The following is a 57,671-nucleotide window of genomic DNA, read 5'->3' on the forward strand; positions in this document are numbered from 1 at the left end:
AAAAAAGGGTTTTTCGTGTTTTCTTTTAAGGTAAGCAATCGATTCATCGGTAAAAATATCCGTTAAATACCCTTCATTGTAACTCTTCTCCCCCATATTGTGCATTAGTGGCCCTAAAAGCGCACTTGTGCCGTAGGGATCTGGTGTTTTATCTTTAATTTCTTGAGAGTTTAACCAGTAATCATGAGCGTGGGCACTAAAACCTAAAAATTCATCGTACCCATGTTGTAATGGATACTCCCGTACATCATTTTTATGAAAATTGCGCCCCAAATCATTTTTTCCAATTTGCGCCGTATGATAGCCTGCTTCTTTTAAATATTCTGCAATAGTTTTTACCTCATCTGGCAAACCTGGTCCCCAACTTGCTGGTTTATCCCATCTAAACTGATTTTTTCCTGTTAAAATTCCTGCTCTTGAAGGACTACAAACAGGCGCAGTCACGTAAGCTTGCGTAAAAACAGTACCTGCCGCTCCTAATCGTAATATGTTTGGGGTAGATACCGTTTTATCGTGATCTTTAAATGGTGTAAAGTCGGCATAACCTTGATCGTCAATGACGATGAGTAAAATATTTGGTTTTTCAGGTGCTGTCTTGGTTTTCACGGAGCAAGAAATAAAATTCAAGCCGATGAACAAGAGTATTATATTTTTCATAATCAAGATTGCTATATTTTGATTTACTTCAAATGTAATAAAAAATAATCATACGAAACAAAACGAAATTAAATTTTGTTTTTACAGGAGAGCAATTTATTTCAAAGATAAAAAGTGCCTTTTGGCGATGACACTCAAAGAGATAGAGAAAAAATTACCCTAACAATATATTATAAGCGTTCAACCCTCCTTTACAATTAATCTTTCCCAATTCGATGAAGTTGCGAACACTGATAGGTATATAAAAAAATAATTCGAGTCGGTAAATCCATAAAAGAATCACTGATCCATAGCTTACAGTGCATTTGATAGAGGTTTTCTCATTTTACTTTTGGAAACCTACGGATAAATAAAAAATTTATTTCAGAAAGCATTTACCATGTTTCGTGCTATATTATTTTGTAATATACCTAATTAACAGTAATTTAAACTTTTCATTTACTCTTTATCAACAAAAACTAAGGATAAACTATAACCTATAGCTTTTTTTTTGGGAATAAATATAATACGCTCATAACCAACCAATAGAAATCTAAAATGAAAAAACCACTCATAATCCTATTAGCGTTTCTAGCCATAAGTTGCCATAGTGAAAAGAAAAACCAAACGGCATCTATCAGCAATTTAGCAGACATCAAAAAACAAGAAAATTCCCTTAAAATAGATTCTTTTGCCGTAGCACAAGTAGTACTCTCCATGCTGGATGTTGCCATGACCAAAGACCTTTCAGATAGCCTCGTATTTAATCAGTGGACTGATTTCTTTACGAGTGACTTTTTATATGGGGAGTCTGAAGGAAAACCTGCTCTTGAGATGGGCAAGGATGGCTTCAAGCTTATTCGTGAAGCATTTAAAAATATCAAAATAAACTACGATGAAATAATAATTGACCATGTAGAAGCATCCAGTGACTTAGCTTATGTTTCTTACCATTATATTGCCACTGTAACAACAATCAAGACCAATGAAACCCAGGGCATATCCCGTTCGGCGCTGGCCATATTAAGGAAAATAAAGTAGGAAGGTGGAGAGTAGCGTATCAATCATTCAATTAACGATTCCGTAGTGTAGTGTCTTTCGACCCTACAGTACGGAAAGCAATGTTTAATACATTGAAAATGAATTATTAAAATTTAATCATGAAAAACGGAATTATTATCCTTTTAGCATTTCTGGCAGTAAGTTGCGCTTCTGATAAGAAAAATCAATCACCAACTATCATCGATTTGGCAGACCGCTTTTTTGAAGAAACTTTATTAACGAATCCCCAACAAGCCTACGCCAGCGACATTCCTTTAAAGGATCATAGCCTGGTGAGTATTAATTCATTATCAGATATCAAAAAATGGGAAGATTTTGAAGATAAACTGTATGCTGATTTACAAATAATAGACGAAGCAAATATTTCCGAAAAAAGCGAAAGAATAACCTATTGGCTTTTAAAGGAACAATTAGAGGGCAGCATTGGAATGCGAGTTTGTAAAAGAAACCTATGGAATGTGAATCAGGAGACTGGCATTCATCATATATGGACGTACTTAGCCGATTTTCAGCCGGTTGAAAATGATACTTTAAAATTTCAAGCTTTCGAACGTTGGAACAAACTGCCAGCTATTCTACAGACGGAAATGGATAATCTTTCAATTGGGATTGCTGAAGGATATACCATGCCCAAAGAAATCGTAGCCATTGTTATTGAGCAACTGCAAACGCTTGGAGACTATCCGCTTGAAGATTCGCCATTTATGTCGCCAGCCAAAAGAAGTGAAGATGAAGCTTTCGCCAATAAATGGAAAGAATTGGTGATTATTACGGTATTGCCCGCTTTTAAACAATACCAAAAATTTCTTGAAACGGAATACCTGCCAAAAGCCCGTGAGGAAGTATCTATCTTGGCTAATCCAAATGGTAAGGCATGTTACCAAGCCTTTATTCGAAGTATGACCACTACAAAAAAGTCAGGCGATGAGCTATTTGAATTAGGGTCTAAAATCGTAGCAGCGAATACACTAAAAATTCAGGCATTAGGAAAAGAGCTTTACCAATCAAACGATTTTTCAGAAATTATCAATCGCATTAAAAGCGACTCGACCAATTATTTTAAAAGTAGGGACGAAATCTTGGCATATAACAATAAAATAATGAACGATGCTAAAATTAAAAGTGCAGCTTGGTTCGATGTTTTGCCCTCTACTGATGTAATTATCAAGCCGTATCTATCACACGAATCTGGCGTTGGAAGTTATGAGGCTGCCACAGGAGACAAACCAGCCTATTACCGAATTAATTTAAAAGACCCAACGCATCAAACCTTTTACAGCAATGAAACCTTATCCTTCCACGAAGCCTATCCTGGGCATCATCTACAGATAGGAATTGAAAAGGATATTAAAGGAATGCATCCGATACGCAACTTGATGTGGTTTGGAAGTTACGGTGAAGGCTGGGCACGATACAGCGAACAACTATCTGAAGAAATGGGGCTTTATAACTACAAAGCGTCCTTAATATCCAGAAGAGCATGGCCATCAAGGGGACTCGTTATGGATCCTGGTTTACATTTAAAAAAATGGCCTAAAGAAAAGATCATAATCTTTATGATAGAATCTGGTATTGAGGAATCAATGGCATTGAATTTATATCAAAGAAGTATCGTTATGCCAGCCCAGTTGACGTCTTATGATACTGGAGGTGAAGAAATAAAAGCGTTACGAGTATTGGCAGAAGATCAACTTGGTGATGCGTTCAATATCAAAGAATTTCACACCAAAATACTTGAAAATGGGTCCATCCCTTTATTGCCATTAAGGGCTGTGATAAAAGATTGGATTGCATTGAAAAAACAACCGATGAATTAAATATTGATTTCACTTACAAATCATGTACAAATCAAAATCATTATAAAGTATAAATTATGAAATTTATCTTAACCCACTTACTGCTATCAGTTTTAATCGTTTCATGCACATCGCCAAAGAATAATGATTTGCTTGTTGTGGTCAATCAACCCGCAGAGTTTGAAACGCAAGAAGCTCTTTGGTTAATTTGGCCGTCTACCGATCATAAAGAAGGGGAATCGGTTGAAAATGTTACCCTTTCTATTATTGAAGCGTTACTAGGAGATATAGACATTGTGGTTACGTGTAAAGACAAAGAACTGCTTCAACAGGCCTCGCAAATCTTAAAAAATCGTTTTGGAAACCAGCCAAGAATTCAACTATTGGAAATCCCATCGGTTGAAATTTGGGCAAGAGATATGGGTCCAATATTCGTTGAAACGAATAAAAACAACTTGGCCGTAGCAGACTTTAATTTTGATTCTTGGGGATATGCAGATACTCTGGATATCGATACCAAAACAGAGGAAATGTATGATGTAAGAGTAGCCCAGTATTTTAATTTGCCCGTGATTTCGAGTGCCATGATTAGCGAAGGTGGAAATCGAGAAGTCAATGGAAAAGGAACATTGATAACCACAGAAGCAGTTGAAATGGGCAGAAATCCGAGCATGACAAAGATGGAAATGGAAGCAGAATATGAGCGCCTTTTAGGTGTAAAAAAAACTATCTGGTTACAACAAGGTTTGGTTGAAGATGACCATACTTTTCTCGGACCCATTACAACTAAGGACGGAACAAAGGCCTATACCGTAGTGACGACCAATGGCCATGTTGATGAATTTGTTAGGTTTGTAAATGATTCCACCTTGCTTTTGGCACAAATAGATAGCACGGAATTGGACGATCCTATTGCTTTTGAAAACCATAAAAGAATTGAGAAAAATTATCGCATATTATCAAAAGCAACAGACCAAGATGGTAAGCCATTTACCATTATTCGAATGCCACTTCCGGGTACTGTTTTTTCAACTTTGAGTCCGGGCGATTATGTGTACGAAAACATAAAAAATCTTGATTACGAAGAAGAAAATATCTTCCCAGATGGAGAAACTGTAAAAGTTATGGCTGCCTTGAGCTACCTCAACTTTATCATCACCAACAAAGTAATTATTGGTCAGACTTTTTGGAGAGAAGGCATGCCTATTAAATTGAAAGAAAATGATAAACAAGCTGCATTGGTATTGCAATCTGTTTTTCCAGATCGAGAAATTGTAATGATAGACGCCCTGGCTGTTAATTTGGGTGGCGGTGGTATACATTGCATCAGTATGCAACAACCCGTACATTCAAAATAATTAGTTTCAAAAATAGCACAAATCAAAAATTCATGAAGAACATTTTATTTTTTCTTATCCTAAGCCTCTGTCTTCTTTGCAGTGAACATGGACATGCGCAAAACGCAAAACCACTTAATGGAACCATCACTGAAAAACTCAGCTACATTAAAGAAAGTAATAATTTCAGTAGCGAAAGTGTACGTTTAAAGGCACTTTTTGAAGTCTATACCAAAAGTCAATTAGAAGATTCGCCTGTAATGGCTACTTTTTTTGGTAAACCTGGAAACAACCATTTATGGGATGATGTTTCACCAGAAGGCACAAAAAAAAACTTGGCGAACTTGAAGATTTTTAACGAATCTAAAGACTGGTTTAACCCCAACGATTTAACAGAGGAAGATAAGATTAACTTCAACATCTTCAATCGTTCTGTTGGTGACCAATATGCGTTGAATAGCCAGTTTCCGCAACAGTATTTAATTATAGACCAAATTTCTGGGATTCATACCTTGATACCCGCAGTTATTCAAATGATGCCTACCAATTCGCCAAAGGCCGTGGAAGATATTATAGCAAGGCTAGAGGGTATATCCAAACTTTTACTAAGACTTGAAATAACACTATCAGAAGGAATTGAAAAGGGAATCGTAATGCCAAGAAATGCAGTATTGCTTGTCCCCAATCAATTAAAAGATATGATTGCTGAATCAGCAACGGAAAGTATTTTTTATACACCTTTTGTAGCACTGGAAGGCAATGAAGTACTTAAAGGGAAGGCTCAAAGTATTATTGCTAAAAGCGTTCATCCCGCTTTAGAACGATTTAAAGTTTTTATGTCAAATACTTATTTGCCTAATACAAGAGAAAGTTATGGGCTAAGTGATTTGCCCAACGGAATGGCTTGGTACAATGCGCAAATAAAGTATCATACCACCACAAACTTATCCGCTCAAGAAATCCACAACCTAGGCCTAAAAGAAGTAGCGAGAATAAAACTTGAAATGGAAAAAGTAAAATCTGAACTGAATTTCAATGGAGACCTAGCTGCTTTTAACAAGTTCCTAAAAGAAGACCCACAGTTCTATTTCGACACACCCGAAGCATTGCTTTCGGCCTATCGTGACATTTGTAAAAAAATAGACCCCGTTTTACCCCAACTTTTTGGAAAATTGCCAAGGCTCCCATATGGTGTAAAAAGAATTCCTGCCTATGCTGAACAAGCGACCACTACCGCCTATTACAACCCAGGTTCCTTACAAGCAGGATTGGCAGGTTATTTCTTTGCCAATACCTACAAGCTAAATACAAGACCAAAATGGGAAATGGAAGCCTTGACTATTCATGAGGCGGTACCTGGGCACCACTTACAAATTGCACTAGCTCAAGAACTAGAGAACGTTCCTGAATTCAGGACTATGCTGTTTTTCACATCATTTATTGAGGGCTGGGGACTGTATTCCGAAAGCCTAGGTCCAGAACTTGGAATGTACCAAGATGCCTATTCTCAGTACGGACAATTAACGTATGAAATGTGGCGTGCCATCCGTTTAGTGGTAGATACAGGTATCCATGCTTTTGGATGGACAAGACAAGAAGCCATTGACTATTTTATAACCAATTCCGGAAAAAATGAAAACGATATTACGGTTGAAATTGACAGGTATATTGCCGATCCCGGACAAGCCTTAGCCTACAAAATAGGCGAGTTAAAAATCAAGGAACTTAGAAAAAAATCTGAAGATACCCTTAAAGATCAGTTTGATATTAGGGCATTTCATGATGTTGTACTCGGAAGTGGTACAATACCACTGAACGTGTTGGAAGACAATGTGAATACGTGGTTAAGCGAACAAAAAACCAATTAAGGAATAAAACACTAACCCATTAAAACCAACCAACCATGTTAACTAAATTCGGAGAAAAATCTACCAAAGTATTTGAGAAATATATGCCTAATGCTTTTGTATTTGCCATGCTCCTTACCATCATTACGGGCGTCATCACGTTTACTTGGCTCGGTGTCCAACCCATAGAAATTATCAAAGGTTGGTACGATGGATTTTGGTCCTTGTTAGAATTTGGGATGCAAATTATATTAATAGTCATCACAGGTTTTGCTATTGCATTGTCTCCTACCGTAAATAATGGCATAGGTAAATTGACCAATTACATCAAGACACCTCAACAGGTTTACATTATGGTCGTATTGATCGGTGCTTTGCTGTCACTTATTAGTTTTGGATGGATTGTCATTACCTGTGTTTTGGCAAGGGAATTGGCGGTTCGTACCAAGGGCGTTAATTATCCATTTTTAATAGCCTGTGTTTATTTTAGCAGTGGAAGCTGGGTAACCGGCTTGTCAAGTTCTATTCCCCTGTTGTTAGGTACGGAAGAAAATTACCTCATAGAAGCTGGTATTTTATCCACCATTATTCCAACCGCTTTTACTTTAGGGTCAGGAATAAATCTTGCGATGATGGCACTTTATGTCTTCTTTGCACCACTACTCATTTTTTTTTTAATTCCTAAAACCAAGAACATTAAACAATTGGATGACATGCTTGAAGATAAAACGCTTAAAAAGGAGCTTTCTATAAAAGAGGAAGCCTTGAGTCTCAACTTATCCTACCCGTCTGTTTCCGATAGCTTAAATAATGGTGTTCTCCTTCAAATTTTTATTGTACTCATGGGGCTGGTTTATATTATATATCATTTTTACACCTACGGTTTTCAGTTGAATTTTAATATTATGATTTTCATTTTTTTAATGGTAGGCTTGGCATTGCACAAAACACCGATGCGCTATGTCATTGCCATGAAACGCTCAAGTAGTAATGTTTCTGGCATTCTGTATCAGTATCCCTTTTATGCCGGAATTATGGGTATTATGCTCTACACAGGTTTAGGTGAAAAACTGGCCGAAGTTATGGCCTCTGTCGCGACTATGGAGACCTATCCCTTCTTTGCTTATGTTACTGGTGGTCTCATCAACTTTGCCATACCGTCGGCAGGTGGTGAATTTGCTGTGGTAGGCCCAAGTATCATCAATGCCGTAAAAGATATTGGGGCAGGTTTACCAGCCAACGAAGTATCGGCCATGATATCGAGAGCGTCATTAGCTATTGCCTATGGGGAAAGTCTTTCTAATATATTACAACCTTTTTATTTATTGCTTGTGTTCCCAATTATGGGTAAAGGCATTAAAATTCAAGCGAGAGATGTGATGGGCTATTTAGTCCTTCCCTTTATTATTTTCTTCATCCTCCAGTCTGTTTTAGTGACATGGATGCCTTTATAATTTAAACGAAGCAGAAATAAAACCTAATAAACCAAAAAACCATGAGCAAAAAAAAACGTAACTGGAAATTTTACACCTCAAGAACATTACTCATCCTTTTTATTCTTGGAGGGCTTTGGCTTACCAATCTAATCTGGTTTAAGCCCTTCAATATCAAACACTTTTATGATAAGGTATTTGTTGAATTAGCCTTAGACAGCCCAGAAATATCAACCCAATTAGGTATTCCTGTGATTTACGACATGTATAAGGATGATTTGGATGACATTTCGCCTGCCAAGCAATTGGAGTCTTTCCATAAAATGAAAGCTGATTATGAAACCCTATTGAGTTATAATTTTGAAAACCAGTCGCCCGAAAATCAATTGAATACTAAGATTCTTGGTTTTTTTCTCAAAAGTAGTATTGATGGAGAACCATATATAAATTATGGCTATCCAGTCAACCAAATGTTTGGTGTACAGAGTAGCCTACCTAGTTTAATGGAAAGTGCCCATAAATTAGACGATGAAAGTGATATTGAAGCTTATATTTCTCGTCTTTCAAAATTTGACACCAAGTTTAATCAACTTATTGAAACACTCAATTTAAGCGAATCAAAAGGTATTGTTCCACCAAAATTTATCATCAAAATGGTATTAGATGAAATGGAGGGATTTGTTGGGTCAACTTCAGATAAAGAAATAGCTGCGGTACAATCAAACATCCTCTATGTAAATTTTGAAACCAAGGTAGATAAACTCACAGACCTTTCAGAAGAACAGAAAGCAGACTTCAAAAAGCAGGTCGAAAGCGAAATAGAAACTACCGTATTTCCAGCCTACAAAAAGTTGATTGCCTATTTTGAAAACCTAAACAAAAAAGCCACGAATGATGCTGGGGTTTGGAAATTCCCAAATGGCGATGCCTACTACCGGTACCAATTAAAACAAAATACCACACTAGATCTTGACCCGGAAGACGTGCATCAATTAGGTTTATCTGAAGTGGCACGCATTAAAAGTGAAATGAATGTCATTCTCTCGTCGGAAGATTATGCAGATTCTACAAAAACCCTTGGGGAAATTATTCAAAAATTAAATACTGAAGATCGTTTTCTATACCCAAATACAGACGAAGGACGACAACTAATTCTCGATGACTACGCACGCATAATTGAAGACATAAGTGCTAATCTAGACGATGCGTTTAATGTAAGACCAAAGGCCAGTATGGAGGTAAAACGTGTGCCAGAATTTAAAGAAGAAGGATCAGCCGGTGCCTATTATGAAAGACCAGCGATGGATGGATCACGTGGAGGTGTTTTTTTTGCTAACTTAAGAAACACGAATGAAACCGTAAAATTTGGTATGAAAACCTTAGCGTACCACGAAGGGATTCCTGGACATCACTTTCAGATCGCGATTCAAAGTGAATTACAGGACTTGCCTATGTTTAGAACTGTTATTCCTTTTACATCGTATTCGGAAGGTTGGGCACTCTATACAGAACAACTCGCTTGGGAATTAGGATTTTATGAGAACGACCCTTTTGGAAATCTGGGTAGGCTACAAGCCGAGATGTTTAGAGCGGTACGATTGGTAGTTGATACAGGTATTCATTATAAAAAATGGACACGGGAAGAAGCTATAGACTATATGATAACCAATACAGGGATGACCACGGGAGAAGTAACTTCAGAAATTGAGCGTTACATCGTGATGCCAGGACAAGCATGTGCTTACAAAATAGGTATGCTAAAAATATTGGAACTACGAGAAATGGCCAAAACAGCATTAGGAGCGCGTTTTGATTTACTTGATTTTCACGATGTGGTTTTAAAAAATGGTGCTGTGCCTTTGGTAGTTTTAGAGGAGATTGTACAAAACTATATTGCTATCACTATGAAATGAAAATAAGGCGAGTCTATTTTTAAATATTTAGAGCTACCATACCGCATAACCTTTTAAATTAAACTAAAAATCCGATAAAAATGAAACTAAAAACAACCAGCTTAATACTTCTAGCTCTTGCGCTAAGTATAACGAGTAACGCACAAACAGAACAAGAAAAAGTTATCGAGACGACCAGTAAAGCAAGCATTGAAGGGCACATCTATTTCTTGGCAGACGACTTGCTCAAGGGTAGAGAAACAGGCACAGCCGAAAATAAAATAGCCGCGTCTTATCTGGCAAATACCTTACGCAGCTATGGTGTAAAACCCAACCCAAAAACAGGAACCTACTATCAAGATGTGCCACTGAAACGGGTTTCACCTCCCTCCGAAGTTATCATAGAAATTAATGGTCAACAAATTAAAGACTACGCTTTAGTGGATCCATATGCCTTAACTTCAAATACTGATGCGGTGTATTTGAACTACGGCCTTGAAAATGATTATTCTGGAAAAAATGTAAAAGGAAAAGTCATCATAGTAAAGTCGGGAAGTACGGAGACCAAAGATGCGAGAGCTGCCTATGGCTTACTTGGTAAAAAACAGGAATTAGCCAAAGCAAACGGTGTCGCTGCTATTATAGAGCTTTTAGATACGGATGGTACTATGTGGGAATTTATTCACCATAATTTCAATGGCTCAAAATTAATGCTATCTGATCATGAAAATCAAGAAGCCAAAATAAGTGAAAATAAACAAATACCTCATCTTTGGGTTTTAGATACAAACCATAAAATGGCTACCGAGCTCAGCGCTTTAAAAAGTATTCCGGCTAAAGTTACCATTGGTGATAAGGAAGAAGAACTAGTGCTATCTCAAAATGTAATAGGCGTTCTAGAAGGCACAGATCCGAAATTAAAAGATGACTATATTATTTATTCAGGACACTATGATCATGTAGGTATGGGCACACCAGATGAGACAGGAGATACCATTTACAATGGCGCAAGAGATAACGCCGTAGGCACCACTACAGTCTTGAGTATGGCTGAAAATTTAGCAAAATATCCCACCAAACGATCGGCTTTATTTATTCTGTTTACAGGAGAAGAAAAAGGGCTTTTAGGTAGTGAGTTTTATGTGGAAAACCCTGTACTACCTTTAAAGCAAATAGTGTATTGTTTTAATAGTGACAATGCTGGCTATAACGATACGTCATTGGTCACGATAATTGGTTTACCGAGAACGACAGTAGCGCAACATATCAAAGATGCTGCTAGCACTTTTGACTTGACAGCTACTGATGATCCAGCGCCAGAGCAGGGTTTGTTTGACCGCAGTGATAATGTACACTTTGCCAAAAAAGGAATTCCCGCTCCAACCTTCTCATTAGGGTTTAGCGCATTTAATGGCGATGTTACAAAATACTACCACCAACCCGGAGATGAAGCCGATACTTTAGATTACGATTATTTATTAAAGTTTTTTAGAGCCTATATTTTATCTGGACGCCATATTGCCAACGATCTAAAAACACCGACTTGGACGGCTGGTGATAAATATGAAGCTGCTGGAAAGGCCCTTTATGGAAACTGATTTTTTATGACTCATTTTCATGAACCAACAACTAAAAACGACCCAAAAAATTAAAAAGAACTACAAAGCATAAAATTTCTTTAACGAGAACTTAATTGATACTGATTTTAACATCAACTAAAATTAAAAATTATGAAACGAGCTACTTGAACACATAATGAACCAGCAAAAAATGCAAACGCTGGGCCTACGTCGCAATACGATGATCCTGAAACCTATTTCTCTGGATTGATACAGTTTATAAAAGATGTCATTACTGGGGAGTTTAAATTAACGATTACAAATTAATAATAAATATATACCTATGAAAAACGAATTAACTAACTGGTCCAAAGCAGAACTCAAAATATACATATTACTCCTTTGTGCAAAAATAGACCAAGAAGAATCAGAGGCTGAAATAACCTTAATTAAATCTAAAACGGATGAGAATACTTTTAATACCATTTACAACGAGTTTTGTTGTGACGAAGAAGATGGTTGTTTTGAAAAAATTGAAAAAGCTATCCATCACCATCATTACTCCACAATGGAGCTTGGCCAGTTAAAAAAAGAAATTCTTGAAGTATTCCATTCCGATAAAAAATTTTCGATGAAAGAACGCTATTTGGAAAAAGTGTTTGATAACATCATATATTGAAAAAATAAGTGAACCTTAAACCCTTAAAACACCATACTAATGAAAAAATTAATCACACTTTTATTGGCATTCGTCTGCGTTAGTTCTTACGGACAAATTAACGCAAAACTGATGCGCTATGTTGATGTTTCTGAAACGCAAATCTGTTTTGTTTATGGGGGCGATATTTGGCTTGTGGCTAAGGAGGGAGGGGTGGCTACCCAACTCACCAATTCTCCAGGTGAGGAATCTTATCCTAAATTTTCACCAAACGGCCAAGAAATAGCGTTCACCGCAAGCTATAGGGGGAACCCAGATGTATATGTTATGAACACCCAAGGTGGCGTGCCAAAACGGATTACCTATGACTCCCAGTTCGACCGTATGGTAGAATGGCACCCTTCCGGTGCTAAAATTTTATTTGCATCACGCCGTGAAACAGGTATTCCTTCAGGTCGTATCAATCAACTATTTTTAATTTCAAAAAACGGGGGTATGCCCGAAAAACTGCCAATTCCTTATGGCGAAATCGCTACGTTTTCAGCCGACGGAAAACAATTGGCATACATTACCAAAATCACCGAAACATATCCGTTTAAAAGATATCGTGGTGGCTTAACATCTGATGTTATCTTATTTGATTTAGAAAATAACACCGCAAAAAATATTACCAATACTACGGCGAACGATGGTAAGCCAGCATGGGCTGGCGATAAGATTTACTTTTTATCAGATCGAGCAGATGATATGCGTTTGAATATTTGGAGTTATAACACCAAATCAGAAGCCCTGAATCAGGTAACCCAATTCAAAGAATTTGACATTACCTACTTATCAGCGGGTTCGTCTGACCTAGTATTTGAAGTTGGTGGTACACTACATCTTATGGATTTGGCCACCGAACAATCCAAAGAAATCAAAGTTTCTGTGGTTAGTGATCTTAGCTTAGAAATGCCCAAACGTGCGGATGTGAGCAAAAATATTACCAATATGACCGCATCGCCAGGAGCAAAACGCATCGTTTTTGAAGCGCGTGGCGAATTGTTTAATGTACCGGTAAAAGAAGGTTTTGCTGATAATATGACCGCCAGTTCTGGCGCTTTTGATCACAATCCTGCTTGGTCGCCAAATGGTGATCATGTTGCTTATTGGAGTGATGCCTCCGGTGAGTATGAAATTTATATCCAGACCATGCGAGAAGCAAAAGCTCCAAAGAAAATAAGCTCTCGAAACAAAGGTTATGGCTACAAATTGCACTGGTCGCCAGACAGCAACAAACTAGCCTTTATCGATGAAAAAAATGACATTAGTATCGTCGATATCGCTTCGGGTAAGATAGCCATTGCCGATAATTACAGATGGAATTATGGTCATGGAGGACGCTATAATTATCCGATTAACTGGTCGCACGATTCTAAGTATATCACCTATTCCATTGGTATGGACAATTCTAACGAAGCTATTTTCATTTACGACCTCAACAGCAAACAATCAAATCAAGTTACAAGTGGTTTTTACAGCGATAGTGATCCCGTTTTTAGTACTGATGGCAAGTACCTGTTTTTTCTTACCAAAAGAAACTTTGATGCCGCTTATAGTGCTTTAGACGAAACGTGGATTTATCCAAACGCCACCCAATTGGCTGCCATTAGTTTAAGTGATGCCTCGCCCTATCTTCTGCAAGCAAAAAATGATGCCTTAGAAGCCGAAAAGAAAGAAGAGACCTCCAAAAACGAGGATAAGGATAAAAGTAAAAAAGACAGCGCTGAAGAAAAAGCTATAAAACCGATTTCCATTGATTGGAACGGCCTTGAAAAAAGATTAGTGATATTGCCTATTAAACCGGGAAATTTAGAGCAACTTATGGCATTCGATAACAAAGTAGTCTATATGCGATATCCAAATACAGGAGCTGCGGGTGGCGATCCAACACTTATGTTGTATGATTTAAAAGAACGCGATGAAAAGTCAATACTGGCTAAGGTAAATGGCGTGGTACCAGTTGCAGATGGCACATCATTATTAGTTCAGAGTGGACCTCAATTTGGAATTATTAAACCTGAGGCCGATCAAAAAATTAAAGACGCTATACCTACAGATGCTTTAGTTATAGAACTCACTCCAAAAGAAGAATGGCGTCAAATTTTTAATGATACTTGGCGGAGATACCGTGACTTCTTTTATGATGAAAACATGCAGCAGGTAGATTGGGAGGAAATGCGTAAACGATACGGTGCCTTACTAGAAGATACAAGATCACGCTGGGATGTGTCTTTTTTACAATCCAACATGTTAGCCGAATTAAGTGCAGGACATACTTATACTCGAGGTGGTGATAACCAAGATGTTGAAAACATAAGTACAGGCTATTTGGGTATTGATTGGGATTTAGATGCTAAAGGCTATAAAATTAAAAGAATTGTAAAACCGGCCGCTTGGGATGCAGAAAATCGTTCCCCTTTTGATCGCCCTGGCGTTGACGTTTCTGAAGGAGACTATATTCATGCTGTCAACGGAATGGCACTAGCCTTGGATAAAGAACCTTTCGCAAGCTTTGAAGGTCTTAACGGCAAAACGGTCGCTTTAAAAATAAGTAAAACGGGTAAATTAGCGGATGCTAAAGACATTGTAGTTACGTGCTTAACCGCCAGCGAGGAGGGTAATATTCGCTATTTAGATTGGATTGAAACGAATCGTTTACGTGTAGAAAAATTATCAAATGGTAAACTAGGCTATGTGTATATGACAGACACTTCTCCCAGAGGTCAGCTAGACTTAGTGAAAATGTACTATGGCCAATTAGATAAAGAAGGCTTTATCATTGATGAACGCTTTAATGGTGGTGGGCAATTAGCGGATAGGTTTTTAGAGTTGATGACCAGACCCTCTATTTATAATTTATACTGGAGACATGGAAAAGCCCATACCCATCCTACAAAAACCAACACCGGACCTATGGGTATGCTCATCAACGGATGGGCAGGTTCAGGAGGAGACGGACTTCCTTGGGCATTTAGAGAATTAAATGCTGGACCCATTGTAGGAGAACGCACTATAGGAATATTAGTAGGCCCTGCCACAGGACATCAGCTTATTGATGGTGGAGGTATCACAGTTCCTGGAGCTAGGCTCTTTTACAACTCTGGTAAGTGGTTTGATGAAGGGGTTGGGGTGCAACCTGATTTTGCTGTTTGGGACGATCCAAATATGTTAATGAACGGTCGAGACCCTCAAATGGAAAAGGTAGTAGTTGAAGTGATGAAATTGGTAAAAACCAAACCGAAGATGGCCACGCCAACTCCAGCAATGGAAGATAGAACAGCTAAAGGATTAAAGAAAAATTAAATTACTTCGCTAACCAAAGAAATAAATCATCAAAAACGCATTACTATGAATGCTAAAAGTAGCATACCCAAAATAAATTATTTCGTAGGCTTAGGTTTTTTACTTATGCTAGTACTTAGCATATCAAGTTGCAAGAAAGCCTCAGAACAACAAACTACTTCTGAAAAAAGAGCAACAATGAACCCTTCAGAAAATGAAACACCAGAATACTTCATGCTACGGCCAGAAATAGAAAAGGCCTATGGCTACTCACACGCCGTAAAAATTGGCAATGTTATTAAAGTCTCTGGTGCGGTAAGTATGGATGATGAAGGCAACCCAACAGCAATTGGGGATTTGGAACAACAAATGAAAAACTGCTATGCAGATCTAGAAAAAGTATTACAGCATTACGGTTGCACGTTTGATGACGTCGTCGTAGAAAATGTATTTACTACAGATATGGCAAAATTTTTAGAATTTGCTGGTTACAGAACAGAAATCTACAAAAACCATTTCCCAACAGGTTCTTGGCTAGGTGTTACCGAATTAGCATTACCAGAATTAATGATTGAAATTGAATTGGAAGTGCATAAAAAGAACTAATTACTATTTTATTGAATTAAAAACTAAACTGAATCCTAAAAATGAATAACATGAAAATAATACCTAAAATTTTAAGTAGTGTACTACTTTTTATAGGGTTCGTTGTAACCAGCCAAACCCTACCGCAAGCTATTGCCAAAATCAACACCGAAGGCTTTCAAAAGTCGCAGGTCATGAATTTGATTACCGACTTATCTGATGTGTATGGGCCTAGGTTAACAGGAACCCATCAATATTTTACTGCTGCCGAATGGGCAAAGAAAACCATGGAAAATTGGGGCATGGACAAAGCGTATTATGAAAATTATTGTGATGATTGTATGGGTTGGGAAGTAACATCTTTCAATGTAGAAATGACCACACCTGCCTATATGAAAATACAAGCCTATCCGTATGCCTGGACTGAAAGCTCGAATGGGGTGCAAATTGGTGATTTAATTTGGATTGAAAATTATGCCGATTTAGAAAAGGTAAAACAACAATGGAGCGGAAAATTAAAAGGAAAGAGTATTCTGATAGGATCTGCACCAGAACAAAATATGTTGTTTACCGCCCTTTCAAACCGATTTACAGAAGCACAAATTAAGGAAGCTGAAAAATCAATTGAACCTGTACCAAATAATCCTTTAGGACCAACTGCTGGAGATATGAATTTAATTGAGGATTTAGAGGTGATTTTCGATAGTTTTATGAGAAAAGACGATGCCTTTTTCACTTTCTTAAAAGCAGAAGGCGCTTTAAGTATTCTAGGAACAACACCCTTTTTTCCTGGTGTAATTCATCCTAGTGGAACTTACAATTTTAGAGAAAAACATGTAAAGCCTTTGCCCTATTTTGCCATAGCACCAGAAAGTTTTGGAAAATTAAAACGCTTGAAGGAAAGAGGTATTACACCGAAAATTAAATTCCATTTAGACTCTGAATTGTATTTAACACCAAAAAATAATGTTAATATTCTAGCAGAAATAACAGGTTCAGACCCAAAATTAAAAGACGAAGTGGTGATGATCGGTGCCCATTTTGATTCTTGGCATTCGGCATCTGGTGCAACAGATAATGGTGCAGGTTCAGCCGTGATGATGGAAGTGATGCGCATTATAAAAGCTTCTGGATTAAAACCAAAACGAACCATTAGAATGGCACTTTGGGGTGGCGAAGAGCAAGGCTATTTGGGCTCCATGGCTTATGCAGAAAATCATTACGGAAAAGTAAAGGAAACGACTCGAAAAAAAGAAGTGGAGAAAATTTCGGCCTATATCAATATGGATAATGGCGCTGGACAAATGCGAGGCATTTATTTACAGGGAAATGAAGGGGTTAAATCTATTTTTGAAGATATGTTGGCTCCTTATGCGCATTTAGATGTAAACAACCTCACCATTCAAAACACAAATTTTACAGATCATGATGTTTTTGATTATTATAAAATCCCTGGATTTCAAATCATTCAAGATCCCTTAAATTATAGTACTGTTACCCATCATACCAATTTAGATGCTTTAGAATATGTCCCAGAACGAGACATGATGATAAATGCAACAGTTATAGCTGCATTGGTGTATCAAATTGCACAGTTAGATGCTCGATTGCCGAGAGAAGAATAGGCTTTCATAAATTACTATTATAAAACTAAACAACTAAAATCAATACTTATGAGCACAAATCAAAACATCCAAATCATCGACAATTTATATAAAGCCTTTGCAACAGGCGATATCCCAGCAGTTTTAGGCAGTATGAATCCTAAAATTGAATGGAATGAAGCAGAAAGCAATAAACTTGCTGACGGCAATCCATACATAGGTCCAGAGGCTATATTGAATGGTGTTTTTGCCCGTTTGGGAGCAGACCATGACTACTTTAACCTAGCCGATATTGAACTTCACGATATGAGTAACAATAAGGTATTGGCAACCTTAAGATATGATGCTAAAAATAAAGAAACGGGAAAAGCTTACAATGCCCAGGCCGCACATTTCTGGACTTTGGAAGATGGCAAAATTGTGAAATTTCAGCAGTTTGTGGATACTAAGAAGTTGGCAGAAGCTGAGAAAAAATAGTATCAATTCTTGGGGGGGGGTAAAAGAGGTAAAAACCTTCTGGGTGTATCATAAGACGCTACCCAAGATATGATTAACCGTCAAAAAAAACTCAATACTGAAATTATAATTTAGTAGCACCTATGGAACTAGAATTGAACAAAAAATACCGATAAACCAATTAAATTATGAAAACAAAACCAGTACTGTTTAGTTTAATAATACTGCTCTTAAGTGCAACACTTCACAGTCAAAGCCTTGACGAAAACTATGCAGAAGATGTAAAAACAATATCTAAAATTATCGATGCCTATTATGCTGTTATTTCAGGTGCGAGTGATGCCCCCTGGCAATTTGAAAGAGATCGCTATTTACACACAGACACGGCGATTATAACCCGGCTAGACGACAACGGAAATGCAGATATACATACTTTAGAAGCTGAATACATCCCTTTATTATTGCTACCTAAAGTAGATTTTTACGAAAAAGAGATTAAAAGAAACGTAAGCCAGTTTGGTCATATGGCACAAGTATGGAGTGCTTATGAAGTCAGGACCGACCCAGAAATCGCTTCAAAGGTAAGAGGGTTAAACAGTATTCAACTTCATTTTGAAAACGGGAGATGGTTTATTGACAGTTGGACAACCCAAATGGAAACAGAAACAAATGCAATCGTTACAAGGTTTTTAAAAGCAGATTAAACCAATAACGAGATTTTTATTGATAAAATTCTTCCGTTATCGAAACCCAATTTTGCAAAGCAAAATCAAAGGTCAAGCAGACCTTTGGTGAAGATCGCCGCTTGCGGAGGAACTAAATGAAAAATAAAGCTATGATAAAGTTTTTTAGAAGAATTAGATACAACTTGCTCAACGAAGGCAAAACCTCCAAGTATTTTAAATATGCCATCGGCGAAATTGTGCTTGTGGTGATTGGGATTTTGATTGCCCTACAGATAAATAATTGGAACTCTTTGCAAAACGATAGGGAAATAGAACAATCAGCACTGAAAAACTTAAAAACCGAGTTCGAAGAAAATCTTGAGCAACTGAGCATTGACAACGACCTAAATCAAGCCTCCTTAGATGCAGCTTATTCTCTATTGCAATCAGAGAGAATCACGTATCAAAGCAATAGAGTAGATAGTCTTCTTGGCACTGCATTAAATTACGCGACATTTGAAGCTGGAACGGGTGTTTTTGATGAAGCAATCTCTTCAGGAAAAATGAGATTGATACAGAATGATAGTTTGAAAACGCTATTGAGTAAGTGGAAGGGGAAATTAAACGAATTAGGAGAAGACGAAATAATAAGGCGAGATCATATCATTCACAATGTCTCTCCTTTATTTAGAAGGTACATACCCTATAGAAATTTTGATAGGGCATATGATAGAAAGGATTATGTGAGGCATCAACGAATAGAACCTATAGAAATTTTAACTACTAATTACGAGAAGTTCTTTCAATCGTTAGAAGTTGATGGTGCTCTATATGAGATGTACCTAAATCAGTCCTATATACACAGTATCTCTGTAGCCCTAGAAAACTATATTGAAGAGGTATTGAAATTATTAAACAAAAACATTGAATAGTTGACTAAACATTAGCCAAATGATTAAATTCTTTAGAAAAATTAGACAGAACCTTTTATCGGAGGGCAAAACCCTGAAGTATTTTAAGTATGCCGTTGGCGAAATTATCCTCGTGGTTATTGGGATTCTCATTGCACTACAAGTCAATAACTGGAATGAAGAGCGCAAGAAAAAGACAGAAGTCGATCAATTATTATTAGATATTGAACAGGATTTGATAAGTAATTATAAGGCCACCAACTTCACAATAGATTTTTATCGTAAACAAGACTCTCTTACACGTCTTATAGCAGAGAAGAAACTTACTGAAGAAGATTACAACGCCAATTATAATCTCAGGTATTTAGTGTCAAATTGGGAATATTTAATCCCTAAAGAAAAAAATATCAATCAGTTTGTAGAATCAGAAAAGATAGTTAATGCAGAATATAAACCTATAATAGAAGCAATAAAGGATATACAGTATAATAAGTTTGCGCTAGACGATACATGGTCTAACCTAGATGAAAATATTGAAAATAATGGAAAAACCTTATTCGTTTTTAATTGGTTTGTTAAAAATGACTCGGTATCTAACGCAAAGGCCATAGACTATTTTCTTAATGATGAAAGTTATGAAACACTAGCTTTAGCTTACTGGGCAAGGGTTCAAAATTATTACGACAAGGTTACACGCTACAGAGCACAAACCATGGCGACGCTTGCCACCATCAAAAGAATTAAATATGCTTATAGTAGCAAAGCTATTATCGAGTTATTTCAGCAATACAATATGCAAGCTTTTGTAAACTATCGTTGTGATGTAAAGTCACCTAAACTCATGAATTTAAAAAAACGTCGCGCCAGTGAATTGTATGCCAATTTTACTCACAAGACTGTGCATTTAACCATTACTAATAATCTTAGCCAACCTGTTGCCAAAATAGAAATCACACCAAATACCTTTAGAACCATCCCATCTTGAGGCTATTTTGGTTTAGATGGGGATAATAATAATCTGGTTAAAGTAATAGATGAAAATGGTAATTGTATAAATGCCTATGGCGCCGTAGAAAATGGTTATATGATAATTGAATAAAAATATAATGATAAAATTTTTTAGACATATCCGCAAAAACCTGCTCAACGAGGGCAAGACCACGAAGTACTTTAAATACGCCATTGGCGAAATCATTTTGGTAGTCATTGGCATTCTCATTGCCCTTCAGATTAATAATTGGAATGAGAACAGAAAAGCAAATCAATTAGAAACTAATTTTTTTAACAATGTGCTTTTAGACCTTCAAAAAGATGAAGAAAAACTTCACTATTATAAAAATTTTCACACCAAGAGAATTGAATATTTAGACACTTTGTTAACGTATGTTAGAAACCCAAACAAAACCATGGGTATTGATAAATTTGGCATGTATGTAGAACCATTGTTCTATGCAACAGACCCAACAAATTATAACATCACCTTTGAATCTGCTAAATCTTTAGGCACCTTCAACAACTTTAAAGAGAAAGAACTTTTAAAAGATCTTTCAGAATATTATGCAGACTTTACTTTAATTGAAAAATCCTTTAGCTCTATTTTACGATTTATTGAAAATCGATTTGAGCCTATAATGTATACGCTTCCCGAAAATTATATGAATGAAAATACTGGCAATTTGGTTATAAACGAAGAAAGCGTTCAGGAATTTTATAATAAAGTAGCATCTATAGAAGATTATCGAGGGATTACTGCAGACTATGAAACAATATTAAGAACCCCCAAAATGGAAAATTATTTAATTGGTGATATGGGAAGAACCTTTGGAGCAATTAACATCATATCTGCTAGACAACACATGCTAAATCAATTACTAGAGAAAATTAAAAACCAATGATAAAATTCTTTAGAAAAATTAGGAAACAACTGCTCACAGAAAATAAGTTCAATAAATATGTATTGTACGCCATTGGCGAAATCATCCTCGTGGTGATCGGGATTTTGATTGCATTACAGATTAATAATTGGAATGAGGAACGTAAAGAAAACAAACAAGAGCGTTTTATACTTCAAAAATTACTAAATGATCTTAATTCTGATATAGCTGACATTGATAATCAAATTAGTGTAAGCAAATCGAATTTATTAGATTTTAAGGAGGCTGCAAACATTCTATTAAATAATGAAGTGGGAGATATTAATACTTTCAATGATAAAATTAGTAACGTTTTAAATATTAGTGGTTTCAATCAAAAAAATACCACATTTAGTAATCTAATATCCACAGGAAAAATAGAACTGATAAAAAATCAAGCATTATCGGATTCTATCGTTATTTATTATAATAGTGATTATGCTAGTTGGGACACAGCTATGAAAGATTATACTAGAAATATAATTGCACCCTACTTGCTTAAATTTGACCATATACCCGAAGTGGATTATAAAAGTGACGAACGCTTTTTGAATAAAGACTATTCGGCTATGGACATATCAAAATCTGATGTAATTCCCAAATCTTTAAATAATTACAAACAAGATGTGTTTTTTAGCAATATCCTACGTCAAAAAATCAGAATTTTAGAAGGTCAGAATAGTTCCTATCAGAATTTACGAACCATAATGTATTCTTTAGTATCCCAAATTAAAAAAGAATTAAATGATTAAATTCTTTCATTATCGAAACACAATTTTGTAAAGCAAAATCAAAGGTCTAGCAGACCTTTGATGAAGATAGCCGCATGCCGACAAACTAAATGATAAAATAAAACTATGATAAAGTTTTTCAGAAATATCAGACGAAACCTCATGGAAAGAGGGAGAACAGGTAAATACCTTAAATACGCCATTGGCGAAATTGTACTTGTGGTCATTGGTATTTTAATTGCTTTATCGATCAATAATTGGAATGATGCTAGAAAAGATAGGGTTGCTGAAAAAGAACTTTATAGAACGCTCATAAAAAGCCTTGAAAGCGACTTGGAAGATGTTCGTGCAAAATCTATGATTTTAGACACTGCACTCACCGCACAAAGAATATTTATCACCGAATCGTTAACGGAGATACAATCTAAGTTTACGGGCGAAGAGATTTATAGGATGATTTGGCAATTGGGCAATACTAGTTACTCCTTTGTTCCAAACGTTTCATTATACACGAAAATTTCCCAAAACCAACAAATAGACTTGATACAGTCTGATACTTTGCAAAAAAAAATAATGGACCTGTTTGAAGTGCATTACTGGGAGTATAAAGATTTGGATACCACCCTAGAACGTCTGGCACAAGAAGGGTTGATCAGTAACTTTTTTGGAGATATTGCGCATTTAGTTATCAAAAATCAGTGGGAAATAGATGATGCAGCATTACAACAACAATTTGGTGAATTAAACAAGGACTGTCGTAAAATATATTTTCTATCAACGTCCGTCAAAAAATCGATGCTAAACTGCGAAAACAAAATAGAAACGCTTTTGCCTTTATTAAAAGAGGAGCTTAACAAATGAACTAAAATCAATTAACAGGTACACGGTGAATAGCAATTCTTAGAGTTTACCAATACCTATTGTAAGACGACCAACATAACTACCCAAACAAAGCATGAAACATGATTAAATTTTTTCGTAAAATCCGCCAAAATCTTCTTTCAGAAGGCAAAACCGCGAAATACTTCAAATACGCTATGGGCGAAATTATCCTCGTGGTCATCGGTATTTTAATTGCGCTTCAAATTAACAATTGGAACGAAGAAAAAAAGTATCAAAAACAATTACATATAAAAGTGCATTCTATTTTGGGAGATATCCGTGAAGATGCGTTACAAATTAAAGCGCTCCTTAAGGACCTGGAGAAACAGCATAGTGCAGCCGACCATATCATACCCATTATGGAATCTGAACAAAAAGCCATAGTAGATTCCTTAAAATTTATTCTCGATTTCAATTCCTTTACCACTACCCCAATCTTATCACAACAAAATAATACTTGGGATTATCTAAGCGCAAACGGTATCCTATCAGAATTGGAAGACCAAGAATTGGTGAACTTGTTAATGAACTATTACAATTACTTTGACGAGCTCACCATTAACTTTAACAACTCTGCCAACCCTGTACGATTAGAACTGAGAGAGCTGAAATACGAACTTTTTACAAATACCGAACATCGCAAATTTTTTCCCACAAAGAAACCCAGCGTTCCTAGTAAGGCAGTTTATGAATCTATTTTTAACGATATTCGGATTTTACCCTTGTGCAGATATATAGGGAGTACAGCGGCTTATTTTGAAGGAAGGTTTAAAGATGTCGATCAAAAAGCTGAAAAGATTATTTACTATTTAGAAACGAATTACCAACCTATTTGATTATGATAAAGTTCTTCCGTAACATCCGTCAAAAACTACATATGCAAAACAAATTCAATAAGTACTTACTTTATGCCCTTGGCGAAATTATCCTCGTGGTTATCGGTATTTTGATTGCGTTAAGCATAAACAATTGGAATGAGGCTGAAAAAGACCATAAACTAGAACACGTATTTCTTCTTAAATTAAAATCTAATCTTAAAGCAGATATTGCTCTTTATAAGGATAGGATTGAAAAAAATACGCTAAATAACCATCATTTAGATAGCAGTTTAACCATACTTAAAAATTATAAATCGCATACTACGGTAGAACTTCAAGAACACTTGAGATTCATTTTCTTTTTTCATCGCTTTAATCCAAATAAAACCACGTTTGACAATTTGGTGTCCAGTGGTAGATTAAATATAATTAGAAACGACTCATTAACAGAATCACTCTTTTTATATTACAGATTAATTTCTCAACAACAAGAGAGTCTTGCCGAAAGTATTGATGATTACAGTAGAAACACCATGGGCCCTGCACTACTGGAATTCGATTTCATAGATAATTCATTGGACTATACCTTAAAACCTATAAAATCTTCTTTTGGGGTAAAACCCATTGAATCTTATGTTGAAAATCCGAAAATCGTGAATTCCATTTCCTATAAAATTTTATTTGTCGATGTTATTGTGAGGGCTTACACTAGTCAAATTACAAAAGCAGAAAGCATTATTGATCTTATAGATAATGAACTAATGCCAACAAATTATGATTAAATTCTTTCGTAGAATTCACCAAAACCTGCTCAATCAAGGTAAAACCTCCAAGTACTTTAAATACGCCAATGGCAAAATTGTGCTGGTAGTGATTGGGGCTTATTACAGAAAGGCGGAGTAAAACAGGCAGACGGTTTAGAAGACCAATTGGAACAACTAGAGGCTCAACTTGCCCAAATGAAAAATCTGATAAAAAAAACAGTAGAAGCATTGGAAAAGCATATAAATCATAACTATTAACGGAGCTATAAAAATGGGCTAACAACCTAAATTCAATCCCTTTAAACAAAACAGTATAAAACAACAAAATGGAAACACAAGAAATTATTTACCTCGTAGCCTTTGCCCTGATATTGCGCATTGTGGTACGCCTTATTTTTAGATTTAGAAAGGAGCAAAAAGCAAAAAAAAATAATGATTAAATTCTTTCGAAAAATCCGTCAAAACCTCATCATGGAAAATAAAATTTCCAAATACTTTAAATATGCCATAGGCGAAATTGTGCTTGTGGTTATTGGTATTCTCATTGCCCTACAGATTAATAATTGGAATGAGAACCGTAAGTCGAGAACAACTGAAACTTATGTTTTAAATGAAATTTTGAGTAATCTAAATGAAGATGCTGCTATTTTAAATGATATCATTAATCAGAGATACATAACAAAAGCTTCAGTAGCAAATATGCTTGGCTATCTACAGAAAGAAAACATTAGTAAAGATTCCTTAGAAAAGGATATGGTGAACTTTTTAACCTTTGAGCGGTACTTTCCTATCAACAACGCCTATGAAATTCTAAAGTCTAAAGGGTTACAGCTTTCTAATAATAATCTTACATCCAAAATATCTCGTTATTATGATTACGAACAGAAAAAGATGAACAGAAGTATTTTAGATGTAGAAAATGCTATTCTTAGTATTTTGGAAGACTCCTCGGGAATCCCTCGATTTATAGAATCTCTCGCCTTAAACAAAAACGTATCGATTATTGATTATAACAATCCTGATTTAAAAAAGGAACTCTATAGGGAGATTGTTCCGTTTAAAAACAATAACATAGGAACATTAAATACATTAATTGTGTTTCAAAATCTTAATCAAGCCCTTAGAAAGGAAATTGAAAAAGAGCTTAAATTATCAGATAAGTAGCTATGATAAAACTCTTCCCAAACATTAGGGAAAATCATCTCAAAAAAGGCCAGCCTGCCAGGCAGGCAAGTACTTTAAATACGCCATAGGTGAAATAATACTTACGGATATTGAGATTTTGATGGCGTTATAGGTAAGCAATCAGGATTAGAATAAGCTAAAGCACTAAAGAAATGAAAATAAAATTATGAGGTTAAATGTCAAAAAAAATAAAAAGTTCTAAAGTGTGCACATACTATGTCTTACAAAAAACAAAAAAACCTTCACAGATGTGAAGGTTTATGTTTATTAGTGGAGAATACCGGAGTCGAACCGGTGACCTCTTGCCTGCCAGCAAGGGGTATTGACAACTTTTCATGATTAAAATATATCATAACTTATTGATAATCATTTATTTAATAAATTTTGATTTCATTTGATATTAATTAAAATCACTAATTTGCGTGCAAATTGCGTGCAAATTTTTATTACCTTTAAATTCTATGAACACCAATGTAAAACTTTCTTTAGATACACGAAGGCGAAAAAAGGACAAATCTTTTCCAATAATTTTAAGGTTAAGCCATTTACGAAAAACAACATCAATAAGTTTGGGTCAATCTGTCCAGAACGAATATTGGGATGATAAGAACGAGAAAATCAAAAGAGCTTTTAAAGGAACTTCATCAACTAGTAAATTGAATAATCAATTATTAAAAGAAAAGACAAGGGCGACTGATATTATAAATGCTCTATATGAGAAGGATGAACTTAATTTTTTGTCAATTAAACAACTAAAAAGAAAAATAGTCAAAACTGCTTCTTTTGACTCTTTTATGGCATATAGTGTCGAAATAGTTGAAGAAATGAAACTTGCAGAGCGTTATGGCAATGCAAATACTTATCATTCCATAGTAAAAGTGTTACAATTATTTAATAATGGAAATGATATTAAATTTAATGAAGTCAATTACGACTTTCTTAAAAGGTTTGAGACCTGGCACTTTTCCAGAGGAAATTCTATTAACGGACTTTCGGCCTATATGAGAACAATAAAAGCTATTTTTAATAAAGCTATTAAAAGTGAAATTGTATCAAGCGAAGCGTATCCTTTCACTAACTACAGAATTAAAACAGCACCCACTGAAAAAAGAGCAATAGATGCCAAAAGCATGAAATCTATAATGATTTTGCATTTAGATGAAACGAATGGATTATTTCATTATAGAAATTTCTTTTTAGCTTCTTATATGCTTTATGGCATTTCGTTTATGGACTTAGCTTTTTTGAAGGTTGAAAACATAATAGACAATCGTATAAAGTTTCAGAGAAAGAAGACGCATAGACCATATGATATTAATATAACACCTCAATTAAATGAATTACTTTCCTATTACCTTAACAATAAAGAAAAGTCTGAATTTATATTTCCTATAATTAAAAGAGAAACTTTTGAGTTGCAATACAAAGATGTAATATGGGAAAGAAAAAGGTATAATAAGGGACTGAAAGAGATTGCTACTAAATGTGGTATAGAACAAAGACTGACTTCTTATGTCTCTCGTCATAGTTTTGCCACTCAAGCAATGTTACAAGATGTACCTCTGCAAGCAATTTCAGCTATGCTAGGACATAATCGACTGTCAACCACTCAAATATATCTTAAGTCTTTGCCTAACAATATTTTGGATGGTTATAATAAAAAGTTAGTTGACCTTTAAAGACAATTTTACAGGTATTGTTTTATTACAAACTGTCCTTAAATAAATTGACATAGTCTTTAAAAATATATAACCGCCCTCTTTGACCACCAGTAATCTCACCTAAAATATCTAGTTGCTCTAATGATGCTATTAATTTATATGCGGAAACATTAGATTTTTGAATTATTTTTTCTACTCGGTTTACGTCAATTACTGGATTGGAATATAGTCCTTCTATTACTAAACGGGCATCCACACTTCTGTTTCCCAATGTTTTTAATTTAATATCCAGTGCCTTTTGCAACTGCATAATACTATTGAATGTAGTTACTCCTGACTTTGATGTTTCAATAACACCGCTCAAAAAAAACTTAAACCATTGAGAAAGATCATTATGTGTTCTTACACGCATCAAATTATCATAATAAAGCATTCTATTTTTTTCAAAAAAGTCCGATAAATATAAAATAGGCTGTTTTAAAATTCCCTTACTTACCAGATATAATGTAATTAGTAACCTTCCAACCCTTCCATTTCCATCCAAAAAAGGATGTATAGTTTCAAATTGGTAATGAATTAATGCTATTTTCAAAAGATCAGGCAAATGGTTGAGTTCGTCATTGGCAAATTTTTCGATATCCGACATTAAATCGTTTATAGAATTATGGATTGGAGGAATAAATACAGCATCATTAATTGTGGCACCACCGATCCAGTTTTGACTTGTTCTGTATTCTCCAGGTAGTTTGTTTTGTCCTCTTACTCCTTGTAATAATATCTTATGAGTCTGCTTAATAAGTCTGGATGAAAATGGAAGTCGATGTAACATTTTTACTGCTTCATTCATAGCAGCAATGTAATTTTGGACTTCTTCCCAATCGTCTCTTTTTTCTAATGAAATTTCGTCTTTTTTGAGAAAAGCTTCTTCCATATTTGTTTGGGTGCCTTCTATCTTAGAGGATTGAGTAGCCTCTTTCGCAATATGCATACTAATGAATAACTCAATGTTAACATATTCCGAATACATATCCAATCTTCCTAACTGCCTATCCGCCTTGCTTAATAGTGAAAGCACTTCCATATCATCAACTTGCCATTGTTTATGAATTGAATTTGGTTGAAAACTTTTATAATATCCCTGACTAATATGTATACCAGAAACGAAATTTTTCATAATTAATATTCTTTACTTAAATCATTGTTATTTAACAAATATACCAATTATCTTAAATAGCAGAGTATTTATTTAAGTTTTTGCCTTAAAAATTAAACAGCAATGTATTTATTTAAGTTTTTATATTTAACCCTAAATCTTACCATAACTTATCTGCGCTTGGATCCTGTGCGGTTTTTGTAGTGTTCAGGTAGATAATCGTAAGCAAAAACCGCATAGGGCGCATACTACTTTTGATTTGGATACTTTTTTTGACTTGTATAGCTACCTTAAGTTATGCAAGCTTAAATATCAAATAGCCAATAATGATCAAAGAAGTCATATACATTCCATAATGAATCCATAGCTGTATTTTCGGAACTACTTGTGATTTGGAAAGTTGCTTTTCCATTCTTTGAAAAGCTTCCTGTAATTTTTGACTTTTTTCTTTCTCTGTTCTTAGATGATCTTGAATATAATATTCAATGCCCGAAGTATCCGCTTTGATATTGATATTATCTACGTTTTGAGTTAACTTTTCTAGCTTTTTTATGCTCTTGTTGAACCCGTCTAATTCGTCACTTAGAAGCTCCATGACTTCATCCAATTTTTTATAGCCCATAATTTCCTATTTTAAATTCCTATTCCTTTATCAATACTTCTTTTGATTACTTTTTTTACTAAACTCTTGGCGATACTTGCGGCAAAGTTTACTGTAAGTTCTGTTTTCTTTCCTAAAAGCTTCACTGTATTGATTGGTTTAATTTGATTTGCTATTCCTCTATTCTGGGTTAGTTGACCCATAATTCTCCCTCCAGACATTGAACGATGTACCTCGCTTGCTTTTAGATTATGACCTTTGTATTCCAATCTAAATCCTTGTAGTTTGTTTGCCTTATTAATAGTTAGAATCACTTTTACATTTTGTTGCTTCATCGCTTTGATGTAATCGTCTAAATTCTTTGGTGTTTCATTTTCCATGACTTTCTGGTGGATGTTTTTAATCTCAAAACGTATCGGTTGAAGTGTCTTATTCTTTTCTTGTTGTACTTCCTTGACGGTGGTAAGACCCATTTCCTTAGCCACGTTTTCAGCCGCTACCTGGCTTCGTTTTCCGATAAAGCTATCATTGTATGCTTTTCCATCAAAACCTATTCTATTAACATATAAATGCACATGGGTATGTGCTTTATCTCTATGAACAAAAGCAATAGCCTGTTGCTCTTTTAAATTCATTTCCCTTATGAACTTCTGAGTCAAATCTCCTAATTCTTTTTTGCTAAGCTTTTTACCCTCCTCTTGAATTGGACTTAGTATAAAACTGAGCGTGTTCTTTTCGCATCGGACATTCTGCTCTTGAATCAATTTAAATTCATCCGTTATCTGCTGGGTAGTATCTCCTGCTATATGCTGACTAAAGACTATTTCAGCATCTTTTTCTTGATTCCATCCATAGGCTATCGATGCTTTGGTATGTGCTATAGATTTTCCTTTGCCGATCATGATTTATTTTTTGAAGTTGTATAAATGACTGCGGATTTGTTCTGCCACATCTGCAACCTCGCTCGCTAGTTTTGGATTTCGCTTTTTAAACATATTACGAATGCTGGTAAAGTTATTTTTATACTTAACGAGCATTCTATAATGCGCTAACTGTTCAGGAGTCAAACGTTCAATGACTAAATTTTCAAAAGCCGAATTACGACAGTATTCAGAAAGTGATATTCCTGCTCGTGCTGCTCGTTTTTTAAGTAGTTTCTTTTCGTAAATAGAGCATCTAAATTTGATATACGTCTTCTTCATTTTTTATTTTCTTTGCAACCATCGGGCGTAAAGCAAGTTTGTTTTTGTGGCAACAAAAACACATCTTGCGCCTTATGACTAATTCCCTTTTTAGCACAATGAATCAGCCATTCGTTCATATCTTTGAATCCGTCATAAAGCTTTGATTTGTCTTTGAATTTGTTAGATACTTTAAGTAAGTTTTCAGTGGTGAGTTTTCCATTGGAATCATTGTCTAGATAGAGGTCTACTATTTCATATTCTCTGCTTATTAATTTTACCTTTTCTAAAAAACCTATCGAGTTCATGATTAGAAAGTCATATTCAGATATTAGTTTTTTGTTTATTTCAGTTAGGGATAGTATGTCAAACATCCCTTCTGTAATCAGTAGCTTTGAATGACCTTTTTTAATTGAGGTCATATCCTTTGGAGAACATGAATTCTTTAAGTATTTATTCCGTAATTCCCATCCACCTGAATCATTTTGTAATCCAATAGCGAAATAGTTTTTCCCTTTAACTTGGTAATGGACTTCTTTGACCAATTCCTTTGCTTTTTCTATGGATATGCCTCTTACTTTTAAATATTGCGCTAAGGCTGGATGTTTTAGTTCCTTGACTTTTAAAATAGTTATTGTGTGATTTGTTTCTAATTCCTGTACTTCCTCTTTTAAAATAGGGTGCTGTTGAAGAAAAAAAGAAGTTTCCATTTGTTCTTTAATAAACGCTAATGCACTCTTTACAGAACATGGCTTAATTTGACAAATCAGATTAATAACATTTCCCCCGATTCCCTCTCCATGGTCGTACCATCTATTTAGTTTCTTGCACACCTTGAAAGAGGCTTGGGTTTCTGAGCGCAGCGGACTTAAAAACCAAGCTTCTTTATCCGTTTCTCTGGTCGGAAAGTGCCCAAGTTTTGCCAGCGCTTTTTCGATGGGAAAAGCTCGGGCTCTTTCACACGATAGTCCTGTTGTTCTTTTTTTTTTCATTAGCTTATTTTTAGTTTAGCCTCTTTTTATTGAATTTCACCTACCTTCCTACCTAAGTCACTATTTATAAAGGTTTGGAGCTTAGGTAAGTACTATTTTCTACCTACCTATCTTACCTTTTAGGTAGGTTAGGTAACTTTTAGGTAAGTATGGTTTTTATAATCCTACCTGTGTTCATCCCCTATTCCTATTCACTTTCTTCTGTTCTAGGTAACTAGGTAGGTATTATTCTACTTTTTTTGATAATTCTATTTCCCATGGGGAAGCTGCAAACAGAGATTTTGCCAAATAACCGTAAACTTGCCGCGTGGGGTGCTTCACTTTTTGAAAGTCAAATCCAGCTAAAGCACGACCAATATTAATATGGTTGAGTCGCAGGTTAAGACCGCTAGTCGCTACCATCACATCCGAGGCTGTTTTGAAGTCTTTCATATCCTTAGACTTTTCATAAAACTTAGCAATAACCTCTTGTTCCGAAGTTAATTTGGTATATCGCTTATTCCGCTCTTCATTTTCCTGGATATCTTTAATAGTTAGCTCAGGATTGAACGCAGTATCGCTATAGGCAAGGTGATAGGCTTGCGACCATACCATATGAATATCCACTTCCTTGGAGTACCTAAAATCAATTTTATCTTTGAGTTCAAAACACAACCAACGTACTGATCCTGTTTCGTCATTTAAAAAAGAAGACATATTGGTAGATCCAACAAAGGAGCATATTCTTGGGAGTGTGGTATTTTTCCGGTCATAAGGTAAACGTTCATTGATAAAGGTTTTGGAGAAAAATGATTTTAAAGCATTCACATCCTTTTTTGACAGTACTGCTAGTTCGTCAAGATTGTAGAGAAAGTTTCTGCATAATTGTATCCTGGCATCTTTATCATTACTGATATCCTCGGCCATAAATTCGGCCAGTTCTGGAGGGCATAAAAAACGACACCAAGTAGATTTCCCTGAATTCTGGCCTTGATGGGATAATATAAAAGCTTGCTTATTAAAATACCCTATTTCTAAAGCGCATTTTATCGTGCGTACTAACCACTTTTCAAAGTGATAGTTAAAAGCTTCTTTTTCATAGGTGGGTACATAGGAGGTCAATTTTAGAATATGATCTTGACCGTCCCATTTAGGTAGATCCATAAAATACTCTTTGACAGGGTTATATTTTTTAATCCATTCTGAGCGAATTAGAATTTCCAACTTTCCTGTTGGAATATCAATGCCTGCTTTGGCTAATTCTATAATTAGTGAGTTTAAATTCAGATACCTTAAATCTTTTGAATTCTTGAAGGCAATCTGAAAGTCATGGGATATTTCATTATAGGTAATATCATACTTCCCTTCCAAATATTCCATGGTATAATCATAAATGGTTTTCTTCTTGGCGTCCTTTACGTGATAAAGTTCTTCGCCTTGGTTTTCAGTAACCATTACCTTTTGTTTTGAAGCAACCATTCCACCAATTTTGTTTTCTCAAAAAACAACAATTTTCCATTAGGTTTGGAGTGTGGTATTTTGCCCTTAGCTGTAAGCTTATACAAGTAGCTTCTTGAAATTCCTGTATAGTCACAGGCTTCATCAAAAGTCAAAATTTCTTTCTGACCTATGAATAATTTTTCTAAACGATCTAGGCGATCTAGTATTAAAATTGTGTCCATCTTAAATGTATTTTAAGGTTATAAAATGAACAAAAGCGCTTTTGTTTTCCCTTATGGGAGTGATACGATAAAGGTAGAAAAAGCTAGGGGTGAATGAAGAAAAAAAGATAGTAAGTTATTCACATATAATTGATTAACAAGTTGTTATATCAATTTAAATTAAAAATAAGTAATTAAAATGCTCTTTAATTTTGATTGGTTATAAAAAGTCCCAAAAAACACCTTTTAAAAAATTGAATAAGAACCTTAAGGGAAGATTTATACGGGTTATCAACAAAAAATAAACGATTTAATTTTTCTTAAATTTATAAATTAACTTAAATTATTTAATAATATTTGAGAAAGTCTAGTCATTTATTTGATTTTTTTTGACATAAAATACCTATTATAATATTCCTATCGTTTTGATTAAGGTAGGTTCAAAAATAAAAATAGAATAAATTTAAACAACGAGGTCGACTTTAGTTTTTTACAAATGCTACTTCAGATATTTGATTTCAGTTCATTCTGCTTTTAACAAGAAATATTTAAAAAAATTGAAACTTGGTTAAAATAACTTATTTTCCAGAGTGATTTAATTGTCAGCTCCGTCATTTCTTGCTTCAATAATAGCCAATTCCCCTACTGCAATTCCTGAATTTCTCCCTGCAAGATTATCAAATTCATAGTGAATACCGCCATAAACTCTAGAATCGCCCGCTTCGATAAATTGGCGTTCGAGTTCTTCTCTTTGATTAGGAAATAGATAGCCTAAAACCGTCCCAGCCGTTGATGAAAATGAAGAATGCCCCGAGGTATAGGAAGGGAAGTTAGGAATGCCAGTGGACGTCTTGATATCTGGATCTATTTGTGAGGGTCTAGGAAAATAGTATTTATATTTTGCATACCAGCAGAGTATACCACTATCCATCACTGCTCGGTTCATTAAAGAGAAAGCCCTGGCCATGCGAACCTCACTCCATTGTTCCTCAATCAATAGTTTTTCAGCTATTTCATTCCAATGCCCCGGTGGAGTGTAAGTTCCACCACCGTCGGCCCAAAAATCTGATATGCGCCACTCTTCACGAGACCTATTTTTCGAGATACTTTTTATATAGGCTATATCGCGATTAAAATCATCCGTACCTACATTTGGCGGTGGTGGTGGTAATGCAGAAAATACAGCCGTTGAATCGTGCCATGTCTTAACGGTTCCATACATTGGTAGGATTGGGAAAACCTTTGGGCTTGAAATACTAATCCAAGCCACTGGAACAGTAGATGGGTTAATTTTAAAGTAGGAAATATAAGTACCTTCGGGATCAGCGGCGTTGCTCATCCTATCGGTACTAGCACGTTCCAGAATTTTAGAAGCAACAAAATCGCCCAAATGCCAACCAATAGAAATATCACTTTCTGTACCTGTTCCACCCCATCGAACGGTATTGACCTGTTCTTCCGCAAGCATGTTTAGGAAATCAGTCTCCAATGGAAATAATGTTTTTAAAATTTTAAGTGAAGTTGCCGCAATTACTGCTTGCTCCGAAGGATAAGAGGGAAGATCCGTATTTGGTAACTGGGGATTGATTCGACTTTCCATTACACTAGGAGCAGGACGGTTCGTGGTATACTTGAGTTTCCAAGTGGCGATAAGTGCATCATGCTGCGCCACGCTAAGCATAGCATATGCTCTGGCTGCAAAAGGCGGATTAGCTATCGGTTTTTTTGGATTCGGCATTGATCCAGATGGAGGGACTACATTGTACTTGGCAACGAGTTCCCTCAGAATTCGGTTCCACCTAAGGACACCGCCTGATGCCCAATAACGTACCCTTTTTTCCTGTTCTGGAGTCCTTTTTTCGGTTATCAAAACTAATTTCTCTAATTCTGCCTTATATGTATCTGAATCAACATTTGAGGGAAGTGGAAGGGAGATTTCCGTAAGGTAATCGACTTCAATAACATTATCCCAATCGCCAGCGTTAGCATCCAAAGAAACTGATGTTGGAACTGGAAGTTCGATCATTCCCGGTATATCCTCTTCACAGGAAATAATGAACAAGGCAATGCAAAATACTAATGGGATATATTTAAAATGAAGTTTCATTAAATATTAATTTTTAAGGTTATGGTTTGAAAACGGAAAAGTTATAGACCAAAGAGGCCGTAATTCGGTCGGATTTGCCAATATTCCTTCCCGAAAGGGTAAAACCAGTGGAAAGTGCCACGCCTAAGTTTACAATTTTTGGTATAGGATGGTATAATGTAAAACCTATTCTACTAAAATCGATTTCGTTACTCGGGAAAGGCACCCCTGAGCCAATATTGGTGCCACTACGAGAATTCTGATGTTGAAACCAGGCATCAGCGTACAGCTTTTTGTAACTACCGCCTGCCCTTAGAATGTAATCAAATGCGTCGGGTACGCTTACCTCCAATCCTCTATCAATAACTACATTGCCCCTCTTGCTATATCCAAATTGACTGGTCACGAAAATTCCAAAAGAAGTACGGTATTGGGCTATGAAACGTCCTTCCAACTGAGTAGATTGGTTCCCAATTGAAACAGGGGCATCAGCAATATAATCAGATAAAGGTGCTATAACTCCCATGGCACCGATTATCGAAAGATTGTCATTTTTGGAAAAATTAGTTTCTAAAATCCTTCCTTTTAAAAAAAGACTAATATCTTGGAAATCCTTTTGGTCTGACCAAAAACCTTGAGTGGCCCGTGCTGTGATATAGGGCAACGAGACAACCACATCCAAATAATCGGTTAGCCCAGCAGCTGCGAAAAAATTGATAGAATTAGTATTTATCGTACCCAAATTTTCGTTTTGGATATTATTAGTACCTACAAAATAAGTATCAAACGATTCATGGCTATAACTCAGGGCGGTCACGATTTGGCCTTTGCCTCGCATAAAACCATCGAGCAGACCTTGAGCGGAAAGATTTCCTGAAGTACACAAAATGATAATGGCAAACAGGAAAAGTAATTTTTCTTTTAAAGGCATAATAGATTTTTTATCTGAAAAAAGGTAAAGACCTGCCAAAATTAGCAGGTCTGTATAATACTTTACCCTAATTAACTCAACTCCTCGCAAAGATAGCTGAATACAAGAAAAAATAGATTAATGAAAAAACAAAAACATTAATGAAAAGTTAATTAACTTAATCAAAAGGTAGGATGGTTCCTGTTTTTTTGTTTATTTGATATTATGTTGGCTAAAAAAAAAGTATATATTCTTGTATTCATCATATCGGTATTGGGTCTTTTGACTGTACAGTATCGATATCTTAAGATCGGAATAGGTCTGGCCAGTGTACAGTTCTCAAAAAAAATTGATATTGCCAGAGAGAGTATTACAAAGGAGCTATCTGAATATAATTCCCTGACCTATTCTATTGGACGTATGTTAGAAAGAGATACTACTAATCTAGATATAGGTCTTGACAGCCTTAGGAGTATGAACCAGTTTTACCTGAACGATTACATTTCTTACCAATTGAAGATATCCGGAATAGATACTGATTTTTCATATAATCTTTACGCGAGAGACTCTACTGTTTACCTTACGTCTAAAGTGTACCATTCAAAAAATAATGATGTAAGCCTGTATCCTATTAAAGTAGGTGGCTACTTATCTAAATTAGTGGAAAAAGAACTTATTCTGGAACTTGGTTTTAAGGATATTGAAAACTATTTTCTCTTTCAATTGAATGGGCTTACCATTCCTGGAATCCTTTTTCTTCTGGCTATAATAACCGTAGTAATATGGGTACTAAGATCCTTTTATTGGCAAAGTACACTTATAACGACCACCAATGAATTCATCAATAACCTTACCCATGAGCTCAAGACTCCTGTATTTTCCATTAGCCTTGCAACCAAAATTTTGGAAGAGGGAGGGTATTCAGAAAGGGAAGCTGTATTGAAGCTTATTCGTAGGGAAATCGTACGTTTAAAAAAACATATTGAAAAAGTGCTGGACCTGGCCAGTCTTGAGTCTGGAAAAATGATAATGCAACCTGTTAAATTAGACTTTAGACCCGAATTGCAGCGCATCTGTGAAGATTTCGAAATTCTGGCCCAATATGAAAACATTGACTTTACGTATGAACTTGAAAATAAACCTTATGCTATTTTAGCTGACGTTTTTCATCTTGAAAACGCCATACGCAACTTGTTGGACAATGCCAAAAAGTATTCCGACACCCCAATAATACGGCTACATGCATACTTACGGGAAGGACAAATGCTAATAACAATTTCCGATAACGGTATAGGCATCGAAAAGGCCGACCTAGAAAGGATTTTTAAAAAATACTATCGGGTAAAAAACAATGACCTCCATTTTGTAAAAGGATATGGACTAGGTTTAACCTATGTTCAAAGGATTGTTAGGATAAACGGTGGGAAAATAAAAGTCAAGAGCGAGCTGGGCAAGGGCACTACATTCATAATTATACTTAAATTGATAAAAAGTAAATTCAATGTATAAATTGTTATTAGTTGAAGACGACAAATCATTGGGCTATCTGCTTTCAGAGTACCTAGGAATGAAGGGATTTGATACAAAATGGGCAAAAGACGGAAAGGAGGCCATAACACATATTAATGCTAATTCTTATCATCTCGTCATTTTGGACGTTATGTTGCCTGATATCGACGGTTTTGAGCTTTCGAAAAAAATAAAGACCCTGTTTCCGGAACTACCGTTTTTATTCTTGAGCGCAAGATCTTTAAAAATAGATGTACTAAAGGGTTTTTCCCTGGGCGCCGTCGACTATCTGAAAAAGCCCATCGACGAGGAAGAACTCCTGGTCCGTATTAAAGCATTGCTAATTAGGCTAGATACAACTTTGGAAAATAAGCCTATAAGTGACAAATACGAAATTGGGTCTTATAATTTGTACGCTAAAAATATGGAGCTGACCTTTGAAGAGAACACCATAAAATTGACTGGCAAGGAATGTGACCTATTGATCTTTTTAGTCATGAACAAAAATCATATTTGTAGTCATAAGGAGATATTGACTACAATTTGGGACAAGAACGATTATTTCAATAAAAAGAGCCTGAACGTTTTTATATCCCGTTTAAGAAAATACCTCGCCAAAGATCTCGATATCTCGATTGAAAATATTCATGGTCGTGGTTTCATTTTAAGAGTTCCCAAGGGTTATGGATACTAACGAATCGTTTTACCAATTAAGATTTTGATTTAAGAATCGCCAACTTTTTAGTGCGATTTTTGATATATGTATTTTGTCAAATGAAGTTCTAGGCCAAATGTTCAAATTTTTTAGAAGTAAGTCCAAGAAAAAAAAATTATCGGAGGTTGATTCACTGTACCAAGAAACTATATCTAAGCTACCCCTGAAGCAACAAATTGAGTACTGCCAGCGTACTATTAAAAGGTCAATATTCGATTTAAATAATACCAATGAAAAAGAAAAAAGGAAAGATATTCAAAGGATTATTGATGCCTCTAAACACGAACTCTTTATACTATTTAAGTTAACGAATCAAGAATAAATTATATTCTATGATACCTCAAAATAGTTATAGCGCCAGTCTTCAAAGTTAAAAGACTGAAATGATCTGTAATTAGAAAAATAAACCATGACTAATCGTATGGAATGGGTAAGCATTTGAATTGAAACTTGCTGCACCGGATAACAATTTGATAAATCAACTTACTTCCTAAAATTTAAAGAAAAAACTTGTCTTTTTAATAACGAGTTTATGATTTGTGATCCTTATACCTATAATCTGCATTGGGGCTATAAATTATATATGGTGTTGTGTTCAGTTTTATTTTTATAATTACTTTTCTAAAATTAAGAATAGAAAAAGTACTTTTTAAAATATCAAATCTAATAAAGTTATTTTCTTTTAGGATTAACCAAACTTATGTTTTCCAGTAGAAGCTTGAAACGTTGGTATAGGAAACAGAAAAAATGCTACTTTTTAGAGAGAAGAAGTACTAATTGAATCAAATAAAACCAAACCTAATTTAAGTTATATTTTGCGTGCAAATTGCGTGCAAATAAAAAAAGCTTCAAAAGTCAATAACTCTTGAAGCCTTGTATTTACTAGTGGAGAATACCGGAGTCGAACCGGTGACCTCTTGCCTGCCAGGCAAGCGCTCTAGCCAGCTGAGCTAATCCCCCTAAAAACTTTTCAAAGAAAGTGTATTTTTACTAGCTAGTAAAATTTTTATCAATCTTTCTTGACATTTAATACTAACACGGGAACTGCCGAATAAAATTCTGATTTTGAAATGGTATTTTTTTCCCAAAGCTTTTTAAAGAAGCCTCTTTTTCTTCTAAAAACACATAACAAATCAGGATGTTGCGCTTGAAAATGCTCTAAAACTCCTAAATACGTCGTGGCATTTTGAGTAAGGGTTAAATGCTCACTAATGTCCATTAATGCGGTATTTATTTTCAAATCATCATCCGTGTAGCCTGGTGTTTTAACCAATAACAAATTAACTTTTGAACTAAATTTTTTCTTAATTATTACCAGCGGATCTAATATTCTTTTTCTTTTTAAAACGCCTGATTTAAAGGCTGTTAAAATAGTTTTATAAGGCGTAAAAATAGTTCCTTTAGGTACTATTAAGCTTGGAATATTCGTTTGTTTAATGATTTTGCCTGAAGTATTTCCTAAATACAAGGATTCATTTATGTCGTTACTTTTGGGCGACAAGATAATTAAGTCTATCCCTAACTCTTTATTGATATCTTTTAATCCGCTAATGATATCTCCATTATACGTCGCGATTTTTATGGTTAAGTTTTTTGCATCAACCTTAGTGATAATTTCTTTTAATCGTTCTATACTGCTTTCAGTTACTTTTTCTGCTACATTTCCAAGACTACCTGTTTTAGCAGAAACATTAAAAACTTCCATCACATAAAGTGCTGCTGAAAAATGCGATGCAAAATCTACTGCGTATTGTAATGTTTCATGAGAATCTGGAGAAGTACCTATAGGAACCAATATGTTTTTCATAACGAGATTTTATGATTTAAAGATTAAATTTACACTAAAAAATTAAATGATTCGAGCTGCAAAGATATCAGAAATTACCGATATTCTTACTATTACCAAAGCCTGTGCTAAAAAAATGGCAAATGCAGGTATTTACCAATGGAACGAACAATACCCTTCAAAAATTGTATTTGAAAAAGATATAGAACGAAAAGAGTTATTTGTGTTTGAAAAAAGCTCAAAAATTATAGGTGTTATTGTTATTTCTACATTTATGGATGAAGAATATAAAGCTATAAAATGGTTGTCTTCCCAAGGAAAGGCTATTTATATTCATCGGCTTGCCATACACCCCGATTTTCAGTCCCAAGGATATGCTCAGCAATTAATGAATTTTGCAGAAAATTATGCCCGAGAAAACAGTTTTACTTCAGTACGATTAGATACTTTTAGTGAAAATATTAAAAATCAACAATTTTATAATCATAGAGGCTATCAAAAATTAGAAGCTATTTATTTTCCTCGCCAAAGTGACTCTCCTTTTTATTGTTATGAATTATTAGTTTAAATTGTCCGTTTGAAGAATTCTATCACATTTAAAAGCATCAATAAATTAGCTATTCCCGCTACTATTGCAGGCATTGCAGAACCTTTACTTTCCTTAACCGATACAGCGATTGTTGGTAATATCGAAATTGATGGCATCGAATCTCTTGCTGCTGCAGGTATTGTTGGGTCATTTTTATCCATGTTAATATGGGTGTTGGGGCAAACGCGGAGTGCTATTTCAACTATCATTTCACAGTATTTAGGTGCTGGCAACATTAATGAAGTAAAGTCATTACCCGCACAAGCCATTTTTTTAAACATCAGTTTAAGTATCGTTATTTTATTATCCACCATATTTATCGTAGATGATATTTTTCGACTTTTAAATGCTTCAGGTAAAATTTTAGAGTATTGTATCGCCTACTATTCTATTCGGGTTTGGGGTTTCCCCTTAACGCTTTTTACATTCGCCGTCATGGGGATTTTTAGAGGCTTACAAAACACCTACTACCCCATGCTTATTGCCATTACTGGTGCTATTTTGAATGTTGTTTTAGATTTTATATTTGTTTTCGGCGTTGACGGTTTTATAGACCCAATGAATCTGGAGGGGGCGGCATGGGCAAGTTTAATTGCGCAAGCGGTTATGGCCATTATGGCCTTTATACTGTTGTTAACCAAGACTTCTATTCCTTTACAATTAAAATTCCCCTTGCATCCAGAATTAAAACGACTTGTTTTTATGAGTCTTAATTTATTTGTCCGTGCCATTGCCTTAAATACGGCTTTAATTTTAGCCGTTAGAGAAGCCACTGCTTTAGGGGATCACTATATTGGTGCTCACACGATTGCTATAAATTTATGGCTTTTTTCTGCCTTTTTTATTGATGGCTATTCCGCAGCTGGGAATAGTATGAGCGGTCGGCTCTTGGGTGCAAAGGACTATAAAGGGCTGCATCTTTTAACCAAAAAAATATTGACGTATGGCCTACTCGTCAGTTTTGTTTTAATGCTTGTTGGATTTCTGTTTTACAAGCCTATTGGTCATATTTTCTCGAATGATATCCCCGTTTTGACCGCCTTTTATAGTATCTTTTTTATCGTAATCATTGGCCTGCCTATAAATGCAGTTGCCTTTATTTATGACGGTATTTTTAAAGGTTTAGGAGAGATGAAATATTTAAGAAACACCCTTCTTTGGGCAACCTTTTTAGGTTTTATACCTACCTTGTTTATAGCGCTACATTTTGGATTAGAACTACTTGGTATTTGGATGGCATTTACCGTTTGGATGCTCATTCGCGGCGGTTCATTAGTACTAGAATTTAGAAGAAAATTTAAGCCTATGATGTAGGCATCGTACATAAAAAATGGCCTGTTTAAAGGTCTTTTATGGCTTAAAAAATGTACTTTTGATGCAAATAAAAGAGCATGACCACATCAAGAGAAAATGGGAGTCTTTATACCCAAATTAATCAAAAAATAGCGACCATAGAATTTGGTCATCCTGCTAGTAACTCCTTTGTTATTGAATTATTAGATCGATTGGCCGCTGAATTTGAACTGCTTTCTGAAAATGATGCAGTGAATGTCATTATTTTAAAATCGGAAGGTCATAAGGCCTTTTGTGCGGGTGCCTCTTTTGATGAATTAGTTGCGGTTTCGACCTTAGAGGAAGGTAAAATATTCTTTAATGGATTTGCAAAGGTTATAAATGCCATGCGAAACTGTAAAAAAGTCATCATCGGTCGTGTTCAAGGAAAAGCCGTAGGCGGCGGTGTTGGGTTAATTTCTGCTTGTGATTATGCTTTTGCCACAGAGAGTGCTTCTATTCGTTTGTCCGAATTAACTATTGGTATTGCCCCTTTTGTGATTGCACCTGCTGTTCAGCGGAAAATAGGCACTGCTGGTTTGGCTGAGTTATCCCTGAGTCCTACAGAGTGGAAAACGGCCTATTGGGCAAAAGAAAAAGGACTTTATGCTAAGGTTTTTGAAGGATTGAGTGACTTAGATAAGGATTTAGAATTTTTTGCTTCGAACCTAGCCAACTACAATCCACAGGCACTCACTGAGTGGAAAAAAATACTTTGGGAAAATACGGAACACTGGGCAACATTATTGCCAGAAAGAGCTGCCATTACTGGAAAATTAGCCTTGTCTGAATTCACTAAAAATGCCTTGGAAAAATTTAAAAAGTAATATCTTCAGGAGATTTTCGTTATTTTAATTCAATAGTTCTTTTATGAAAATTTTACACTTTTTAAACAGTAGCACTTTTTTTGCGATAGCCTTGCTTGCCGTTGGCATGGTTTACTTTATAAACCGCTTTAGAAATCAGAAGAAGTACAGAAGAAAATAATTCTTAGGCCTGCTATTGGCTTATAACTGTCCAGCTACGATTTGAGAGTAAACGTACAGGGTATCTGGCATCGAAAGAAATGAAAAAGAAGTAAAAACCATTGCATTTTGGGGTTTGTACAGCGGTAATGCCTTGATTGAAATTGCTGTACCATTCTTTAACATCTAAGAAAGTTATTTACGCTATGCGCTTTATTGCGTTTTCTGCTCTTAAACTAAGGCAAAAATGATACTTTTGTACTTGAAAGGTTATAACGCCGATTGGTGTTTTTTAAGTCTGTAGGTATGAGTAATATTAGAATTACGAAGCAATTTAATTTTGAAACTGGTCATGCTCTTTATGGCTACGATGGTAAATGCAGAAATGTACACGGCCACAGTTACAAACTTTCGGTAACAGTTATTGGTAAGCCAATAATAGATACAAAGCATGTAAAATTAGGAATGGTGATTGATTTTAGCGATCTAAAAAAAATTGTCAAGGAAGAAATTGTTGATCAGTTTGATCACGCTACGGTATTTAATAAAAATACCCCTCATATTGAACTCGCTCAAGAATTAACCGATCGCGGTCATGAAGTTATTTTAGCCAATTACCAGCCCACTAGTGAAAATATGGTCATTGATTTCGCCGCTCGAATTAAAGCGCGTTTACCTAAAAATATTGAATTACATTCCTTAAAACTGCAAGAAACTGAAACTTCTTTTGCGGAATGGTATGCGAGTGATAATTAAAAGCCCTCCTAACCTCGATACTTCGACTAACTTCGGCCGCGCTCAGCACAAGCGGGGAATTATTATCTTTACGTTCAAATGATGACGATTAACATTCCTCAAGGTAAAAAAGTGTATTTCTCCAGTGATAACCACTTGGGAGCACCTACTATGGAACAAAGCTACCCCCGCGAAAAGAAATTTATAGCTTGGTTAGATGAAGTTAAAGTAGATGCTGCTGCTATTTTTTTATTAGGTGATTTGTTCGATTTTTGGATAGAATATAAAACGGTAGTTCCCAAAGGTTTTACTAGAACTTTAGGGAAATTAGCAGAAATAGCCGATTCAGGCATTCCCATTTATTTTTTTGTTGGCAATCATGATCTTTGGATGAATGGTTATTTTGAAGAAGAATTGGGCATTCCTGTTTTTCACGAACCTCAGCAATTTAAATTTATTGGAAGCTCTGAGCGGAGTAACCGTGAAAAAACTTTTTTTATAGGCCACGGTGATGGCTTAGGCCCCAATGACAAGGGTTATAAACGTATGAAGAAGGTATTTGTACATCCCCTTTCTAAATGGCTTTTTCGATGGTTACATCCTGATGTAGGCGTTCGCTTAGGGCAATATTTATCGGTAAAAAACAAATTAATTTCTGGCGATGAGGACGCTAAATTTTTAGGCGAACAAAACGAGTGGCTCGTACACTATGCCAAACGAAAGCTAGAAACTAAACACTATGATTATTTTGTTTTCGGTCACAGGCATTTACCCCTTGAAATTGCTTTAAACGAAACGGCAACCTATATCAACTTAGGGGATTGGATTGGGTATTATACCTATGGCGTTTTTGATGGGGAAAAGCTGCATTTGGTAGCGTATAAGGGCTAATTACGCCCCTTCTCTTTCATGTTCCTCTACATCTCTTTGTAGGTCTAATTTTCTAAAGGTTGGAGACACAAATGCCGTTGTTCCTACCGTTAAAATAGTCATCACACCACCGAAAACTACAGCCGTTACCGTTCCCATTACTTTCGCAGTTAGGCCACTTTCAAAAGCACCTAATTCATTAGAAGACCCTACAAAAATAGAATTTACAGAGGCCACACGACCACGCATATGATCTGGTGTTTTTAATTGTAAAATAGTTTGGCGCACGATCATAGAAATACCATCTAAAGCACCACTTACAAACAAAGCAGCAACGGATAACCAAAAATAGGTAGACAAACCAAAAACAATCATACACACCCCAAAACCGAAGATAGCCCACAACAATTTTTTACCTGCGTTTTTGTGGAGTGGGAAACGTGTTGAAGCCAACATCATAATCGCTGCGCCTACAGCTGGTGCTGCTCTTAGTATCCCAAAACCTTCAGCACCGACATGTAAAATGTCTTGTGCGAAAATAGGCAATAAGGCCACTGCACCCCCAAACAAAACCGCCACCATGTCTAAGGTTAAGGCACCAAAAACAGCTTTAGTACTGAATACAAATTTTAATCCTTCTTTTAAACTTTGTAGCACAGGTTCTCCAATTTTTGGATTTAAAATGGGTTTTCTTTCTATTCTGAAAAGTGTAAGTAATGCAACTATAGAAAACCCAACAATGACGCACATAGACCAATGCACTCCTATGAAACTAATAGAAAATCCTGCTAAAGCGGGTCCTAAAACAGATGCAAATTGCCAAGTAGAACTGCTCCAAGTAGCTGCATTTGGGTATATTTTTTTGGGTACAATTAAAGCCACTAAAGAGAAAATTGTGGGGCCAATAAATGACCGAACAATACCGCCTAAAAAAACTAAAAAGTAGATCGCATATAAGATTGTTCTAGTTTCTAAATCTACAACTAGGGAGGGTATTGTTATGACAAACAATCCAATACTAATGACCGAAAATCCTAAAATACATTTGATTAAAAGACTTCGCTTTTCTTTTTGATCTACAATATGACCCGCAAATAAAGCCATACCAACCGCCGGAATTACCTCCATTAAGCCAATAATACCCAAAGAAAGTGGGTCTTTAGTTAGCGAATATACTTGCCATTCAATGACAATAAATTGCATTGACCAGGCAAATACCATGGCAAACCTTACCACTAAAAATATATTGAATTCTTTATACCGTAATGCCGCGTAAGGATCCATAAAACTTTGTCAAAAAATAATTTTCAAAGGTAAGTAACAGGTGTTTCACTTGTATGGCATTTTGGGTAAAATATTGAATCGACTAATTTCGAATTTTAATTAACAAGATTTATCAATAGCCTTTGTAAATAAAAGACCTGCAAGGGCTATTGGCTATGATATATGGCTAAATTTAAAAGTAATAGCTTTAAAACTAGGTCATCAAGATTTAAATTAGTTGATCAACTGATTTGTAAAGACAATCCCTTACCTCTAAAAAATCTTCTTCATTATCTGCAATAGTCATCAGAATATCATTACTTTTTAATACTGTTGAACCTCCCGGACGAATATATTCTTTACCTCTTTTTATCATGACAATAAAAGCTGATTTTGGAAAATTCAAATCCACAATTCTCTTGTTTGATGCTTGTGAATTTGGTAATATTTCAAATTCTTGTAAAGATGATTTAGGAAGTTCTAAGGTTAATTGATCTAATTCAGTTAATTTCTTTTTATCCTCAGGTAAGCCCACATTCAACCATTTTGCGATAATCGACAGGGTTGTTCCTTGGAAAAGTACGGAGGTCACTGAGATAAAAAATACAATATTAAAAATCATATTCGCCTTTTCGATTCCTGCTAATAGCGGGTATGTAGCAAATACTATGGGAACAGCACCACGCAAACCAACCCAAGATATATAAAACTTCCTTCTTAGTTTCATTTTAAAAAATAGCAAACTTAGAAAAACACCTATAGGCCTAGCGACAATAATAAGGAAGGTTGAAATGAGAATTCCAACACCTATATATGGAACAATTTGAGAAGGAAAAACAAGCAAGCCTAGGGTAAGGAATAAAACAATTTGCATTAACCAAGCCAAACCATCAAACACTTTTAAGATGGTTACTTTGTGAATCAAATTTTGATTGCCTAAATACACCGCACAAATGTAAATAGCAAGAAACCCATTACCACCAACAAAATCAGTAGCAGAAAATGTAATGAACATTAATGCGATAGCCAATACTGGATAAAGACCTTCAAAATCGAGCTTTAGTTTGTTTATGATTAACTTACTAAGCATTCCAAAACCAAAACCTGCAATACCGCCCAAGATCATTTGTTGAAGAAATAAAGGTACTATGGATGCGAAACTTTGATCTTGATGAACTACCAAGGTCAAAAAAGCAATAGTTAATACATAAGCCATGGGATCGTTACTTCCACTTTCTAACTCTAAAGTAGGTCTAAGGTTAGCCTTTAGGGCAAGACTTTTTGATCGAAGAATTGAAAATACTGCGGCTGCATCTGTAGAAGAAACAATAGATCCTAGTAAAAGACCCTCATAAATTGTAAAGTCGGTAATAAGCCACACAAAAACACCAACCGATAATGCTGTAAATAGAACGCCTAAAGTTGATAGTGCAATACCTTCTTTCAGCACAGGTTTAATAGAAGACCAATTGGTGTCAAGACCCCCTGAAAACAAAATAAAATTAAGCGCAACAATCCCAATAAATTGTGCAAGTTTTGGATCGTTGAAATTAATACCTCCAATACCGTCAGAACCTGCCAACATCCCAATTGCCAAAAACAGCAGTAAAATTGGTACTCCAAATTTATGTGAAGTTTTACTTGCTATTATACTTGCAAGAAGCAATAAAGATCCTATTAATAGAATGTTTTCAATCGTTAAATTCATTTACTTATGTCTAAAATTGTATCTATTCAAAGTTCTAATGTATTCTAAGCTCAAAGAACGCAACGTGTTCTTTATTTGTCCCGTCATTTAATAGGAAACTTACTGCCTGATATCCTTAAGCTTCAATTGTAAACTGATATTTCCTTTCCATTCGTTTTCATCAATGCAAAAAACAGCACTAAAGGGTTTTTGGCTGGTGATATGGGGTAGTTTATCACCTAAATTAAAACCAATGGCATTGATGGGGCCATAATCGTTTTGAGAAACAGCACATTTTAAATGTTTTTCTTCTAGTCCTACTCCTTTGGCATAGCCCGAATCTTTGATATTTTCTGCCATAAAAACAGGCGACATATTCCCCGGCCCAAAAGGTGCAAATTGGTTGATAATACGCATTAATTTGGGGTTGATGTCTTTCAGCTCAATAAGGGTATCCACCAAAATTTCAGGAATGAGCAAATTCGGGTCAATGGTTTCCGAAACTACTTTCTCGAACTGCTTTTTAAAATCTGCATATTGCGACTCCAAAAGTGTGAGTCCGGCTGCATACTTATGTCCGCCAAATTGCTCTATATAATCCGCACAGCCTTCTAAAGCATTGTACACATCAAAACCTTTTACAGAGCGTGCCGAAGCAGCTAATTTATCTCCACTTTTGGTGAAAACAAGGGTTGGTCGGTAATAAGTTTCGGTTAAGCGTGAAGCTACTATGCCGATAACACCTTTGTGCCAGGTATCTTTATACACTACAGATGTAAAGCCTTTTTCTTCGTTATGGGCTGTAATCTGAGTTAAAGCTTCCTGCGTAATTTCTTGATCTAAACCGCGCCGATCCAAATTAAATTTCTCAATTTCTGAGGCCAATTTTTTGGCTTTTTCTGGGTCTGTTTGTGTTAACAGATTTACAGCATATTGGCCATGTTCCATTCTCCCTGCGGCATTTATTCTAGGAGCGATGATAAAAACTACATCGGTAATGGTGAGTACCGTTTTCTTTATTTCATTGATAATCGCCTTAAAACCTGCCCTTGGATTGCTGTTTATCACTTTTAAGCCATGGTAGGCTAACACTCTATTTTCTCCGGTTATGGGCACAATATCAGCACCGATAGCCGTTGCCACCAAGTCTAAATACGGAATTAAATCAGTAATGGTATCTCCGTTTCTAGAGCCTAAAGCTTGAATTAATTTAAAACCTACACCGCAACCGCACAATTCATCATAAGGATAGGTACAATCGCTCCTTTTTGGATCTAAAACAGCCACGGCATTGGGTAAAGAATCCCCAGGACGGTGGTGATCACAAATAATAAAGTCAATATTTTTTTCTTTGGCATAGGCTACCTTTTCAATGGCCTTTACACCGCAATCAAGGGCAATGATTAATGAAAAATTATTGTCTTCAGCAAAATCTATACCTTGGTACGATACCCCGTAGCCTTCTGAATATCGGTCTGGTATATAGGTCGCTACGTTAGGGTAAAAAGTCAATAAATACGAAGAAACCAAGGCTACAGCCGTTGTGCCATCCACATCATAATCACCAAAAACTAAGATATTTTCTCCTGCAGCGATCGCGTTTTCAATGCGAGCCACAGCGATATCCATGTCTTTCATCAAAAAAGGATCATGCAAATGACCTAGTTCAGGTCTGAAAAATAGTTTTGCTTCTTCAAAAGTAGTAATTCCTCGTTGTACTAATAATTGCGCTATCAATGAATCAACACCCAAAGCTATCTCAAGGATTTTGACTTTTTCTTCTTCAGGTTTTGCCTTTATGGTCCAGCGCATTTAGTTGATATCTAATTTAATAGATTAAAATTGAATTTGTCAGTTCGAGTGATTTTCGGAACGCAGTGGAGAAAATTTTATCGAGAACCCTTTTTATTTGCCAGGGTTCTCGATAAAATTTCTTTTTCGCTATCACTTCAAAGAAATCACTCGAACTGACATATGTGATTTTTTGAACTTGAACTCCTTCATTTTCTTAACTAACGTGTGAACTTGAACTTGAAATTCATTAATTTTTATGATGAAAAAATGTCTTGATATCAAGCTCGGCAAACTGGCGAAACATTTCCATAACACCACAATATTTTTCAATAGATAAGTCAACCGCTCTTTGTAGTTTGTCTTCCTTTAAATTTGTGCCATGAAAGTGGTATTCAACGGCCACTTTATCGTAAAATTTTGGATGTTCATCTGTTAAGTTTGCTATCGTTTCAATATGAAATTCATCGACATCTAACTTCATTTTTTTGATTAACGCAGCCACGTCTAGGCCTGAGCACCCTGCCAGTGAAGAAAGCATTAAGGCCTTAGGTCTAAAACCTTGTCCGTCACCACCATCTTCTTTCGCGATGTCTATTTTTAAACTATGCCCTGAAGGGTTGTTGCTTTCAAAGGTCATGTTCCCCAACCATTTGGTTGAAATATGATTTGTTGTACTCATAATTTTTCGTTTCTTGTAAAGGATTTCAATTCTCAAAAATACAAAACTAAAAGCATTATGCCTCTTGTACAACCACTTGATTCTAACCATGATTCTGAAACAAAAGAACTTGCTGAATTTTTTAATGAAACATTAGGGTTTTGCCCTAATTCGGTCTTAACAATGCAACACAGACCCGCGATTTCAAAAGCATTTATCAATTTGAATAAAGCGGTAATGACGAATGAAGGTCGTGTTACTTCTGCTTTAAAACGAATGATTGCTTGGGTAAGCAGTAATGCCACTGGTTGCCGTTATTGCCAAGCACATGCAATTCGTGCAGCAGAACGCTACGGTGCAGCACAAGAACAACTAGATCATATTTGGGAATATAGAACTCACCCTGCCTTTTCTGAAGCTGAACGTGCCGCATTAGATTTTTCATTGCAAGCATCACAAGTACCAAATAGTGTAGATGCTGAAATTAAAGAACGTTTGTACAAATATTGGGATGAAGGTGAAATTGTAGAAATGTTAGGCGTTATTTCTTTATTTGGGTATTTAAACCGATGGAATGATTCTATGGGAACTTCTATTGAAGATGGTGCTGTAGAAAGTGGTGACCAATATTTAGGAAAACATGGCTGGGAGAAAGGGAAGCATGATGGCTCAAGGTATTAGTTACTTTGTTGATCATCAAATTAAAAAAGTTTTCAATAAATAAATGGTTAGTATTCCCCAAAACGTACCTGTTGCCATACTTAAAATGGCCAATACAATAGCGTGTGGCATCCATTTTTTCTCGTAAGCAGCTGTTACTGCTGGTGCGGTAGCAATACCACCAACATTGGCCATACTAGCAATAGGCACCCAAGCCATATTTATGTTTAAAAATTTGGCTAATAAAACCATAAAAATAAAATGACCAACCAACCAAATAGCTAAAAATCCTAAGAAATAAAAGTTAAAACCTAAAGTCGCAAATTGTAGTTTCAAGCCTAAAACCGCCATCACAACTATAATAAGAATGGCACCGAATTTTAAAGCAAATTTAAAATTCCATGGCTTTATAAAATTACTTAACAAAAGACCTAATATAGAAAGCATCACAATTTTAACCACAAAACTTTCAATTAAAAAATTTGAGAGAAAAACAGTCGCTAATAAAATGGTAAAACCTAAAAGAGGTTTTATTTTTTTGCCTTTTTCCTCACGAATATCCTCGGGCATTAAAAGGTTGGTGATTTTAAACTTTTTATTCAAAAAATTGCTTTTTTTAATGGTTTGAAACATTAAAATAGTCCAAATATTGACCAAAATATTATCCATCACTAGAACAGATAAAAAAATGTTTTCGGGGCATTCTACCAATTCTTTTAAAACTAATTGACTTGTACTTCCGCCAATCCAGCTCCCTACAATAGGCGGAATTCCTTTCCAATATTCTTGATGCACTAAGGTTTCTGAAACTAAATCAGAGGATAAAAAAAAGATGGCGAGTACAACGGGGAAAATTGCAATAAACATAGAGCCACCTGCAAAAAGCACAATAGGTTTCCAGCCAATAGCTTTTAACTGAGATAGTGACAAACTGCTCATGACCGCAATAATAGCTAAAGGAATAAAGTAGTCTTTAGAGAAATTATGAATACTTGCCTGTGAATAATCTACTTGTAACACTAAAGAAATGATGGCAGGAATTATATAGGCCAGTAAAATTGCTGGAACCCAATCAAACAAAGACTTGATATGCTTATTTTCCCATCGATCTAAATAATAAACTACAATGACCGTAAAAACAGCGATACCCCAAGGTGCTAACTCCATAGGTTCAATGTAAGCTTTTTTCTTTTAGCTTTTATACTTATTTTTCAATAAGTACTTCTGAATCAAAGGTCAATTGGTCAAAACCAGTTTTTATAAAATTTCTAATGTTTTGGTGGTCTGTACCCTTTGGATTATTTACAACAGCATCAAAATAATACTGCCCAAAACAGGCTAGAGTTTCTTCTTTAGAAAAACCTTGTTTTTGAGCAAAGGAAAATAATTTACAAGAACCTGAATTTTCTCCTGAGGCATTATGGAGTGTTCCGTTTGAAAAAGCTGTTGGTGTAAACTCATAGTTGGCTTCAATAACCGCCATAGTATCCAAGAATTCTACTTTTTCAGGTGTTTGCTGTAGTTTGTTTTTAAAATCCTGTAATGTCATTAGTATTGGGTATATGTATGTTTTTTAAAATTGTTTTTACAAATAACAAAAACTATTTTTTACCCGCAACAACAATCACAATTTCTCCTTTTGGAGGCTTGTTGGTATAGTGCTCTAATACTTCTGTGGCTGTCCCGCGAATGGTCTCTTCATATAATTTAGTTAACTCACGCGAAACAGAAACTTGTCTATCAGCCCCAAAATAATCAATAAAATTGGCTAATGTTTTTAATAATTTATGTGGCGATTCGTAAAAAATGATGGTTCTTGTTTCATCCGCTAAAAAGGTCAATCGAGTTTGTCTCCCTTTTTTTACAGGCAAAAACCCTTCAAAAACAAATTTATCATTAGGCAAACCACTATTGACCAAGGCAGGTACGAAGGCCGTTGCCCCGGGCAAACAATCAACCTCAATATCATGTTCCACACAAGCGCGAGTCAATAAAAATCCAGGATCCGAAATGGCAGGCGTTCCAGCATCAGAAATTACAGCAATAGTTTCCCCTGCGCTTAACCTTTTTATAATGCCATCTACTGTTTTATGCTCATTGTGCATATGATGGCTTTGCATGGGTGTTGTCACCCCAAGGTGCTGTAAAAGTTTACCACTGGTACGGGTATCTTCAGCGAGAATTAAGTCTACTTCTTTTAAAATACGAATGGCTCTGAGTGTTATGTCCTCGAGATTGCCTATTGGTGTTGGAACAATATATAATTTACCCATTTTATAAAACTAAAAAACCAGAAGTTAGGAAATAAACTTCTGGCAAAAATATCATTTTATTATAAAACCCGTTTAAGAAAACTTACGAGCAATCAATTCTAAAAATCTTGTTTCATATTCTTCTTTACCTTCCCATTGCTTATAATCTGGTTTTACCATGTTTACAATGAAAGCTATAGAACGTTCTTCGCTATTAATGGTGGCTAACTGAGAGATTACGCGATTGTAATCTTCCATATTATTATTGAACAAATGTTTCACGAAGGCTAGTTTATCATTTAAACCAACTTTAAATTCTTTCTGAAAGTTTTCATTGATTGACTTTTTTGCCTCTGCCGCACTTTTTTTTGCCGTTTCAACAGGCATAAACAAATCTTTATCATTTTTCATTAAAGCAGGTTTTGCCATAAAATCAGCAAAAACATCTTCGGCATCCTCCGTAAATGGCATTTCTAAAACCATATCTTTTATAGTATCCATACCTGGAATCATAATATCTTCTTCGTGGGGATTACTTTCCGGCACTTTTTTATTTTCGTTCATTACCGCATTGGCCATTTCTTCAAATTTGGCAGCAATTGCATTTTTTGAAACATCAACTTCAATATGGTTTAACTCTTCTTCAATAAATTTTAAAACTGCTAATTTTTCATACAGCTCTTTTGATGTTTCATACAACTGAGTGATCTCAGTGATATCATCAGCCGTAATAATTTCTGTTGCGAGTTTAATTAGTTTCTTTTTCAATTCTTTTTTCATCGGTGACACTCTAATTTATCCGTTATCTTTAATTACTTTTAATGGTAAACATCGTTGTGATACTCATCGTTAAAGACCATTGTTCTTAAGTAATTTTAAAGCTTTACTATAATCAAAACGAAAAACGTATTACTTTCGTCTAAAAATACAAAATGTTTCTTGAAAATACTGTTAACCCTAAAGAACAATTTGGCTGGATCGAAGTTATTTGTGGTTCTATGTTCTCTGGAAAAACAGAGGAATTGATCAGAAGACTCAAAAGAGCCCAGTTCGCCAAGCAAAAAGTTGAAATATTCAAGCCTCAAGTTGATACCCGCTACAATGAAGAAATGGTCGTTTCACATGATGCTAATGAAATTAGATCTACGCCGGTACCTGCAGCGGCAAATATTAGGCTATTAGCTGATGGTTGTGATGTGGTAGGAATCGACGAGGCTCAGTTTTTTGATGATGAAATTATTAATGTGTGTAATGATTTGGCCAATAAAGGAGTACGCGTTTTGGTTGCTGGATTAGATATGGATTTTAAAGGAAATCCTTTTGGACCAATGCCAGCTTTAATGGCTACAGCAGAATATGTAACTAAAGTTCATGCTATCTGTACCCGAACAGGAAATTTAGCCAATTATAGTTTTAGAAAATCTTCGAACGATAAATTAGTGCTTTTAGGAGAAACCGAAGCTTACGAACCATTAAGTAGAGCTGCTTTTTATAAGGCGATGCTTAGGGAAAAAGTTAAAGATATTGAGGTAACAGCTGAACAAATTAAAGATTCAAACATAAATTCTGATGTCAAAAGCACAAGAAACAGTTCTGGAAATTAATCTAAACGCCTTAACACATAATTATACCTTTTTACGTAGTCGATTAAGTCCAAACGTTAAATTTATGGGTGTTGTAAAGGCTTTTGCCTATGGTAGTGATTCCGTTGAAATTTCTAAAAAATTAGAAGAAATTGGGGCTGATTATTTAGCTATTGCTTATGCTGAGGAAGGTGTTACACTCCGAAATTCAGGTGTTATGCTGCCTATTTTGGTCTTACATTCGCAAATGGTGAGTTTTGATACTATTATTGACCGGTGCTTAGAACCCGCCATGTATTCCAAAAGAATTTTAAGAGAATTTATCCTAACGGCAGAAAAATGCGGACAGAAAAATTATCCAGTACATTTAAAATTTAACACAGGTTTAAACAGGTTGGGTTTTAACGAAAGCGAAGTAGCAGAAGTGCTACAAATCTTAAAAAATACTGATGCCGTAAAAGTAGCTTCCATTTTTTCGCATTTGGCTGCTTCTGAAGATTTAAATGAAAGAGAGTTTACATCAAACCAAATAGCTAGTTTTACCAGAATAGCTAGCGAAGTTGATAAAGGTCTAGCGTATAAACCGTTCAAGCATTTAGCCAATACTTCCGGGATATTAAATTTCCCTGAAGCCCATTTCGATATGGTACGAAGCGGAATTGGCTTGTATGGCTTTGGAAATGAGACCCAATATGATGAAAAACTAGTTCCGATAGCTACCTTAAAAACAAATATTTCTCAAATTCATGAAATTAAAGCCAACCAAAGTGTTGGCTATAACAGAGCTTTTAAAGCCGATACACATATGACTACAGCTACTTTACCTATTGGCCATGCCGATGGTATTGGTAGAATTTATGGAAACGGGAAAGGAATTGTTAGTGTACATGGCAAAGCTGCCCCTATTATTGGCAATACCTGTATGGATATGATCATGATTGATATTACAGGCATAGATTGTGCCGAGGGTGATGAGGTTATCCTTTTTGGACCAGAGGCTAAGGCCAATAGTTTTGCAGAAAGAGCTAAAACCATTTCGTATGAATTAATAACAGGAATATCACAACGTGTTAAAAGAAAAATAATCAATACTTAAAATAGTACGTTGTAATCAACTATAAAATCTTTTTTTGCTACATTGCACTACATTTAACCATTAACCATAACTAATACACCTAATTATGTTAAAAGAATTTAAAGAATTTGCAATTAAAGGCAATCTAGTAGATATTGCCGTTGCTTTTGTGATGGGTGCTGCTTTCAATAAAGTAGTTGCCTCTTTTACGGCTGGTATCGTTTCTCCATTAATTGGTTTAATTTTCAAAGCAGACTTTAAAAAATTAAAATTTATTCTTGAACCTGGAACTCTGAATGATGCTGGCGAAAAAGTAGGCGAAGTAGCTTTATTATATGGTGAGTTTTTAACCAATATTATCGACTTTATTATCGTTGCTTTCGTAATGTTTATGGTGATTAAAGGCGTAACAAAAATGAAAAAAGCTAAAGTAGAAGCTCCAGCAGCACCTAAAGGCCCTTCTCAAGAAGAACTATTAGCTGAAATTAGAGATTTATTAAAAAAATAAAGCTATTCATACCTTTAAAGTGAAGGTATAACCGCTGCACTGCAGTATTCATCCTAAAGCCGTCATTTCCATTTCGCTAATGGTATTGACGGTTTTTTTTAATGAGCCCTGGTTAAACAAAAAACCCAGGTTGAATAAAGGACGTTCATTTCACGAAAGGTGCCCAAGCGCGGCTCTTTACTTTGTACGTACAAATTACCCTACTCAATTCATTTCGTTGCATACTAAAATGTAGTTTGCATTAGGATTACTGATTTTAAAGCTAGTGAAACACTTTTGAAAAATCTTCTACCTATTGAGCATCGATAAGTATTTTTTGCGCATTGAGCTGAGATAGTGGTTTGTCAAAAAATCCTTGAATTAAAGGGTGCATTTTTGCCTTTTCACGATCACTACTATTCCGAAAACTTGAAAGAATAAATATTTTAATAAAAACCTCCGGTAACAAATACGCTTTAAGCTGGTCTAAAAAATCCCATCCATCAACTATTGGCATCACCAAATCTAAAACGATAGTGAGCTTGTATTTTTTTGAACTTATATCTTTTTTAATGATTTCCAATGCTTCCGTTGCGTTATCGAAAGTTACAACTTCAAAGGAAATACAATTTTTTTTTACGGCATATAATGTGGCAAATTGAGAAACCAAATCATCATCAATAATGTAAACTTTAGGAATCATGACTTACTTTTAAGATGCCCGAAAAATACACATTAAATGAGCTAACTCAATACATTATTGTTGTTACGTTTATAACATTTTGTTATATTTTGATTATTCCCAAGAAATTATCTTGGTATATAAGTGCCATTGAAGTACATTTGCCTCTCAAAAATATGAGAAAAGATGAAAGTAGCAGTTGTAGGAGCAACCGGAATGGTGGGCGAAGTTATGCTCAAAGTCCTAGCAGAACGTAATTTTCCTATTACAGAATTACTATTGGTAGCTTCTGAACGTTCTGTGGGTAAAAAAATTACCTATCAAAATAAAGACTATACAGTGATTGGTTTAGCCGATGCAGTCGCTGCAAAACCAGAAATAGCTATCTTTTCAGCAGGCGGAGATACCTCTTTAGAATGGGCTCCGAAATTTGCCGAGGCTGGAAGTACGGTGATCGATAATTCTTCAGCCTGGCGCATGGATCCGACAAAAAAGTTGATCGTTCCAGAAATCAATGCTGAACAATTAACCAAAGACGATAAGATTATTGCAAATCCTAATTGTTCTACAATACAATTGGTATTGGTTTTGGCGCCTTTACATAAAAAATATAAAATGAAACGCGTGGTTATTTCTACCTACCAATCTGTATCTGGAACCGGACTTAAAGCGGTGCAACAACTAGAAAATGAAATTGCAGGGATTCAAGGGGAAATGGCGTATAACTACCCCATAAGTAGAAATGCC

54 protein-coding genes and 1 tRNA gene (2 of these 55 only partly in view) are annotated in these 57,671 nt (G+C 35.4%); 34 read left to right on the plus strand and 21 right to left on the minus strand.

The genetic code is table 11. The annotated features are described in order from the left end of the window. Positions 1-606: the beginning of a sulfatase gene (locus GQ45_RS09875; RefSeq protein ID WP_197056936.1), read on the minus strand. It extends 813 nt beyond the left edge of the window; the window shows 606 of its 1,419 coding nt (coding positions 1-606); the start codon lies at positions 604-606; its stop codon lies beyond the left edge, outside the window. A 588-nt stretch (positions 607-1,194) separates the two neighbouring features. Between GQ45_RS09875 and GQ45_RS09885 the strand changes: the two genes are divergently transcribed. The 22 genes from GQ45_RS09885 to GQ45_RS09995 all read left to right on the plus strand — a co-directional run bounded on the left by GQ45_RS09885 (position 1,195) and on the right by GQ45_RS09995 (position 27,737). Beyond that, positions 1,195-1,677: a hypothetical protein gene (locus GQ45_RS09885; protein WP_156125401.1), complete on the plus strand. Its 483-nt coding sequence runs from the start codon at positions 1,195-1,197 to the stop codon at positions 1,675-1,677. Between the two features lie 119 nt (positions 1,678-1,796). Continuing rightward, positions 1,797-3,515 carry a DUF885 family protein gene (locus tag GQ45_RS09890; protein WP_047417401.1) on the plus strand — a complete coding sequence of 573 codons (1,719 nt, stop codon included), beginning with the start codon at positions 1,797-1,799 and terminating at the stop codon, positions 3,513-3,515. Positions 3,516-3,571: 56 nt separating this feature from the next. Then, positions 3,572-4,852 (plus strand): agmatine/peptidylarginine deiminase, encoded by a 1,281-nt coding sequence (locus GQ45_RS09895; protein WP_081980911.1) that lies wholly within the window; start codon positions 3,572-3,574, stop codon positions 4,850-4,852. Between the two features lie 32 nt (positions 4,853-4,884). After that, positions 4,885-6,699 carry a DUF885 family protein gene (locus GQ45_RS09900; RefSeq protein WP_047417407.1) on the plus strand — a complete coding sequence of 605 codons (1,815 nt, stop codon included), beginning with the start codon at positions 4,885-4,887 and terminating at the stop codon, positions 6,697-6,699. A gap of 35 nt (positions 6,700-6,734) precedes the next feature. After that, positions 6,735-8,132: a short-chain fatty acid transporter gene (locus GQ45_RS09905; RefSeq protein ID WP_047417409.1), complete on the plus strand. Its 1,398-nt coding sequence runs from the start codon at positions 6,735-6,737 to the stop codon at positions 8,130-8,132. Positions 8,133-8,173: 41 nt separating this feature from the next. Beyond that, a complete protein-coding gene (locus GQ45_RS09910; RefSeq protein WP_047417412.1) occupies positions 8,174-10,024 on the plus strand; it encodes a DUF885 family protein in 1,851 nt (616 codons plus the stop codon). 80 nt (positions 10,025-10,104) lie between these two features. Next, positions 10,105-11,601, plus strand: coding sequence for a M28 family peptidase (locus GQ45_RS09915; RefSeq protein WP_047417416.1), 1,497 nt, complete (start codon positions 10,105-10,107; stop codon positions 11,599-11,601). 304 nt (positions 11,602-11,905) lie between these two features. Further along, complete coding sequence (locus tag GQ45_RS09920; protein WP_047417419.1) at positions 11,906-12,241, plus strand: hypothetical protein; 336 nt, start codon at positions 11,906-11,908, stop codon at positions 12,239-12,241. A gap of 39 nt (positions 12,242-12,280) precedes the next feature. Next, the gene (locus tag GQ45_RS09925) at positions 12,281-15,565 is read left to right on the plus strand and encodes a S41 family peptidase (protein ID WP_047417422.1); all 3,285 of its coding nucleotides are present in this window, start codon (positions 12,281-12,283) and stop codon (positions 15,563-15,565) included. Between the two features lie 45 nt (positions 15,566-15,610). Continuing rightward, complete coding sequence (locus GQ45_RS09930; RefSeq protein WP_231555181.1) at positions 15,611-16,150, plus strand: RidA family protein; 540 nt, start codon at positions 15,611-15,613, stop codon at positions 16,148-16,150. Between the two features lie 50 nt (positions 16,151-16,200). Beyond that, positions 16,201-17,754 carry a M20/M25/M40 family metallo-hydrolase gene (locus tag GQ45_RS09935; protein ID WP_047420261.1) on the plus strand — a complete coding sequence of 518 codons (1,554 nt, stop codon included), beginning with the start codon at positions 16,201-16,203 and terminating at the stop codon, positions 17,752-17,754. Between the two features lie 48 nt (positions 17,755-17,802). After that, a complete protein-coding gene (locus tag GQ45_RS09940; RefSeq protein ID WP_047417425.1) occupies positions 17,803-18,210 on the plus strand; it encodes a nuclear transport factor 2 family protein in 408 nt (135 codons plus the stop codon). Between the two features lie 167 nt (positions 18,211-18,377). Beyond that, positions 18,378-18,893, plus strand: coding sequence for a hypothetical protein (locus GQ45_RS09945; RefSeq protein ID WP_047417427.1), 516 nt, complete (start codon positions 18,378-18,380; stop codon positions 18,891-18,893). 131 nt (positions 18,894-19,024) lie between these two features. After that, positions 19,025-19,786: a DUF6090 family protein gene (locus GQ45_RS17580; protein WP_156125403.1), complete on the plus strand. Its 762-nt coding sequence runs from the start codon at positions 19,025-19,027 to the stop codon at positions 19,784-19,786. A gap of 19 nt (positions 19,787-19,805) precedes the next feature. After that, positions 19,806-20,750 carry a DUF6090 family protein gene (locus tag GQ45_RS17585; protein WP_052188180.1) on the plus strand — a complete coding sequence of 315 codons (945 nt, stop codon included), beginning with the start codon at positions 19,806-19,808 and terminating at the stop codon, positions 20,748-20,750. 121 nt (positions 20,751-20,871) lie between these two features. Further along, positions 20,872-21,660, plus strand: coding sequence for a DUF6090 family protein (locus GQ45_RS17590; RefSeq protein WP_052188181.1), 789 nt, complete (start codon positions 20,872-20,874; stop codon positions 21,658-21,660). Next, positions 21,657-22,430 carry a DUF6090 family protein gene (locus GQ45_RS17595; RefSeq protein WP_052188182.1) on the plus strand — a complete coding sequence of 258 codons (774 nt, stop codon included), beginning with the start codon at positions 21,657-21,659 and terminating at the stop codon, positions 22,428-22,430. Before GQ45_RS17590 ends, GQ45_RS17595 begins: the two co-directional genes overlap by 4 nt. 105 nt (positions 22,431-22,535) lie before the next feature. After that, positions 22,536-23,270, plus strand: coding sequence for a DUF6090 family protein (locus GQ45_RS17600; RefSeq protein WP_156125405.1), 735 nt, complete (start codon positions 22,536-22,538; stop codon positions 23,268-23,270). Between the two features lie 101 nt (positions 23,271-23,371). After that, positions 23,372-24,127: a DUF6090 family protein gene (locus GQ45_RS09975; RefSeq protein WP_047417429.1), complete on the plus strand. Its 756-nt coding sequence runs from the start codon at positions 23,372-23,374 to the stop codon at positions 24,125-24,127. A 41-nt stretch (positions 24,128-24,168) separates the two neighbouring features. After that, positions 24,169-24,891 carry a DUF6090 family protein gene (locus GQ45_RS17605; protein ID WP_197056937.1) on the plus strand — a complete coding sequence of 241 codons (723 nt, stop codon included), beginning with the start codon at positions 24,169-24,171 and terminating at the stop codon, positions 24,889-24,891. Positions 24,892-25,344: 453 nt separating this feature from the next. After that, a complete protein-coding gene (locus GQ45_RS17610) occupies positions 25,345-26,037 on the plus strand; it encodes a DUF6090 family protein (RefSeq protein ID WP_197057008.1) in 693 nt (230 codons plus the stop codon). 482 nt (positions 26,038-26,519) lie between these two features. Beyond that, positions 26,520-27,737 carry a site-specific integrase gene (locus GQ45_RS09995; protein WP_047417434.1) on the plus strand — a complete coding sequence of 406 codons (1,218 nt, stop codon included), beginning with the start codon at positions 26,520-26,522 and terminating at the stop codon, positions 27,735-27,737. A 25-nt stretch (positions 27,738-27,762) separates the two neighbouring features. Here the strand turns inward: GQ45_RS09995 and GQ45_RS10000 are convergent, their stop codons facing one another. The 9 genes from GQ45_RS10000 to GQ45_RS10040 form a co-directional block, all read right to left on the minus strand. Next, positions 27,763-28,893: a Fic family protein gene (locus tag GQ45_RS10000; RefSeq protein WP_047417435.1), complete on the minus strand. Its 1,131-nt coding sequence runs from the start codon at positions 28,891-28,893 to the stop codon at positions 27,763-27,765. A 274-nt stretch (positions 28,894-29,167) separates the two neighbouring features. After that, entirely contained in the window at positions 29,168-29,494 is a 327-nt protein-coding gene (locus GQ45_RS10005) for a DUF6730 family protein (RefSeq protein WP_047417438.1), read from the minus strand. Between the two features lie 11 nt (positions 29,495-29,505). Beyond that, positions 29,506-30,375: a relaxase/mobilization nuclease domain-containing protein gene (locus GQ45_RS10010; RefSeq protein ID WP_047417440.1), complete on the minus strand. Its 870-nt coding sequence runs from the start codon at positions 30,373-30,375 to the stop codon at positions 29,506-29,508. A 3-nt stretch (positions 30,376-30,378) separates the two neighbouring features. Next, a complete protein-coding gene (mbpA, locus tag GQ45_RS10015) occupies positions 30,379-30,675 on the minus strand; it encodes a mobilization protein MbpA (RefSeq protein ID WP_047417442.1) in 297 nt (98 codons plus the stop codon). Next, the gene (locus GQ45_RS10020) at positions 30,672-31,646 is read right to left on the minus strand and encodes a toprim domain-containing protein (protein WP_081980912.1); all 975 of its coding nucleotides are present in this window, start codon (positions 31,644-31,646) and stop codon (positions 30,672-30,674) included. Before GQ45_RS10020 ends, mbpA begins: the two co-directional genes overlap by 4 nt. Positions 31,647-31,871: 225 nt before the next feature. Next, positions 31,872-33,080 carry a VapE domain-containing protein gene (locus tag GQ45_RS10025; RefSeq protein WP_047420277.1) on the minus strand — a complete coding sequence of 403 codons (1,209 nt, stop codon included), beginning with the start codon at positions 33,078-33,080 and terminating at the stop codon, positions 31,872-31,874. Beyond that, complete coding sequence (locus GQ45_RS10030; RefSeq protein WP_047417446.1) at positions 33,080-33,307, minus strand: helix-turn-helix domain-containing protein; 228 nt, start codon at positions 33,305-33,307, stop codon at positions 33,080-33,082. The genes GQ45_RS10025 and GQ45_RS10030 overlap by 1 nt, the downstream gene beginning before the upstream one ends. A gap of 574 nt (positions 33,308-33,881) precedes the next feature. Further along, positions 33,882-35,393 (minus strand): phosphatase PAP2 family protein, encoded by a 1,512-nt coding sequence (locus GQ45_RS10035; RefSeq protein WP_047417449.1) that lies wholly within the window; start codon positions 35,391-35,393, stop codon positions 33,882-33,884. 19 nt (positions 35,394-35,412) lie between these two features. Continuing rightward, a complete protein-coding gene (locus tag GQ45_RS10040) occupies positions 35,413-36,303 on the minus strand; it encodes a hypothetical protein (protein ID WP_156125407.1) in 891 nt (296 codons plus the stop codon). 204 nt (positions 36,304-36,507) lie between these two features. Here GQ45_RS10040 and GQ45_RS10045 point away from each other — a divergent pair, with 204 nt between their 5' ends. Then, positions 36,508-37,791 carry a sensor histidine kinase KdpD gene (locus GQ45_RS10045; protein WP_047417452.1) on the plus strand — a complete coding sequence of 428 codons (1,284 nt, stop codon included), beginning with the start codon at positions 36,508-36,510 and terminating at the stop codon, positions 37,789-37,791. Further along, positions 37,784-38,485 carry a response regulator transcription factor gene (locus GQ45_RS10050; protein ID WP_047417455.1) on the plus strand — a complete coding sequence of 234 codons (702 nt, stop codon included), beginning with the start codon at positions 37,784-37,786 and terminating at the stop codon, positions 38,483-38,485. The genes GQ45_RS10045 and GQ45_RS10050 overlap by 8 nt, the downstream gene beginning before the upstream one ends. A gap of 907 nt (positions 38,486-39,392) precedes the next feature. Here GQ45_RS10050 and GQ45_RS10060 read toward each other — a convergent pair. Continuing rightward, positions 39,393-39,466 (minus strand) — tRNA-Ala (locus tag GQ45_RS10060). 49 nt (positions 39,467-39,515) lie between these two features. After that, a complete protein-coding gene (locus GQ45_RS10065; RefSeq protein WP_047417459.1) occupies positions 39,516-40,313 on the minus strand; it encodes a universal stress protein in 798 nt (265 codons plus the stop codon). 46 nt (positions 40,314-40,359) lie between these two features. On the opposite strand from GQ45_RS10065, the gene GQ45_RS10070 reads away from it, so the two are divergent. The 5 genes from GQ45_RS10070 (at position 40,360) to GQ45_RS10090 (ending at position 44,804) form a co-directional block, all read left to right on the plus strand. Continuing rightward, entirely contained in the window at positions 40,360-40,860 is a 501-nt protein-coding gene (locus tag GQ45_RS10070) for a GNAT family N-acetyltransferase (protein ID WP_047417463.1), read from the plus strand. A 9-nt stretch (positions 40,861-40,869) separates the two neighbouring features. Continuing rightward, positions 40,870-42,195, plus strand: a complete 1,326-nt coding sequence (locus GQ45_RS10075) for an MATE family efflux transporter (protein ID WP_047417465.1) — start codon at positions 40,870-40,872, stop codon at positions 42,193-42,195. A gap of 77 nt (positions 42,196-42,272) precedes the next feature. Continuing rightward, positions 42,273-43,040, plus strand: a complete 768-nt coding sequence (locus tag GQ45_RS10080) for an enoyl-CoA hydratase/isomerase family protein (protein ID WP_047417468.1) — start codon at positions 42,273-42,275, stop codon at positions 43,038-43,040. 444 nt (positions 43,041-43,484) lie between these two features. Beyond that, positions 43,485-43,934, plus strand: coding sequence for a 6-carboxytetrahydropterin synthase (locus GQ45_RS10085; protein WP_047417469.1), 450 nt, complete (start codon positions 43,485-43,487; stop codon positions 43,932-43,934). A gap of 87 nt (positions 43,935-44,021) precedes the next feature. Continuing rightward, positions 44,022-44,804, plus strand: coding sequence for a UDP-2,3-diacylglucosamine diphosphatase (locus tag GQ45_RS10090; protein WP_047420279.1), 783 nt, complete (start codon positions 44,022-44,024; stop codon positions 44,802-44,804). Here GQ45_RS10090 and GQ45_RS10095 read toward each other — a convergent pair whose 3' ends face one another. The 4 genes from GQ45_RS10095 to GQ45_RS10110 form a co-directional block, all read right to left on the minus strand. Further along, positions 44,805-46,067 carry an MFS transporter gene (locus GQ45_RS10095; RefSeq protein ID WP_047417472.1) on the minus strand — a complete coding sequence of 421 codons (1,263 nt, stop codon included), beginning with the start codon at positions 46,065-46,067 and terminating at the stop codon, positions 44,805-44,807. It abuts the gene before it with no gap. A 208-nt stretch (positions 46,068-46,275) separates the two neighbouring features. Further along, positions 46,276-47,754 (minus strand): potassium/proton antiporter, encoded by a 1,479-nt coding sequence (locus GQ45_RS10100; RefSeq protein ID WP_047417475.1) that lies wholly within the window; start codon positions 47,752-47,754, stop codon positions 46,276-46,278. Between the two features lie 99 nt (positions 47,755-47,853). After that, positions 47,854-49,545, minus strand: coding sequence for a single-stranded-DNA-specific exonuclease RecJ (recJ, locus tag GQ45_RS10105; RefSeq protein WP_047417477.1), 1,692 nt, complete (start codon positions 49,543-49,545; stop codon positions 47,854-47,856). A gap of 229 nt (positions 49,546-49,774) precedes the next feature. Beyond that, complete coding sequence (locus GQ45_RS10110) at positions 49,775-50,206, minus strand: OsmC family protein (RefSeq protein WP_047417480.1); 432 nt, start codon at positions 50,204-50,206, stop codon at positions 49,775-49,777. Between the two features lie 57 nt (positions 50,207-50,263). Between GQ45_RS10110 and GQ45_RS10115 the strand changes: the two genes are divergently transcribed. Then, on the plus strand, positions 50,264-50,866 hold the full coding sequence (locus GQ45_RS10115; RefSeq protein WP_047420280.1) for a carboxymuconolactone decarboxylase family protein: 603 nt from the start codon (positions 50,264-50,266) through the stop codon (positions 50,864-50,866). A 15-nt stretch (positions 50,867-50,881) separates the two neighbouring features. On the opposite strand, the gene GQ45_RS10120 is transcribed toward GQ45_RS10115, so the two are convergent. The 4 genes from GQ45_RS10120 to GQ45_RS10135 all read right to left on the minus strand — a co-directional run bounded on the left by GQ45_RS10120 (position 50,882) and on the right by GQ45_RS10135 (position 53,877). Then, positions 50,882-52,012 carry a DUF819 family protein gene (locus tag GQ45_RS10120; protein WP_047417482.1) on the minus strand — a complete coding sequence of 377 codons (1,131 nt, stop codon included), beginning with the start codon at positions 52,010-52,012 and terminating at the stop codon, positions 50,882-50,884. A 37-nt stretch (positions 52,013-52,049) separates the two neighbouring features. Next, positions 52,050-52,394, minus strand: coding sequence for a HopJ type III effector protein (locus GQ45_RS10125; RefSeq protein WP_047417486.1), 345 nt, complete (start codon positions 52,392-52,394; stop codon positions 52,050-52,052). 52 nt (positions 52,395-52,446) lie between these two features. Beyond that, positions 52,447-53,118 carry a 16S rRNA (cytidine(1402)-2'-O)-methyltransferase gene (gene rsmI, locus GQ45_RS10130; RefSeq protein WP_047417489.1) on the minus strand — a complete coding sequence of 224 codons (672 nt, stop codon included), beginning with the start codon at positions 53,116-53,118 and terminating at the stop codon, positions 52,447-52,449. Between the two features lie 72 nt (positions 53,119-53,190). Beyond that, entirely contained in the window at positions 53,191-53,877 is a 687-nt protein-coding gene (locus GQ45_RS10135) for a hypothetical protein (RefSeq protein ID WP_047417491.1), read from the minus strand. 152 nt (positions 53,878-54,029) lie between these two features. On the opposite strand from GQ45_RS10135, the gene GQ45_RS10140 reads away from it, so the two are divergent. The 3 genes from GQ45_RS10140 (at position 54,030) to mscL (ending at position 56,263) form a co-directional block, all read left to right on the plus strand. Further along, complete coding sequence (locus GQ45_RS10140; RefSeq protein ID WP_047417493.1) at positions 54,030-54,701, plus strand: thymidine kinase; 672 nt, start codon at positions 54,030-54,032, stop codon at positions 54,699-54,701. Next, positions 54,667-55,776 (plus strand): alanine racemase, encoded by a 1,110-nt coding sequence (alr, locus tag GQ45_RS10145; protein ID WP_047417496.1) that lies wholly within the window; start codon positions 54,667-54,669, stop codon positions 55,774-55,776. The genes GQ45_RS10140 and alr overlap by 35 nt, the downstream gene beginning before the upstream one ends. Positions 55,777-55,861: 85 nt before the next feature. Further along, positions 55,862-56,263, plus strand: a complete 402-nt coding sequence (gene mscL, locus GQ45_RS10150; RefSeq protein WP_047417498.1) for a large conductance mechanosensitive channel protein MscL — start codon at positions 55,862-55,864, stop codon at positions 56,261-56,263. A 292-nt stretch (positions 56,264-56,555) separates the two neighbouring features. On the opposite strand, the gene GQ45_RS10155 is transcribed toward mscL, so the two are convergent. After that, positions 56,556-56,945 (minus strand): response regulator, encoded by a 390-nt coding sequence (locus tag GQ45_RS10155; protein WP_047417500.1) that lies wholly within the window; start codon positions 56,943-56,945, stop codon positions 56,556-56,558. A 165-nt stretch (positions 56,946-57,110) separates the two neighbouring features. On the opposite strand from GQ45_RS10155, the gene GQ45_RS10160 reads away from it, so the two are divergent. After that, positions 57,111-57,671 carry the 5' portion of an aspartate-semialdehyde dehydrogenase gene (locus GQ45_RS10160; RefSeq protein WP_047417502.1) on the plus strand. 429 nt of this gene lie beyond the right edge of the window, so the window shows 561 of its 990 coding nt (coding positions 1-561); its start codon is at positions 57,111-57,113; its stop codon lies beyond the right edge, outside the window.

This window comes from Cellulophaga sp. Hel_I_12 (assembly GCF_000799565.1).
Lineage (GTDB): Bacteria > Bacteroidota > Bacteroidia > Flavobacteriales > Flavobacteriaceae > Cellulophaga.

Coding starts and splice junctions, on each gene's coding strand:
- GQ45_RS09885 (WP_156125401.1), top strand. CDS start 1,195: ATGAAAAAACCACTCATAATCCTATTAGCGTTTCTAGCCATAAGTTGC.
- GQ45_RS09890 (WP_047417401.1), top strand. CDS start 1,797: ATGAAAAACGGAATTATTATCCTTTTAGCATTTCTGGCAGTAAGTTGC.
- GQ45_RS09895 (WP_081980911.1), top strand. CDS start 3,572: ATGAAATTTATCTTAACCCACTTACTGCTATCAGTTTTAATCGTTTCA.
- GQ45_RS09900 (WP_047417407.1), top strand. CDS start 4,885: ATGAAGAACATTTTATTTTTTCTTATCCTAAGCCTCTGTCTTCTTTGC.
- GQ45_RS09905 (WP_047417409.1), top strand. CDS start 6,735: ATGTTAACTAAATTCGGAGAAAAATCTACCAAAGTATTTGAGAAATAT.
- GQ45_RS09910 (WP_047417412.1), top strand. CDS start 8,174: ATGAGCAAAAAAAAACGTAACTGGAAATTTTACACCTCAAGAACATTA.
- GQ45_RS09915 (WP_047417416.1), top strand. CDS start 10,105: ATGAAACTAAAAACAACCAGCTTAATACTTCTAGCTCTTGCGCTAAGT.
- GQ45_RS09920 (WP_047417419.1), top strand. CDS start 11,906: ATGAAAAACGAATTAACTAACTGGTCCAAAGCAGAACTCAAAATATAC.
- GQ45_RS09925 (WP_047417422.1), top strand. CDS start 12,281: ATGAAAAAATTAATCACACTTTTATTGGCATTCGTCTGCGTTAGTTCT.
- GQ45_RS09930 (WP_231555181.1), top strand. CDS start 15,611: ATGAATGCTAAAAGTAGCATACCCAAAATAAATTATTTCGTAGGCTTA.
- GQ45_RS09935 (WP_047420261.1), top strand. CDS start 16,201: ATGAAAATAATACCTAAAATTTTAAGTAGTGTACTACTTTTTATAGGG.
- GQ45_RS09940 (WP_047417425.1), top strand. CDS start 17,803: ATGAGCACAAATCAAAACATCCAAATCATCGACAATTTATATAAAGCC.
- GQ45_RS09945 (WP_047417427.1), top strand. CDS start 18,378: ATGAAAACAAAACCAGTACTGTTTAGTTTAATAATACTGCTCTTAAGT.
- GQ45_RS17580 (WP_156125403.1), top strand. CDS start 19,025: ATGATAAAGTTTTTTAGAAGAATTAGATACAACTTGCTCAACGAAGGC.
- GQ45_RS17585 (WP_052188180.1), top strand. CDS start 19,806: ATGATTAAATTCTTTAGAAAAATTAGACAGAACCTTTTATCGGAGGGC.
- GQ45_RS17590 (WP_052188181.1), top strand. CDS start 20,872: ATGATAAAATTTTTTAGACATATCCGCAAAAACCTGCTCAACGAGGGC.
- GQ45_RS17595 (WP_052188182.1), top strand. CDS start 21,657: ATGATAAAATTCTTTAGAAAAATTAGGAAACAACTGCTCACAGAAAAT.
- GQ45_RS17600 (WP_156125405.1), top strand. CDS start 22,536: ATGATAAAGTTTTTCAGAAATATCAGACGAAACCTCATGGAAAGAGGG.
- GQ45_RS09975 (WP_047417429.1), top strand. CDS start 23,372: ATGATTAAATTTTTTCGTAAAATCCGCCAAAATCTTCTTTCAGAAGGC.
- GQ45_RS17605 (WP_197056937.1), top strand. CDS start 24,169: ATGCAAAACAAATTCAATAAGTACTTACTTTATGCCCTTGGCGAAATT.
- GQ45_RS17610 (WP_197057008.1), top strand. CDS start 25,345: ATGGAAAATAAAATTTCCAAATACTTTAAATATGCCATAGGCGAAATT.
- GQ45_RS09995 (WP_047417434.1), top strand. CDS start 26,520: ATGAACACCAATGTAAAACTTTCTTTAGATACACGAAGGCGAAAAAAG.
- GQ45_RS10000 (WP_047417435.1), bottom strand. CDS start 28,893: ATGAAAAATTTCGTTTCTGGTATACATATTAGTCAGGGATATTATAAA.
- GQ45_RS10005 (WP_047417438.1), bottom strand. CDS start 29,494: ATGGGCTATAAAAAATTGGATGAAGTCATGGAGCTTCTAAGTGACGAA.
- GQ45_RS10010 (WP_047417440.1), bottom strand. CDS start 30,375: ATGATCGGCAAAGGAAAATCTATAGCACATACCAAAGCATCGATAGCC.
- mbpA (WP_047417442.1), bottom strand. CDS start 30,675: ATGAAGAAGACGTATATCAAATTTAGATGCTCTATTTACGAAAAGAAA.
- GQ45_RS10020 (WP_081980912.1), bottom strand. CDS start 31,646: ATGAAAAAAAAAAGAACAACAGGACTATCGTGTGAAAGAGCCCGAGCT.
- GQ45_RS10025 (WP_047420277.1), bottom strand. CDS start 33,080: ATGGTTACTGAAAACCAAGGCGAAGAACTTTATCACGTAAAGGACGCC.
- GQ45_RS10030 (WP_047417446.1), bottom strand. CDS start 33,307: ATGGACACAATTTTAATACTAGATCGCCTAGATCGTTTAGAAAAATTA.
- GQ45_RS10035 (WP_047417449.1), bottom strand. CDS start 35,393: ATGAAACTTCATTTTAAATATATCCCATTAGTATTTTGCATTGCCTTG.
- GQ45_RS10040 (WP_156125407.1), bottom strand. CDS start 36,303: ATGCCTTTAAAAGAAAAATTACTTTTCCTGTTTGCCATTATCATTTTG.
- GQ45_RS10045 (WP_047417452.1), top strand. CDS start 36,508: ATGTTGGCTAAAAAAAAAGTATATATTCTTGTATTCATCATATCGGTA.
- GQ45_RS10050 (WP_047417455.1), top strand. CDS start 37,784: ATGTATAAATTGTTATTAGTTGAAGACGACAAATCATTGGGCTATCTG.
- GQ45_RS10065 (WP_047417459.1), bottom strand. CDS start 40,313: ATGAAAAACATATTGGTTCCTATAGGTACTTCTCCAGATTCTCATGAA.
- GQ45_RS10070 (WP_047417463.1), top strand. CDS start 40,360: ATGATTCGAGCTGCAAAGATATCAGAAATTACCGATATTCTTACTATT.
- GQ45_RS10080 (WP_047417468.1), top strand. CDS start 42,273: ATGACCACATCAAGAGAAAATGGGAGTCTTTATACCCAAATTAATCAA.
- GQ45_RS10085 (WP_047417469.1), top strand. CDS start 43,485: ATGAGTAATATTAGAATTACGAAGCAATTTAATTTTGAAACTGGTCAT.
- GQ45_RS10095 (WP_047417472.1), bottom strand. CDS start 46,067: ATGGATCCTTACGCGGCATTACGGTATAAAGAATTCAATATATTTTTA.
- GQ45_RS10100 (WP_047417475.1), bottom strand. CDS start 47,754: ATGAATTTAACGATTGAAAACATTCTATTAATAGGATCTTTATTGCTT.
- recJ (WP_047417477.1), bottom strand. CDS start 49,545: ATGCGCTGGACCATAAAGGCAAAACCTGAAGAAGAAAAAGTCAAAATC.
- GQ45_RS10110 (WP_047417480.1), bottom strand. CDS start 50,206: ATGAGTACAACAAATCATATTTCAACCAAATGGTTGGGGAACATGACC.
- GQ45_RS10115 (WP_047420280.1), top strand. CDS start 50,264: ATGCCTCTTGTACAACCACTTGATTCTAACCATGATTCTGAAACAAAA.
- GQ45_RS10120 (WP_047417482.1), bottom strand. CDS start 52,012: ATGGAGTTAGCACCTTGGGGTATCGCTGTTTTTACGGTCATTGTAGTT.
- GQ45_RS10125 (WP_047417486.1), bottom strand. CDS start 52,394: ATGACATTACAGGATTTTAAAAACAAACTACAGCAAACACCTGAAAAA.
- rsmI (WP_047417489.1), bottom strand. CDS start 53,118: ATGGGTAAATTATATATTGTTCCAACACCAATAGGCAATCTCGAGGAC.
- GQ45_RS10135 (WP_047417491.1), bottom strand. CDS start 53,877: ATGAAAAAAGAATTGAAAAAGAAACTAATTAAACTCGCAACAGAAATT.
- GQ45_RS10140 (WP_047417493.1), top strand. CDS start 54,030: ATGTTTCTTGAAAATACTGTTAACCCTAAAGAACAATTTGGCTGGATC.
- alr (WP_047417496.1), top strand. CDS start 54,667: ATGTCAAAAGCACAAGAAACAGTTCTGGAAATTAATCTAAACGCCTTA.
- mscL (WP_047417498.1), top strand. CDS start 55,862: ATGTTAAAAGAATTTAAAGAATTTGCAATTAAAGGCAATCTAGTAGAT.
- GQ45_RS10155 (WP_047417500.1), bottom strand. CDS start 56,945: ATGATTCCTAAAGTTTACATTATTGATGATGATTTGGTTTCTCAATTT.